A 57,126-nucleotide genomic window follows, 5' to 3' on the forward strand; every position below is an offset into this window, starting at 1 on the left:
TGGGATTTGGTCGGAAACAACCTGAAAATCTTTTTTATCCGCGACCCGCTGAAATTTCCGGATCTTGTACACGCATTTCAGCCTGATCCAGTGACAAACATCCAGGATGGTGAACGTATCTTCGATTTCATTTCTCAATCTCCTGAAGCGACACACATGATCACCTTCTTGTTTTCGCCTTGGGGCATTCCGGCCAACTACCGGCAAATGCAGGGTTCAGGCGTACATGCCTATAAATGGGTGAATGAGGAGGGCAAGGCCGTTCTCGTGAAATACCATTTTGAACCGAAGCAGGGCATCCGCAACCTGACACAGAAGGAAGCAGAAGAGATTCAAGGGAAAAACTTTAACCATGCCACACAGGATCTATATGACGCGATTGAAAATGGCGATTATCCAGAGTGGGAAGTATATGCTCAAATCATGAGCGATGATGAGCATCCTGAACTGGACTTTGATCCTCTTGATCCAACAAAACTGTGGTATAAAGACGATTTCCCATGGAAACCGATCGGCAAATTGGTTCTGAACAAAAATCCGGAAAACTACCATGCGGAAGTGGAGCAAGCTTCATTTGGAACGGGAGTGCTTGTCGACGGGCTTGATTTTTCAGACGACAAATTGCTCCAGGGGCGTACGTTTGCCTACTCTGATACGCAGCGCTACCGTGTAGGCGCAAATTACCTGCAGCTTCCGATCAACTCGCCGAAAAAGCATGTCGCCACCAACCAGGAAGGCGGGCAAATGCAATATCGGGTCGATAGAGCAGAAGGACAAAACCCGCACGTCAACTACGAGCCATCCATTATGGGCGGGCTGAAGGAAGCGAAGCAAGACGGAAAAGACCATACGCCGCATGTCGAAGGTGATGTAAAGCGTGAAGCGATTGACAGAACAAACAACTTCGGACAGGCTGGAGAAACGTACCGGAGATTTACTGAATTTGAGCGGAACGAATTGATTACGAATTTGGTGAATACGCTTTCTACGTGCCGAAAAGAAATTCAGGATCAAATGATTGAGAATTTCACAAAAGCTGATCCTGACTACGGAAAACGTGTAGCAGAAGGGCTAAAAAAGGTTTCCGAAAACAACAGCAACGGGCCGATCGGCACAACTGAAACGGAACAGGCTGCAAAGCAGGCTGAACAGGAGAGCCATCCATCTGATCCGTATTAAAAACAGCGAACAGGGCTTTTTTAGAAGCCTTGTTTTTTTATTTTTCTATTGAAACGCTTTCAATAATTGTGTTGTACTTGGAAGGAAAGGGGTGGAGAGATACGATGGAATTACAGCAGGACTTGATTCCTCATAAAAAAACAATCGGTGCTTTAGATCACGCCGTTTTTTTATGCATGGTATTTTGTTTCTGGTTTTCAGGCTATATTTACGTTCCTGTATTCAGTCTGTATTTGGAGGATCTGCACTTTTCATATGGCGCAATCGGCATCATTCTCGGCAGCTACGGGGTCACGCAAATCCTTCTGCGATTCCCGCTCGGCCTTTTGTCAGACATCCTGTTTTCCTTGCGCAAGCAATTGTTAATTGCCGGGTTCGGCTTTTCCGTCCTCAGCAGCCTGCTTTTTCTGATGTTTGATTCTTTTTTCTTCGTGCTGGCCGCCCGGCTTTTCGCGGGAATCACTGCTTCTATGTGGGTGATGGCGACCATTTTATACGCACATTATTTCAACAATGGCAATGCATCAAAAGCAATGGGCATCATGCAGTTTTTTACCGTCATGCCTCAGTTTGCCAGCATTGTGTTCTGCGGGCTCGCCACAGCCCATTTAGGGAGGCAGGTTCCTTTTTGGATGGCGCTGGCAGCTTCTGCCGCAGGTCTGGTGATCTGCTGCTTTATTCAGGATCCGTCTGCTCCTCCCGCAAACCGTGGCACCATTCGTGTCAATCAGTACATCAAAGATACATTGCGGCTGCCAAAGCTGAAGCTTTTCACCATCCTGTCTATGACGGCCCATGCCGTATTATTTATCACAGTGTTTGGTTTTACGCCGCTTTACATGAATCAGCTCGGAATGGGCGACGCGGAGCTTCTTTGGGTGATGAGCGCCTTTTTCCTCCCACACGCAGCCGCCACATTAAGCTTTGTGCTTCTGCGTTTTACAAGCCGTATCGCTTACTTCGTGATGCTCATTAGTTTCGCTGTCACCGGGGTCTGTTTGCTATACGTTCCTTTTTCAGCTGCATTGTTCATGGTTTGCATCACACACGCCTGTATCGGACTGGCGCTCGGCTTCGTTTTTCCTCTGCTGCTAAGCCATGTCGTCGAAATCAGTTCTGCCCGTTTAAAAATGTCAGTGATGGGGTTTTATCAATCATTTTATGCGCTAGGCATCTTCCTCGGGCCCCTTCTTGCCGGAAAAATCGCACAGCTTGTCGGGCTTGCGGGAGTTTTTTATGGAGCCGGGTCTCTGGCATTTGCCGCCTTTTTTGTGATGCTCGCGCAAAAACGTAACATGATCAATTAATAGCTTTCATACCGCCGGAAGCGCCACACAGAAAACACGGCCAGAAGCATGATGCACAGAATGGAGAAAGTGAGTGACCATCCGAAAAAATCTGCCCGCTCTCCATGAAGAAGGATATGCTCCGCCTGCTTGCAAATCTCAGCCGGAAGCCACTTCGCACCATCTGGAAATAGTGAAACAGCAAAGGAAACAGCTGCTGTGAGCCCGATCCCGCAAGCCGCAGCTGCTCCGACAGACCGGAATATCGTACTTCCGGCAAGGCCGGCGGTCACAATAAATATCACCCAAAGCGCGTAAAGGCCAAGGCTTGCGGCAAAGCGGCTGAATGATGCGTCCTCAAACAGCAGCCCGACGTAATAGTAAGCAAGCCCGTATCCAGCTGCAAACGACATAATGCCGATCACGCTTTGGATGAGCCATTTACTCACGATATAATGGGCTGCCGTCACAGGCCGCGACATAATCAGCGCTGTTACCCCTTGATTTCTTTCATTGGCTACACTGCCCATCACGCTAAAGATGACCAGAGCCATGCCAAGCGTGTTGAATTGAGAAAGCGTGCTGACCATCACTTCAGACCCGGAGGGCATCGTAAAACTGATTTTCATGCCGTCAGGAAGGTTCCCTCCATGTGCGATGATTTCCGGCATATAATAAATGGTCAGCGGCTGTGTCAGCTCGACGATCATCATCGCAATCGGCAGCCAAATCAGCTTGCCGCTTTTCCATCCTTCCAGCCACTCCTTCTGCAATAGCGTCATCATCACCTTCATGCGTGCACCACCTTTAGATAGACGTCTTCTAGAGACTCCGTTTTCTGTTTAAAGCGGGTGACGGTCAATCCCTTTCGGATACAGTCACTTAATAATGACCGGCCAGCGTGTATATCAGGCAGCTCGAAAACCGCTTGGGACGGATTCTTATAGACAATAGCTGAGACGTAAGGCTTCTCTTCAAGCCAACCTTCCAGCTTCTCTTTCACTGAAAGGGTAAAAACGTTCGTTTGCTGCTGTTGTTTCAGCTCCTGTAACTCGCCTTTCCATGAAATCTCACCGTTTTTCATAATCACCACTTGATCACACACCTGTTCTGCATCGTGCAAAACATGTGTAGAAAACAGAACGGCCATATGCTTTTTCAGCTCCCGCATCATGTCCAGCACCTCGAACCGTCCTGTCGGATCAAGCGCAGACACCGGTTCATCCAATATCAAAAACTTCGGTTTATGGAGCAGTGCCTGTGCCAGACCGAGTCTTTGTTTCATGCCTCCTGAATAGCCCCCGATCTTTTTGTGCGCCGCTTCGTGCAAACCCACAAATTCCAGCATCTCGCCGATTTCCTCTTGGCATTTTCTCTTCGAAAGGCCGGACAGTCTCCCCGCAAATGTCAAAAATTCATTTGCGGTCATCCAGGAATAAAAAGCTGGATACTGCGGGAGGTACCCAATCAAACGCCGATCCGGCTTTTTTTCTCCTAACAGCTTAATGTTTCCGGAGGTTGGCGAAAGCAGACCGGCCAGCATTTGCAGAGTCGTGGTTTTGCCGGCTCCATTAGGTCCTAATAGTGCGACACACTCATTTTCATTCACATGAAAACTGACATTCTTTACAGCTTCATGATGCCTGTACGATTTGCATAATGATTCAATAGACAGCATATCGGCTTACCTTTGCTTTCTGCCGACGGTAAAAAACAAAATCGGGCCAATAATATTGATACATACAATAATTGCAGCCCACATCCACTTTGGCCCGTTCGTCCGCTCTTCTTTTATACAGCTGATGAGGGCAAACACCGCCAAAGCCAGCTGTAATACAATCAGCGGCAAAATCATTTCCCAAGAAATATTCATTGCTTGATCCCCCTTTTCTTCCGATCCGGCCTAATGACAAAAAAGTAATAACAAATCAGAGGCATCGGTGCTTGAATCAATCCGACAATCCCCCAAACCCATGCCATGCGATTACGTTTTTTCGCATCAATAAATAAAAAGATTCCCTGCGCCAATACGATGAGACAAGCCGCAACCGTTATGATAATTTCTGTTTGTGTCATCCGCGTTTCACCTCGCATTCGCCGAGATGCCTTTTTTTCTCAGCCGCAATCAAAATCGGCAGCACCGCAAGCACACAAACCTGAAGCACAATAAACACAGCAGGAGCTTGAGTGAAAGCTAAGATTGCAGCACTCACAACCATCAGCGCGCAGAATACAAATAAAATGATCTCTTGAAGAAGTTTTTTTCTGTATTCAGCTTTCATTTGTGACAGCTGGTGAAGCAGTTCTTTTTGATTCGGTATAGAGGGATTGGCTGTTTGATCAATTTTTTTCCATTCTGACTTTAAATGATCAGAAAGCTTTTCTTTATTCATCGTCCCACTCCTTTCTGATTTGCTGGAGCCCTTTATGAACTCTGGACTTTACAGTGCCTTCTTTGATTTGAAGCATCACCCCGATTTCAGCGTAGGTATAGCCGTAGTAATGCCTTAATAAAACCGGTGTGCGCAGTTTAGGGTCCAGCTTTGAAAACAGATCGAGCGTTTCGCTCCACTCTGCCCCTTTCGCCGACACGTCCCACTTGATCTTGCGGATTGTTTCCTCCGTAACTGTCTGATTCCGTTTCCATTCTCTCTTTCTCTTTTTCTGGTGATCGAGATAGAGCCGCGATGCAATGGAGATCAGCCATGTGGAGAATTTTGAACGGCCCTGAAAGCTTCTTAAATGGAGGTACCCTTTCAGAAAGGTTTCCTGAACAAGTTCCTCGCTGAGATCGGGGTGAAGGGAAAGCTTTAACAAGTATTTATATAAGAAAGAATAGTGATAGTGGAAAAGGGCTGTAAACGCCTCGTCGTTTCCCTCTTTCGCCTGCTGGATCAGCCGCTGTTCTTCATGTGTATCCAATGACCGTGATCCCCCCTTTTTTGTTTTTCTGCCTTATGAGACGACACCGGATTCAAAAGCGTTCATCTTTTTTACAATTCTTTTCAGCCATTGACAGATCAGGCTTCCCGGCCGTTTGGCTGCATATCCTTATTTGTAAACCCCCTTATAGTCTGTTAAGCTATGACTTTATGTCGATTTCAAAAAAACATCCAATATGGAGGACGATGCATTGAAAGTAGAAAGGCGAACGATTGAATATATTCCGAATGAAGAGAGACATGGTAAAGCGAAAGATTTATTTCCCGTATGGTTCGGGGCTAATATGCATATCACCACGTTAGTGACCGGCACGATTCCCGTTGCAATGGGACTTAATCTGTTTTGGAGTGTTGCCGCTATTATTTGCGGAACCTTAATCGGTGCCATATTTATGGCGTCTCATTCCGCGCAAGGCCCTCAGCTAGGCATCCCGCAAATGATTCAAAGCCGTGCCCAATTCGGCGTAATCGGAGCGATTCTTCCCCTCTTCTTAGTCATGTTTATCTACCTTGGTTTCTTCGCAAGCAGCACGATTCTGGCGGCCGGAACCTTAAGCAGCTTTGTTCCCATCCCGGGATCATGGAGCATTATAGGCTTAAGCGCCGTATGTTTTTTACTCACCATTTTCGGCCATGATTTGATTCACAAAATGCAAAAAATCCTTTCTTGGACCTCTTTTGCTGTATTTTTTGCTGCAACGATTCTCATTTTTCAATTGCCGATTCCGGCAGGCAGCTGGATTCCCGGAGCGATTGATCTGCCAATTTTCTTGGTGGCAGTTAGCGCAGTTGCGACGTGGCAGCTTGCCTACGCGCCGTATGTTGCCGATTATTCAAGATATCTGCCAGTTAAAACACCGGCTTCAAAAACATTTTGGTACAGCTATGCAGGTACATCTGTCAGCTCCATCTGGATGATGCTGCTCGGCGCATTGCTGACAACCTCACTTCCTGACTTTACGGCAAACTCAGGCAGCCAGATTGTCCAATTGTTCGGTCCCTTCTCGTTTATTATGCTGATCATTGTGTTATTTGGGCAAATGGCAATCAATGTTTTTAACCTGTATGGGGCCTTCATGTCCACGACAACAACGCTGGAGCCGTTTCTGAAATTAAAAGTCACGCCCAAAGTCAGAATCATCATGATCCTGGGTGTCACGCTTGTCGGCACAGTCTTAAGCCTACTGGGACAGAGCAATTTTATGGAGCTGTTTTTGAATTTTATCTTTTTCATCAGTTATTTCTTAATTCCGTGGACGGCAATCAATTTAGTCGATTACTACTTCGTTCGCCACGGAAAGTATCAAGTCAAAGCCATGTTCGACGTAAACGGGCCTTATGGAAAGGTCAATTGGATCACCACAATTGCGTTCGTTCTGTCTATCTTGCTGGAAATTCCGTTTATCAACACAAGCTTTTACATCGGACCGCTTGCCAAAATGTTTGGCGGCGGAGACATCGCATGGATTATCGGCTTGGCCGTGCCTTCTGTGCTTTACTATGTATTAATGAAACCGCGTCTGAAAAAACGGGCGGGGTATCAAGAAAAGCTGTCTTCTCTCTGAAGACAGCTTTTTTATCATTCAAATCGTTTCCACACGCGGGGCAGGATGTCAGATAGCTCATGAGCGAGCAACGTATGAGTGGAGTGCTCGTCCGTCCAGAGCTCGGCGCACGCACCATGCAAATAGACCGCGTTTAATATGGCGTGCTTTGGATCTTCATGGCAGCAGAGCATCCCCAATATCATGCCCGCCAGCGTGTCACCGGTTCCGCCCTTGGCGAGCGCCCCGTTTCCGGTTGGATTGAGCCAGCAGTCTCCATCAGGAAACGCGATGACGGTTTGGTTTCCTTTTAACACAATGACAGTCTGCAGCTGAGCCGCCCATTCCTTTGCATATTCCGCTCTTTTTTTCTGCAATTCGTTCACGGGCACCCCTGTCATTCGGGAAAACTCGCCCGGGTGCGGCGTGAGGATGACGGGGGCCTCTCGTTTCGGATATGTGCGCTTCGCCAGCGCTCCGGCATCCAAAATAACAGGACAATCAGCCGCAAGCACATGATCGACTGCCTGCTGTACGCTTTCCGTTTGCGGAAGGCCCGGTCCGATGGCAATGGCCCGGTACGTCTCTTCAAGCTGAGCATCCGCCGCCTTTTTCCAGCCGTCACGCCAATAGGTCGCCTCGGGCAAAACAGGAACAATTAGCGGGATTACGCTTTCTGATGTACCGATGACAAGCTTGCCGAGACCGCTCCGCATGGCCCCAAGCCCTGCAAGCAGCGCTGCCCCCGGCATGTCGTCACTTCCAGCCAGCAGCAAAGCCGTACCGTACGTGCCTTTATGGCTCTCCGCATCTCTTTCAGGAAGCGTGGCCCTTACATGCTCTTCCGTCCAATATGGAACATTCATCTCTATCCCTCCTCTGCTTTCTTTTCCTATTTTTCCTGTCCCTTTTCTTTTTCAAACAAAAAAGACAGCCTTTTAGGGCTGTCTTCTATTTTACAGGAACATCAAGGTGATACAGGCGGCTGTACCGTTCGTTTGCCGCCAGAAGCTCCTCATGGGTTCCTTCCATTTCTGTTTTGCCGTTTTCGAGAAATACGATTTTATCAGCCGCTTCCACTCCCGCGAGATGGTGGGTAATCCATAAAATCGTTTTTCCTTTCAGCACCTCAAACACCGTTTCCATCAATTCACGTTCGGTAATAGGATCGAGGCCGACTGTTGGCTCATCGAGGATGATGATCGGTGTATCCTGCAGCAAAATCCTCGCAAGTGCGATCCGTTGGCGCTCTCCACCGGAAAAACGGATGCCGGTTTCTTGTACAGAGGTATGATATCCATCAGGCAATGACTCAATGTAGTCATGCAGCTTGACCTGCTTTGCGGCGCGGCGCACATCCTCGTCGCTTGCTTCTCCGTTTCCGAGCCTGATGTTGTTCAAAATGCTTGTATCAAACAGGTGCGGTTTTTGATTTAACACGGCCACCGCATCCGCAATCTGATCCTTTAACAGCGCTGTCTCCACTCCGTTTAACGTTACAGAACCGGAGTCCGGTTTCAAGGCGCCCTCGATTAATGCAAGCGATGTTGATTTCCCAGAGCCGCTTCGGCCGAGCAGCGCCATTTTTTCTCCTTGGCGCAGCGTAAAGGAAAAGTTGTGCAGCACTTGGCTGCTGTTGTCATAAGAAAACGTCACATCACGAAAGGCCAAGGTGACATCTTGAAGATCGAGCATTTGATCCCCTGATTCAGTTTGTGACGCCTCCAGCTGAGGAGCCACCTTGTTCATGCGTCTGATAGAATCCTGATAGCCCGGCACTTCGCCTAAGGCATCCGAAAGCGGCAAAAAGGCTTCCGTCAACGGAAACACCACTAGCACAAAAGCGGCAATCATCGTTTTAGCGAGCTCGCCGTCCGCTTGCTGTCCCGCTGTCCAAAACAGCATCAGCAAAATAAGGCCAGCGACAAGGCATTGCGCAGCAAAGTCCCGCCATCTTGTAAAGCGTTGTTTTTTCCGTTCAAGCTCAAACCAATCACGTTCCTCTTTTTCATAAGCATCAATAAAAGCATGCCGGCGTCCGCTGAACATCCAGTCGCTGACACCCATCACAGCATCTGTCAGACGGCTGTACAGCACATTCCGTCCGCTTTTCAGCTTCGCATTCTTCGCTCTCGTCACGAGCAAAGACACAACCGGAAACAATACAACAAGAACAAACAAATACAGCGCAAGCAATATGGCAAACGGCCAAGAGAAGAAGCCGAGCGCTATCACTGACACAGCATACAGGAGCAAGGCTGAGATCGCAGGAAAAATCGTTTTTAAGAAAGCATCCTGCAAATGCTCAATATCCTCAGACAAAATGCCGAGCATATCCCCCGTGCGAAAACGGGAACGCAGCATCAAAGCACCCGGCTCAAGCATATTGTAAAGGCGGACGCGCATGTCAGATACGATTTTCAAAATGATGTGATGGCCGACGAGCCGTTCCACATATCGCGACACAGAGCGCGCAATCCCAAAGGTGCGCACAGCGACAATCGGCACATAAATGAGCAGAATGTTTTCCGGCCTTGTCGCCGCTTTAGAAATCAAAAAACCTGAGGTGAACATGAGAAAAGCAGCAGAAAAAATCGTCACCGCACCCAAAAAGATAACCAGAACGAACAGGCGGGCATTTTGCTTGATATACGGCAAAATCCATTCTTCTTTCTTCATGCTCTTTCCCCCAGTTGTGCCTTCACGAGTTTGGTATACACACCGTTTTTCTCCAGCAGTTCATTGTGAGTCCCGATTTCCGCAACCCTGCCCCCGTCAAGCACGATAATTTCGTCCATATCGAGCATCCAGTGAAGGCGGTGAGTCGCGAGAAAGACGAGCTTATCCTCAAATAAATCCAGCATCGTTTCTTTTATTTCATATTCTGTTTCGATATCAAGATGGGCGGTCGGCTCATCCAGCAGCAGGATCGGACGGTTTCCCAAAAAGGCGCGGGCCAGCGCGACACGCTGTGCCTGGCCGCCGCTGAGCGCCCGGCCGCCTTCCCCGATCCGTCCCTCTAATCCGTCAGGAAGGTTGTTCACCAGCTCCGTCAGTCCCGCTGAGGCAGCAGCACGTGTTGTATCCTCTGCCGAAGCGCTTGGATGGTAGAAGCGAATGTTGTTGCCAAGCGTATCATCAAAAATGTACGGATGCTGGGGAATGTAAAGAAGGTTCTTCTGCCAGCTGCCGTCCTGCAAATGGGACCGGCTTGTACCATTAACCTCAATCATCCCGCCATCCGGCTCTAAAAATCCGCCGAGAATATCAATTAATGTTGATTTTCCGGCGCCGCTTGCACCGATAATGCCGATTTTTTTCTTGCCCTTGAATGAGAGATGAATATCAGACACCGAACGGCCGACTGACACGTCTGACAGCTTCAGCTCATCCTGATCGGACCAAGCTTCGAGCTGAAGCGGCGTCTCTTCTTTAAAACCAGGCTGCGACAAAATCTCTTGAATGGTTTTTCCTGCTTCCTGGCCGTTCAGCGTTGCATGATAATCATTCCCCACTTCCCGCACCGGCAAAAAATACTCAGGCGCCAGAATAAGCGCCGTTAAAGCGGGGCCAAGCAAAATATCGCCGTCAATAAGGCGCAGGCCCAGAAATACTGCGACTGTCGCCACCGACAGCATCGTGAAAAAATCGAGGGCGAATGATGACAAAAACGCCACCCGGAGTGTGCTCATCGTTGCCTTGCGATACCGCTCACTCACATAGAAAATATTTTTGCTGTGTGACTTGCTCAAACCTAAGAAACGCAATGTCTCCAGCCCGCGAAGAGAATCAACAAAATGATTGGAAAGTCTCTGATAGGATTTCCACTGACGATCCGCTTTTCTCTGCGCGACAAGGCCGAGGAGAATCATAAAGATGATCAGAATCGGCATAGCAGCGACTAAAATGATGGCTGATGTCCGATCCTGAAAAAACACATAAATGACAACTGCCGCAGGCACAATCGCCATGCTGACCATTTTCGGCAGAAACAGCTCCAGGTAGCGGCGGAACTGGCTGATGCCTTCCATCGCCAGCGTCACCATTTGCCCCGTCCCCTCTTTCTTTGCAAAGCGGGGGCCTAATCGGAACAGCTGATCAAGAAAACTTTTCCTCAAATCTGCTCCTGTCCGGGCGGCGTATTGATAGACGATTTTCTGTCGCGCCACCGTCACCCCGTGCCGGGCGATAAAAGCGATGAGGAAAAAGCTGATCACCGGAAAAAGAGAGGTAATGCCCTTCCCGTTGAACAGTCCGGTTACGGCCTCACTCAGCCACTCTGCCTGCATAATAATGGCGGCTGTCTGAATCAGCGTTAAACAAGTAATCAAGGTGAGAATCCGCTTCATTCCTTTATATCGAAACAGGTCTTTTCCCATTAATAAGTCATAGGCTCCTTATGGCTGACGCGCTTCCGGAAGACATAATAGCTCCAGATCTGGCTGCCGATGACGAACGGCAATAGCGTTAATGCTGCAATTGACATGACTTTAAGCGAATAATCTCCGGAAGAAGCGTTAGCTACTGTTAAATCGTATGCGCTATGAAGCGAGCTGACCATTACACGAGGGAATAGGGAAATAAAGATCATTCCCACGGTCAGCGCCAGACCAGCGCCTGTCATCCCAAATGTCCAGCCGTCTTTTTTCTTACGAATAAATACAGCCGCGAGCATAAAGCAGATGACAATCAAAACAGCGAGCGGAATGGTAATCTCGCCGCGGCGTGTAAACATGTCTGTCTGATACGCAGAAAGGGCCGCGAAGGCAAGAACCGCTACAAAAACAACACCCATTATCTTTTGCGCCATTTTCCGGGCGCGGTTTTGCAAATCACCAATCGTACGCAGCGTGATAAACATTAATCCATGCTGGAAGCAAAGAAGTGTTACCGTCACACCGCCAAGTATAGAATATACATTGATATAATCAGATACATGTGCGTGAATGTTCATGTCGGCATCAATCGGCATCCCGCGGAATAATGTCGTGAACAGCACACCAAGCACAAACGGAGGAATCAGACTGCCGAAGAAAACGACCCAGTCCCAAACCTTTACCCATTTTAAATGATCCACCTTGCCGCGGAACTCAAACGCGACCCCGCGGCCCATTAACGCAAGCAGCACTATGACAAACGGAATGTAATAACCGCTCAGCATCGTTGCATACCAGTTTGGGAATGCCGCGAAAATGGCGCCTGCGCCAGTCAAAAGCCAGACTTCATTCGCGTCCCAGAACGGCCCGATCGTGTTGATCAGCACTCTGCGTTCTAATTCATTATGGCCAAGAAAACGGGTCGCCATGCCGACCCCGAAATCAAAGCCTTCCAAAAAGAAGAATCCTACAAACAATACAGCAACGAGTATAAACCAAAGATCATGAAGAGATGCCATGGTATACCTCCTGACTAAATGGATCTGTTGATACAGGCACATCATGATGATTATCATGCTCCGCACCTTTTTTAATCTCACGGATAAACAAGAAGACAAGCAGCGCGCCCAGAATCATGTACATCACACCGAATGCGATGATTGAGAATAACAAGGAACCCGCTGTTACGTTAGGCGACACGGATTGAGCCGTTGTCATCAAGCCCATAACCGTCCAAGGCTGACGTCCGATTTCAGTCATAATCCAGCCCGCGGAGTTCGCAAGAAACGGGAAGGAAATCAAAGCAATCATGATGCGCAAATACCATTTGCTGTTTTCTAGCTTTTTGCGGCGGTTTAACCAGAGGCCGCCTAATGCAGCAAGGATCATGACAACGCCTGCGCCAACCATGATACGGAAGCTCCAGAATGTCGTTTTCACTGGCGGAATGTAGTCGCCTTTTCCGTATATTTTTTCGTACTCAGCCTGAAGGGTTTTCATCCCTTTGACACTTCCGCTGAATTTCTGATAAGCCAAGTAGCTCAAGGCATAAGGAACTTTGATTTCATTTGAGCTTTTTTCATTTTTTGTATCGATCGTCGCAAAAGCGGTCCAAGCAGCAGGGTCACCGCTGTCTTCCCATAGGCCTTCACTGGCAGCCATTTTCATCGGCTGTGATTCCATCAAGTGCTCAGCCTGCATGTGTCCGCTAAGGCCGACGCCAAGACCGGCACAAAGGCCGACGATCATTGCGAGTTTAAAAGATTGCTTAAAGAACGGCACTTCTTTTTTCTTCAGCAGTTTAAAAGCACTCACTCCGGCAATAAAGAAAGCTCCAGTGGCAAGCGCACCGAAAATAACGTGCGGGAATTCAACCCAAAGCTGAGGGTTTGTAATCAACGCGCCAAAATCATTCATTTCCGCGCGGCCGTTTTTGATCGTAAAACCGACCGGCTCCTGCATAAAGGAGTTTGCTGTTAAAATCCAGAAAGATGACATGATCGTTCCGAATGATACGAGCCATATGCAGAGAGCGTGAATTTTCTTCGGCAGGCGGTCCCAGCCAAAAATCCATAATCCGATAAAAATAGATTCCATGAAAAACGCCAATAATGCTTCAATCGCAAGGGGAGCGCCAAATACATCTCCGACAAAACGGGAGTAATCTGACCAGTTCAGTCCAAACTGGAATTCTTGCAAAATCCCCGTTACAACACCGACTGCGAAATTTATTAAGAATAAGTGTCCCCAAAACTTTGCCATTTTGAGATACAGCTCATTTTTCTTTACAAGATAAAGAGTCTCCATCAACGCAACCATAAACACAAGCCCGATAGACATCGGCACAAACAAGAAGTGAAACAACGTTGTTGATGCAAATTGTATGCGGGCTAATACCAATTCACTCATGCTTTCTCCTCCATTTCCGGTTAAAACTGTTAATTTGCTCACTACTTCACAAATAGAACCGAGACTTTGATCAGTAATTCACAAAACAGACGAAAAAAATATTGCTCAATATTTCACAAATGTGTCAAAAAGTCGTCCAATATGAGGCAAGATTGCCAGACTGACCAAATGACACAACCTCTGACTGGTTCATATTAAGTACTTTACAACGATTCATTTCAAAAATAAAGCCTAAAATACCTAAAAAGTCCCGCACTATGTGACGGATTTTTGTCTATTTTGTTGCTTATTTATGTCGGCTGCTAGGATAAATGACCCTTTATTATCGTACATCAACACATCGTTCCTTGCGAACAAAATGCTTGCCCCCGCCCCAGCACTCGAGTCTCAGCATTCCGTCATAAACAGATTTTAGTCAGAATGCCTCTTTTCATTTAAACCGGCAAGAGGAGGAAAGTTGAATAGTAAATTTTTAATATATTAATAATTTCAATTTTTTAGTATACTTAACATAGTGAACAATTTCACTGCATCAAGAATAGGGGAGGTTTTTCAATGGGAGAGCTTCAAACACAAATGCAATTGCAAACGGATACAATTCACGAAGGGGTTCGAAAAGAGAATTGGTTTGCGAAAGCCATGAATATAAAAGTAGGCATCATACCGCTTCCTGTGTATGCCTTGCTGTTTATATTAATCACTGTTTTTGTTATGCATCACGATGTAAAAAGTGACATTTTGACATCCATTGCCGTCATGGCGTTTTTCGGATTTACCTTTGCCCAAATCGGCAAATCGATACCGATAGTTCGTTCTATCGGCGGCCCGGCCATCCTAGCTACTTTTATTCCGTCCGCTGTCGTGTACTATCACCTGCTGCCTAATGATATCGTCAAATCCACCACAGAATTTACAGAAAACTCAAACTTTCTATATTTGTTTATCGCCGGCATTGTCGTCGGAAGCATTCTCGGCATGAAAAGAGAAACACTCGTAAAAGCATTTATGAAAATCTTTATTCCGCTTATTGTCGGTTCTGTCACAGCCGCTATTGTCGGGCTGGCTGTCGGGACATTGCTCGGACTCGGATTTCAGCATACCCTGCTGTACATTGTCATTCCGATTATGGCTGGAGGAGTCGGAGAAGGCGCTATCCCGCTGTCCATCGGATATTCTGACATCATGCCCATTTCTCAAGGGGAAGCGTTTGCACTTGTTCTGCCATCGATTATGCTGGGCAGCTTGTGCGCGATTATTCTAGCGGGATTGCTGAACCGCATCGGAAAGAAAAAACCGGAATGGACAGGCAACGGCAAAGTGGACCGCTCCGAAGAAGAGTCCCCTGCGCTGGAGGAATCACAAAGCGGACAACAAATGTTCAACCTTTCTTTATTTGCGTCAGGCGGTATCCTTGCTGTTTCTTTATACTTAGTCGGCATGCTCGCCCATGACTTTTTCGGATTTCCGGCACCCGTTGCCATGCTGTTACTGGCTGTTCTAATCAAGCTGTTCAGATTGGTGCCTGCCTCAATTGAAAATGGCGCGTTTGGAGTGTCCCGCTTTTTTTCAACAGCTGTGACCTACCCGCTTCTCTTTGCGATTGGGGTATCCATGACGCCGTGGGACAAGCTTGTCGCCGCTTTTAACCTCAGCAATATTATTACGATTCTGTCTGTCGTTGTGACCATGATGGCCGTCGGCTTCTTCACGGGAAAATGGCTGAACATGTATCCGATTGAAACCGCCATAATCAATGCGTGTCATTCTGGGCAAGGCGGCACGGGTGACGTTGCCATTTTAAGCGCCGCTGAAAGGCTTGAGCTAATGCCTTTCGCCCAAGTGTCTACCCGCATCGGGGGCGCGATTACAGTATCCTTAACCTTATTGCTGCTGCACCAATTTTATTGATACACCTCGGAGCAAGTTCTTCGGAAAACGAAAGAGCTTGCTTTTTTGCATGTCCGTGTTTTTGCAAGTTCCCATCCCATGCTATAGTAATAGTTGGAAATACTAGATAGAAAGGAATATGGCATGCCTATGGGAACTCATCTATTTCTCTTTATGCTTCTCGGGCTGGGATTTTATTTGATATCAGCCCTGGCAGCAAAACTCATTCCGGCCATAGACTTCTGGATTGATATTGTTCTATGGGTCGGCGCTGCAGTTTACATCTTCTCTCATCTCTCATTCATGGACGGCATTGTCTCAATCGCGACAATGTTCTACTGCTATTGGACCGCAATGGATCTCATTGTTTCAGAGCGTGCGGAAAAACCTTCGGGAGACTGGCAGGAGATCGAGCTGGCCAGAAACAAAACACGCCTCCTGTCAGACATTGCACTGACCGCCGTTGTGTTTGCGGGCGCTGTCATTTTTTTCATCTATGGACCTGACCCAAGCCCCCTCAAATATGTAATCCTTTTCGGCATGATCTCCGGCGGAGGGGCACTGGTGAAGCGTATACTGAATGTTTTCAGCGTAAAGGTTTTTTATTCAGCTGCCTTAGAAAAATTGCATATCAGCTCACACTATGAAACCCGTACATACCCGCTTTCCGATTTGAAGGATATTCAGCTTGAATCAACGGCAGATCTCTTAAAGCTCCATCCGCTTCTGACGATGTATTCATCCCGTTTAGATTTGACAACAAGCTTTCAGCAAGTCATTAAACTGTCTCTTCCCGGCGAAACACTGTTTCTGACGGTGAAGGAACCGCAAAAATGGAAAACAATTCTCCAGGAATACACAGATGCAGAAAACAATGTGGACAATGTGATTTCTGTTTTGCCGTTTTATCATAGAAAAAATGTGAAGCGGCTGCTCGGTAAGCTTTATTTTGCCGCCAGCGTAAAAGGGGTATCCGCTTACGCCTTATTGGTGCTCGCGTTATACGCATTACACGCCTCTCCATGGGTCATGGCTGTTGCCGTAATCCTGTATTGGGTATTCAACATGTATATGTCAGACCGTGTGTTGCGGGCGGCGATGGACGCCAAGCCTTGTCATCATCCGCATGTACAGGCAGCGGCCGATAAGATTTTTCGATCGGCCGGCATTTCCCATGTCCGCATATACGAAACGGAGAGTGATGATTACAACGGAATGGCAGTAGGCATGAATGTCGGGAGGTCAATGGTCATCCTGACAAGCGCCACACTAACACTTCCACAGCGTGTCATTGAAGGCATTCTGGCCCATGAGGCGATTCATATCAAAAAACGTGACGTTCTGTCTTCACAGCTTTTGCGTTTTCTATATCTTGGAGCTGTCGTTGGGATTTTCCTCTTGTTTGAGCAGCATATCACCCATCCCGAGGCCCATAAAATTGTGCTTTGGGCTTTCATTATGGCAATCATTATCCTATTCCAGCTCTATCAATCCTTTTGTTCACAATGGATGGAGGTGCGTGCTGACAATCTTGGCGCATCATTGCTGGAGGGCGGTTACAAACAAATGGCTGAAGCCTTGAGAATCTTGGCGGTTCGGCAGGATGAGGACATACAGAAACAAAGTGCCTACAGCTCTGAAGCAGGTGAAGACGAGCTTCAAATTGATTCTCTCACCCGTGATAAAAGCTGGCTTTTCAGACTGATTGATTTTCAGTTCGCTCCTCATCCCCCTATGTATTGGCGTGTCGGCACTTTATTGTCAAACAAAGGACATGGGGTGCTGAAGCGCTGGCTCAGAGACCGCCTGAAAGAATCGATCACTTTGAAATGAAACCGGTCAGCGTTTCATCCGTATAACAGATATGGTGAAAAAAGGGAGTGACCAGAAGTGATAGTGATCTTATTGATAATAGCTATTATTGTTTTTCTTTCAGTCATTCAGACGCAGTCATCGGATAATAAAAGCCGCCAGCAGGCGGACAGCGGGTATTTCGGTTATTCAGACAACGGCTCACACCATGATGGATGCGGCAGTGACGGAGGTTTCAGCGATTCCGGCTGTGGCGGCGGAGGGGGCGGCGATTAAACGCCGCCTTTTTTTATTTCATTGATTCGATGTACGCACCAAAAGCCGAGCCCGACATGCCTGGGGACACGCGCACACGATGGAGGGCATACATTCCCTGGTCTCTCGAAGCCGCGCCCGGCTCTGTCGTCACGCCCATTTGATAGCCTGTTTTTTCAGCGGCCTTCAGCGTCTCCTCATTGTAGCGCCCTACCGGATAGCTGATGATGGTGGTTTGCTGATGAAACATGTTGTCAAACAGCTTTTTCGAATCAGCCATCTCACTTTGCTGCTGTTGAGGCGTTAATCCGTTCAGTTCAAGGTAGTCAATCGTATGGCTTTCAATCGATATGCCGTGCTGTGCCATTTCCTTCATTTGCTCCTCTGTCAGATGGTGCTTATGTCCGATCGATTTGCCGATCATAAAAATCGTTGCCTTCATCCCGTACTTTTTCAGCACCGGATACGCATCTTGATAATTGTCGGTGTACCCGTCATCAAATGTGATCAGCACGCACTTCTCACTCGGTTTTTTATCCTGCGTCAGCATGAGATATGCCTCTTTCGGCGTTAATGTCTGATAGCCGTTATCATGAAGCCACTTCATATGCGCCTCGAATTCTTTCTTTGGCACACGGAGGCTGTTTCCTGAAGAAATGCTGTGGTACATCAAAATCGGCAGCTTTGCCGGTTTCTCTGTTTTGATCCATGCGGATGTATCGTCTTCTTTTTTCTGAACTTGTACTGCCTTTTCTTCCGGTTTCTTTTGTTCCGCTTTTGGCATCGGCTGCTCTGCATTCGCCTCTTGATCAGCGCAAGCCGCAAGCGCCAAACAGCTGCCCAAAAGAAAGATGCTTAAAAACAATCGTTTCATCGTTCTCCTGCTTTCTGTCTTTTTCTTCCTCCTTTTTCATCGGTTTGATTCTGAAATTTTCAATAGCAAAAAACCGGACATCCCCATGTCCGGTTTTTTTGATCTTATCGGATTCTCACTTCTGTCTCACTGTCAAAGAAATGGCCTTTATTCATATCAAATGCAACCGTCAGTTCATCGCCCGATTGAATATCGAGGCGGGCGTCGATCCGCGCAATAAAGTCTTGGTTGTCTATCTGCGAATAAATCATAATTTCAGAACCGAGCAGCTCTGCAACATTGATTTTCGCCTTAATCGAAGAGTTCTTATATGATTCCACGACAATCAATTCATCATGTATATCCTCAGGACGGATGCCGAAGATGACCTCTTTGCCGATGTAGCCTTTTTCACGCAGCACTTTCATTTTTCCTTCCGGGACGGTTAATGCCGCAGAACCGATTTTGATTAAGCCATCCGTGAGCTTTCCTTTGAAAAAATTCATCGCCGGTGATCCGATAAACCCGCCGACAAAGACGTTTTCAGGGAATTCATATACATCCTTCGGCGTCCCGATCTGCTGAATTTTCCCATCTTTCATGACTACAATCCGTGTCGCCATTGTCAGCGCTTCTGTCTGGTCATGCGTCACATAAATCGTTGTAGTCTGCAATCTCTGGTGGAGCTTAATGATTTCCGCCCGCATTTGCACCCTCAGCTTCGCGTCCAGGTTTGACAAAGGCTCATCCATCAGGAACACCTTTGCATCCCGCACGATTGCCCGGCCCAGCGCAACCCGCTGTCTCTGTCCGCCTGACAGCGCTTTCGGTTTACGGTGCAAATATTCCTCCAGCCCGAGAATTTTAGCAGCTTCCTCTACTCTTTTTTTGATTTCAGGCTTCGGCATTTTCCGAAGCTTGAGCCCGAACGCGATATTATCGTAGACCGTCATATGCGGATAGAGCGCGTAGTTCTGAAATACCATCGCGATATCCCTGTCCTTTGGCGCTACATCATTGACCCGTTTTCCTTCAATATAAAAATCGCCTTTCGAAATTTCTTCAAGTCCTGCGACCATTCGCAGCGTCGTTGATTTCCCGCAGCCGGACGGGCCGACGAATACGATAAATTCCTTATCGGCAATATGAAGGTTAAAGTCATCAACCGCCGGTTCCTTCTGATCATAAAATTTATAAATGTGCTCCATCCGCAATTCAGCCATCTAACATCCCCCTTTGTTATTGTAAACGCTTTCTTATATTGAGTGTAACAGCAATTCCCTCTCGCTAAAATGGGCAGCGTTCATAAAATCATCCAGCCATTTTTCGTGCATATTTCCAATTTATTCTGAACTTTCATTTTGCAGGCAGATAAAATAGGCAAGAAGCGCGCCTTTGTACGATTTGATATCTATCCCTGACCGCTCAATAAATTTATCAATCCGATATTGCAGGCTGTTGCGATGCAGATGCAGCTTTTTCGCTGTTAATGTGACGTTTGAGTTGTTTTCAATAAACAGCTTAATGGTCTTCCTTAGCTCAGCTTCACTTCCAAATAAAAGCTCAGCTTCTTCAGAGAGCAGCGTTTCCAGTTTTTCTTTTTCTGTTTCTAATAATAGAAAAGGAAAGATCATCTCAAAGGTCACACTCTGCACCTGAGGCAGCCGTTTTTCAGCAAACAGGAAATACGCCTGTTCACGAGTGTAATGTTTTCGCAGACACTCATCCGGCTCGTAAAATCTTCCGGCGTAAAAACGGACACTGAAGTAGAAATCACTTTCAAGAACTTTTGCGAGCGATTCCAGTTCGCCCTTCTTCGCCGCCGCTTCACTTTCCTGCTCGACAATCACGCCTCTGTCCTCATGAATCCACACAATCACAAAAGACACCGGCCAAAAATGGCGAACCGCTTCTGTAAAGGACGTCCTTTCTATTTTGCCGAATAAATGAAAGTGAACAAATCTCGTCCGTTTCTTTATGTACGCCGGCAATTCCCCTCTGGAAAAAAGGAACGAAAACCACTTGTTTTCCTCAGGTGATTTCATAGACAGTTGATTGCCCTCATCCGCAGGCGTCAAAAATGATTGCAGCACCAATACTTCTTTTTCACTGATCTCTGTTTTCGGAATGGAGATATACCTCTGATTGCTCTCATCAAAAAAACATAGACAGCCTTCCCTTATGCAAAGCTCCTCAGACACAATCGAACCGGGATAAATAGCCAGCAGCGATTTCATAGAGTCTCCTCTCTTATGTAAGGATCTGTATATTCAGTATAAGGCGAAACACACATGTTCTCCACTAAAAAAGAGTATATCCGGTATAGATAGACGAGAAACTGAAAGGGAAACCTCATTCGTTTACATATTGGCTTCAGCGGAAATAGAAGAGGATATGCAGGACCAAAGGAGGGCCATCTTATGAGTTTCGAAACGTTAAACAAAAGTTTTATCAATGGAAAATGGACTGAGGGAGAAAGCGGACGTACGGAGGACATTTTGAATCCGTATGACCAGTCTGTGATCACAACAGCATCTTTGGCAACGGGCAAACAGCTGGAGGATGCGTTTGGCATTGCACAGAAAGCCCAAAAAGAGTGGGCCAAGAGCACGACGGAAGACCGAAAAGCCGTCCTGCAAAAAGCGCGCGGCTATTTACAGGAAAACCGTGAAGACATCATTATGATGATCGCCCGCGAAACTGGCGGAACGATCATTAAATCAACAATCGAGCTGGAACAAACGATTGCGATTTTAGATGAAGCCATGACGTATACTGGTGAATTAGGCGGCGTCAAAGAGGTGCCATCCGACATTGAAGGGAAAACCAATAAGATTTACCGCCTTCCGCTAGGTGTCATTTCATCGATTTCTCCATTTAATTTCCCAATGAATCTATCCATGAGATCCATTGCGCCCGCAATTGCGCTGGGTAACAGTGTTGTTCACAAGCCTGATATCCAAACTGCTATTTCCGGCGGGACCATCATTGCGAAAGCGTTTGAACACGCCGGTCTTCCTGCCGGTGTCCTTAACGTCATGCTGACGGATGTAAAGGAAATCGGGGACGGCATGCTCACCAATCCAATCCCGAGATTAATCAGCTTTACAGGATCAACAGCAGTCGGGCGCCACATCGGTGAAATCGCCGGGCGTGCCTTCAAACGAATGGCACTTGAGCTCGGCGGCAACAATCCATTTGCCGTTCTTTCAGATGCGGATGTCGATCGTGCTGTGGATGCCGCGATTTTCGGAAAATTTATTCACCAGGGACAAATCTGTATGATTATCAACAGGATCATCGTTCATCAAGATGTGTACGATGAGTTTGTAGAAAAGTTCACCTCCCGTGTCAAACAGCTTCCGTACGGCGATCAAACCGATCCAAAAACCGTTGTCGGCCCGCTGATCAACGAGCGCCAAATCGAGAAAGCACTGGAGATCATTGAGCAGGCAAAGGCAGACGGCATAGAGCTTGCGGTTGAAGGAAAACGCGTCGGAAACGTGCTGACGCCGTACGTCTTTGTCGGTGCGGACAACAACAGCAAAATTGCCCAAACGGAGCTGTTTGCCCCAATCGCGACCATTATTAAAGCTGGCAGCGACCAGGAAGCGATTGACATGGCAAATGATACCGAATACGGCCTCAGCTCTGCGGTTTTCACTTCTGATTTAGAAAAAGGCGAAAAGTTCGCCCTGCAAATTGACAGCGGCATGACCCATGTCAACGACCAGTCCGTCAATGATTCGCCGAATATTGCCTTTGGCGGAAACAAAGCAAGCGGTGTCGGCCGCTTTGGCAACCCATGGGTAGTAGAGGAATTTACCGTGACGAAATGGATTTCGATACAGAAGCAATACCGCAAATATCCGTTCTAAATGAAAAAATCCCTCTGCTTCAAGTACAGAGGGATTTTTCTTTATTTAGATATATCCACAAACCCTTCGCCAAACACATCGCGTACGTCATGAACGATCACAAACGCTTTTTTGTCGCAGCTTCTAATGATTTTTTTCAGCATAGACAGCTCCTGTTTGTTAATGACGATATACAAAATCTCTTTTGATTGGCCCGTATAATTTCCCTTCCCTGATAAAATCGTCACGCCCCGATCCATCAAGGTATTTACCTGCTCTGCAATCTCACTCTTATTTTCTGAAATGACCGTAATGGCTTTTTTCGTATTCAAACCTTCAATAATGAAGTCCATCACTTTGGTACCGATATACAGCATCACGATCGTAAACATCATTTTTTCTGCACCAATAATAAAATAAGAGCTAAATACTACGATTAAATCAAAAAACAAGAGTGCATAGCTGATATTCCAGTCTAAATATTTATTAGCAATTCTGGCCAGAATCGCGGAACCAGCCGTCGTCCCGCCGACCCGGATAATCATGCCGATCCCGACTCCCGCAAATACACCTGCGAAAATCGTATTAATGATCAATTCATCAGACGGAATGCTCCACCCATGTGTCAGATGAAGAAAAAGCGAATTTGCCGCAACCGCAATGATCGTATAAACCGTTGTTTTTCCATCCAGAAACTTGTAGCCGATTAAAAGCAAAAACGCATTTAAGATAAAGTTCGTGACACCAGGAGACCATTGAAACAGATAATACAATATCAGCGTAATCCCAGTGACTCCGCCTTCCCCAAGATCATTGGGAATCGCAAATAAATTAACCGCAAGCGCGAAGAAAAAAGCGCCAATCACAAGCATAAGTACATCCAGCATTCTCTTTTTCATCACGAAAACACTCCTTCTCATTGTTCTGTTCTAGCAAATAAAAAAACCCAGGAGAACGCTCTCGAAAAAGAGCAGAAACTCCTGGGCTTTTATCCCACCGTGTCATAACAGCCAAGCTGCTATGTGTTTTCTCTCGGTCACAGTCCAATTTGCATTGCGGAACCCTAGAAAACCACTGTTTTTATCATATCCTTTTCACTTTCCAATATTAGCATTATAAGGGACGGTTCGAATTGGTTCAAGGGGTATTTGCGGAACTGAAAAAACTTACAAGGGTACCTTAAGAGGCGTTCTTGTTCTTTAAAAAGGCCTTCTCTATTGAGAAGGCCTCCATTCTTATTCCGCACTCTTATACCCATTCACATTAGAAGACTGCCATCTCCAGGAATCAGCGCACATTTCCTCAAGGCCGCGTTTCGCTTCCCAGCCCAGATCCCGCTTGGCTTTCGCAGGATCTGCAAAGCATGTGGCGATGTCTCCCGGGCGGCGGTCCGCAAAACGGTACGGAACCTCTTTCCCTGACACTTTTTCAAAGGCTTTGACCATTTCAAGCACGCTGTAACCTGTGCCTGTTCCAAGGTTGTATGCATCGGCTCCTGTAGAGTTCAATACTTTTTCCAGCGCCTTGACGTGGCCTTCTGCGAGATCAACGACGTGAATATAATCGCGTACGCCTGTCCCGTCTTTTGTCGGATAGTCATTTCCGAATATGCTTAATTGCTCGAGCTTCCCGACTGCTACCTGTGCCACATACGGCATAAGGTTATTTGGGATTCCGTTCGGGTCTTCACCAATCCGTCCGCTAGGATGCGCGCCGAACGGGTTAAAGTAACGAAGCAGCGCAACGCTCCACTCATTGTCGGCTGTATGCAAATCACGCAATATTTGTTCAAGCATGAGCTTCGTCTGCCCATAAGGATTTGTCGCGCCTAATGGAAAGTCTTCCGTAATCGGCGATGTTTCCGGAACGCCGTATACTGTCGCGGATGAACTGAACACGATTTTCTTGACGCCGTATTTCTCCATGGCCTCACATAAAATAAACGTTCCTGTAAGATTGTTATGATAATATTTGAGCGGAATCGCAACAGATTCACCGACTGCTTTTAACCCAGCAAAATGAATCACAGCTTCGATTTCATTTTCAGCAAAAACCGCATCTACTGCTTCCCGGTCCAATAAATCCGCTTCGTAGAACGTTAAATCTTTTCCCGTAATCTCCTTTACACGGTTCAGCGCCTCAGCCGAACTGTTGGACAGATTATCAAGAACAACAATCTCGTAGCCGCTGTTCAATAATTCAACACATGTGTGGCTGCCAATGTACCCGGCACCACCAGTAACAAGTATTGCCATGATGTAAACCCTCCTAAAAAATGACCTGCTATTATTATATAGTGTTTAGGACGGCTCCACATCCATTTTTAAGAAGTTTAATCGTTTATTAATAGTTTTTTCATATGTTATCAGCATTTTCACGCCATGTTACATGACTTTATGCAGCGCGACCAAGTATAGCAGCTGAAAAATCAATCTGCCGGTTGACGTTTTCCTTTCCCTTTTTCGCTATGCTTAATGCAGAAAGGATTTGATGACATGGCGATGAGCCCATATATTTTTATTGTATTGATTCTTATTATTTTATCGATGTACCGAGAGAGAGCTGTCAGACCCGGGAAGTTGCTGATCATTCCGCTGCTGCTCTTATGGGGCGTATCAGCATCGTTTCAGCCGGCGTATTTTCATTCCGTATTACATGTGGCGATCAGCGGCATTTTATTATTAATCGGGCTGGCCTGCGGGTTTGGCATTGGAAAGATGGTAAACGTGCGGATTCACCCGGAAACCGGAAAGGTCACTTCACGCGGCTCCCTTGGAAGTGTTATTCTCATTCTAGTGATACTTTCTTTGCGCATGGCCGCGAGAACATGGCTGCCTGAGAGCAACGAGATGTTTATTGCCATTATTCATTCTATGTTCTTCATTCCCCTCGGCACCATCACAGCACGCAACATCATGCTTTACAAAGCATACCGACGGCTGACCGACGGCAAAGTATCCATTCAATAACCGAAAGAAGGATCAGCATGAACGGACAAACTCCGGCTCGGCACTACTACAAGAAGCTTGTGCCGAGCCTTATTCTCATTTTGAATTGCATACAATTTTTATCTCACCCAGCCAAAGCTGATCCCATTTTGTTAGCATTTGTATTTGCGGTATACTTAGCATTCATTTGGATCATTCCCTATGTGGCATCCACTGCTGTTAGTTTTTGCATATTCATCGGACTCTGGCTCCTGACCGATTTCTTTTGGGCTGTTTCCGGCCAAGAGCAGGGAGCCGCCTTTTTTTTACTCGTATTTTTAATGGTTTATGCAGCCATAAAGCTTCCTGCACGGCTGTCTTTGATCCTTACAGTGTGCCTAATTGGGGGCAATGCTTTCTTTTTGTATTCTATTTTTGACAGCAGCTGGGACGATATCATCAGCAACATCTCGATCATGATCGGACTCTACGTCCTCTTCTCCTCCATGCGTTTCAGACGAGAAGCGAGAAGGGAGGCTGAACGGAATCATGCTGAATTGGCAAAAATGCATGTGCAGCTGGAGCATGCTCATAAAGAACTCCAGAAAGCGCATGCAGAGCTGCAGGAGGCTTCTGTTCTTTCATTAAGGTACGCGGTCCTTGAGGAACGTACAAGAATTGCCCGCGACATTCATGACAGCATCGGTCACGAGCTGACTTCTGTGATTGTTCAGCTTCAATCCCTTCCCTATATCCTTAAAAGCAGCAAGGAGGATTCAGAAAAAGTCATTCAAAATGTACTGAGTGTCGCCAGGGAGTGTCTTCAAGAAGTGCGGTCTGTTGTTCACCAAATGGGCCGTAGTGAATCGATGGTGGGGCTTACCGCTTTGCGGGGGCTCATTCATCAAGTGGAGGAACGGAGCGGCTTGCACGTTTCTTTAGATACTGCCGGACTGTCAGAAGAGTCTTGGCCTCCAAACGTGAGCGAAACGATCTACCGCATCTTGCAGGAAGCGCTGACCAATATCATTCGTCACGCTGACGCTTCTCATGCGGCGGCCGTCATTTCTAATGACAAGTCCCATCTCTATGTCACAATCACCGACGACGGACAATTCACCGGCAGCCTTACTTATGGATTTGGCCTGACAGGAATGAAAGAGCGCGCAGAAAAAGCAGGCGGTTCCCTTACTTTCAGTGCCGTACAGCCGAGCGGCCTGAAAATTGAGCTGTCATTGCCGCTCATGACAACGCATAAGGAGCAAAAAGATGAACAAAGATAACATACGCGTCGCGCTTGCCGATGATCAGCCGCTTGTGCGTGAAGGCTTCCGCTACATCATCAACGCACAGCCGGATATGACGGTTTCTGGCGAGGCCGGCGACGGTCACGATATTATAGCACTCGCAAAACAAACAAAACCCGATGTCATCCTCATGGATGTCCAGATGCCGCATTGCTCAGGCATCGAAGCGGCGAAAGACATTATGTCCGCACTTCCAGATACAAAGATAGTCATTTTAACCACCTTTGACACGGAAGAATACGTATTTGAAGGCATCCGTGCGGGCGCAGTCGGCTATCTGCTGAAGGATACACTTCCTGAGGAGTTGATAGATGCGATTCGCGCTGCGGCGAGAGGCGAGGCGATTTTCCGTACAGTCACAGCTGCTAAAATTATCAGTGAGACATTTCGAGCGAAACAACAGCCTCATGCAGAAGAACTGGCAGAGCCGTTCACCAAAAGAGAGCTTGAGGTTCTTCAGCAAATGGCCTACGGACTGAGAAATGAGGATATTGCTGAAAAGCTTTTCGTCAGTGAAAGCACTGTGAAAACCCACGTGCACCGCATCCTGCAAAAATGCAATGCCCAAGACCGGACACAGGCAGTCGTTTTTGCCATTCGAAACGGTATTGTGCAATAGAAATCTCTCATCCCGCCATGCTAAAATAAGACAAAGGAGATGATTGGAAATGAAAGAAGAAATCATTGAACGGTTTACTACATATGTAAAAGTCGACACACAGTCCGATGAATCCGTTGACACTTGTCCTTCCACACCCGGCCAATTGACATTAGGAAACATGCTCGTTGATGAATTGAAGTCCATCGGCATGCAGGATGCAGCCATTGATGAAAACGGCTATGTCATGGCAACTCTTCCCTCCAATACTGAAAAAGACGTGCCGACAATCGGTTTTCTCGCTCACGTCGACACCGCTACAGACTTTACCGGCAAAAACGTGAATCCGCAAATCATCGAAAGCTATGATGGAAAAGACATCGTTCTTAACGAACAGCTGCAGGTCACCCTGTCACCTGATCAATTTCCTGAGCTGTCCGGCTATAAGGGCCATACACTCATCACCACAGACGGCACCACCCTTCTCGGCGCAGACAATAAGGCCGGTATCGCTGAAATCATGACAGCCATGGATTACCTCATCAAACACCCTGAAATCAAGCACGGCACAATCAGAGTCGCCTTTACGCCTGATGAAGAAATCGGAAGAGGGCCGCACAAATTTGATGTGAAACGGTTCAATGCTTCCTTTGCCTACACGGTTGACGGAGGGCCGCTCGGCGAGCTTGAATATGAAAGCTTCAATGCCGCTGCCGCAAAAATTACGATTAAAGGCAACAACGTACATCCCGGAACAGCTAAAGGAAAAATGATCAACTCTGCGAAAATCGCGATGAAGCTGAACAGCCTGCTGCCGGCAGACGAAGCGCCTGAATATACGGAAGGCTATGAAGGCTTCTACCACCTGCTGTCGATTCAAGGAGACGTAGAGGAAACAAAGCTCCACTACATTATTAGAGACTTTGACAAAGAGAATTTCCAAAACAGAAAAGAAACAATGAAACGTGTCGTTGAAGAACTTCAAAACGAATACGGGCAAGACCGGATTCTGCTGGATATGAACGACCAATACTACAACATGAGAGAGAAAATTGAACCTGTCATCGAAATCGTCAACATTGCCAAGCAAGCGATGGAAAACCTCGGCATCGAACCGAAGATTTCCCCCATCCGCGGCGGAACCGACGGATCACAGCTGTCCTACATGGGGCTTCCGACGCCAAACATCTTTACAGGCGGGGAAAACTTCCACGGCAAATTTGAATACATCTCAGTTGACAACATGGTCAAAGCCGTAAATGTCATCGTTGAGATTGCAAAGCAGTTTGAAGCGCAAGCATAACGCCAAAAGCCAGTCCAAAAAAGGACTGGCTTTTTTGTGTGAAAATGAAACATTTTAAACGCGTCCTCCGTAAAACAAGTATCAACAAATGAGGAGGAAAAACAATGACAAAACATGCAATCGCTGCAAAGAGTCTCTTGAAAAAATGGATCATTTCCAGGCCGCTTAACATGCAAAAGAAATCCAGCCCATTTCAAAAAATCAGAAAAATGTTCAAACGCTTCTTCAAATAAAACATTCAAATCCCTAAATACAATCCCTATTCACCCGTACCGCCCAAATGCTCCGTAATTTGGGTTTTTTGTGTTCAATTCCGCAAAATAGGGTATAAACCAAACAAGCAAGAATACAGCACCCAAAAACAGGCAATTCGAATTACGCAAACTTAGGTTAAAAGTTATATAAAGGAATTTATTTTATCGTCGATAGTAACTATAGAACCAATCATCAACAAGAGCAAACAGCGTGATTCAAGACTATTTTCAGGTCATCAGGTTATACTGTTTTAGAGGGACAGTTTCTTGTTATTTATTGATTTAGAATTTTTTGAATACTTTTTGGCATTTTATCCGTACAATAGAGAGTACCAAAACTTTTTTTGGGAGGTATGTAATATGATCCTATTTATTATCATCGCATTATGCGGCTATCTTCTTTTTTCTTTCAGCAAGGACAATCGCCGCAAACCGCAAAAGACAAGCCCTCTGCCAGCAGCCGCACCTCATCACAACAACCTAATCGACCTTGACGCCATCCGCCAAAAACGCCGGATGCATCTTTCCTAATTCTATATTTCAAACGAAAAGGCTGCTGAATCACGCAGCCTTTTAAAATTGTTTTGATTTAGAGCCTGAAACCTTTTCGCCACCTATCCGTAATTTCATACAAGGCAAACCCAAAGGAGACTTCAGCAATGATCGAGTTATTTATGAAACAAAAAATGTTCTCATTTAAAGATGCATTTCACATTTATGACCGGGATGAACAAGAAACATTCAAGGTGGAGGGGCGTTTTTTCTCGTTAGGAGACTCATTACAAATGACAGACTCATCTGGGAAAACGCTCGTTTCCATAGAACAAAAACTAATGTCTTTATTGCCGCGCTATGAGATTTCAATTGGCGGGAAAACAGTTTGTGAGGTAACGAAGAAAGCAACGTTTTTCAAACCGAAATTTGTGATTTCCGGGCTTAACTGGGAAATCGATGGTGATTTATGGAGGGATGAATTCCAGCTGACGGACGGGGAAAATGTCCGGATGTCAGTGAGCAAAAAGTGGCTCAGCTGGGGTGATTCCTATCACTTGCAGATTGCAAACGAGGAAGATGTTCTGATTTGCACTGCCATCGCTATCGTGCTTGATATGGTTTTATATAACGATGAAGATGAAAGTATTTTCTAAAAAGCATTGACAATTGATCCAAAAGTAATAATATTAAGATAATTGAAATCTGAATATGAAGTTGTACCTTATCAAGAGAGGTGGAGGGACTGGCCCTATGATACCCGGCAACCGCTGTTTCAAACAGAATGGTGCTAAATCCTTAAGAACATTGCGTTCTTGCAGATGAGGCGGAGATTTGATCATTCAAGCTCTTCCTTCACAAAGGAAGAGCTTTTTACATGCTCAATATTTCAGAAAAGAGGCGAATAACATGGCTCAACAAACGAATGTTGCAGGACAAAAAACAGAAAAACAACGCAAAGCACCTTTCCGCGCCGATCATGTCGGCAGTTTGCTTCGTTCCGTTCCGGTAAAGGAAGCCCGGCAAAAAAAAGCGGCTGGTGAGATGACAGCGGAACAGCTTCGTGATATCGAAAATCAAGAGATCACCCGCATCGTGGAAAAACAAAAAGAAATCGGTCTCGATGTGGTAACAGACGGGGAATTCCGGCGTTCTTGGTGGCATTATGACTTCCTGGAAGGGCTTGACGGTGTGGAACCGTTCATCCCGGCTGAGGGGATTCAGTTCCATAACACAAAAACGAAAGCGCGCAGCATCAAAGTGACGGGAAAACTCGATTTTACGAGCCACCCAGCGCTTGCTGATTATCAATTTTTACATGAGATTGCTGGTAACGCGACGCCAAAATTGACCATTCCCAGCCCAAATATGCTGTTTTTTGGCGAAAAGGCGGATAAAGGCATTTATGACGATCAAGAGAAATACTTTCATGATCTGGCCCAAGCGTACAAAAAAGCAATCAAAGCCTTCTATGATGCTGGCTGCCGTTATCTCCAGCTTGATGATACGTCATGGTCTCTCTTCTTTGAGGAAAAAGGCAGAGAGGTTGTCCGGGCGCTCGGCGGTGATCCAGAAACATTGCCAGCCATATTTGCCAAAACAATTAACGATGCCGTCGCAGACCGGCCTGACGATTTAACGATCACAATGCACATTTGCCGCGGCAACTTCCGCTCAACCTGGGCGGCATCAGGAGGGTACGACGCTGTAGCGGAAACGATTTTGGACGGCTTAAACCTTGACGGCCTTTTCTTGGAATACGATGATGACCGCTCCGGAAACTTTGATCCGCTCCGTTTTGTGAAGCGCAAGGATCTGCAAATTGTGCTCGGCTTGATCACATCGAAATACGGCGAGCTTGAAAATCCTGAGGATGTGAAACGCCGTATCAATGAAGCCGCGCGTTTTGTCAGCTTGGACCAGCTATGCCTGAGCCCGCAGTGCGGTTTCGCCTCTACAGAAGAAGGCAACCTTCTGACAGAGGAGCAGCAATGGGCAAAGCTTCGCCATGTCATCGACATTGCCAACGATGTGTGGAGATAATCTATCATTGACAGAAATAGAAAATGTGTGAATAATAGATACTATCAGAAAATTTCATAAAAAGGTTTTCCTTATCAAGAGAGGTGGAGGGACTGGCCCTGCGATACCCGGCAACCGCTGTTTAACAGAATGGTGCTAAATCCTTTAGAGCAATGATTGCTCTTGAAGATAAGGTTGAGATTGTCACGCAAGCTCTTCCTTATCCAAAGGAAGAGCTTTTTTACATTTGAATGGAAAGAAGGAATGGACAACATGTCACAACAAACAACACCCGCAGAACAAAAATCACTTCAAAGAAAAAAACCGCCGTTTCGCGCGGATCAAGTCGGAAGCCTGTTGAGATCTGAGCCCGTTAAAAAAGCGCGGCTGCAAAAAGCGGCCGGCGATATTACGGCTGAGCAGCTTCGCCAGATCGAAAACGATGAAATTATCCGCATTGTGGAAAAACAGAAGGAAACCGGCCTGAACGTCGTGACAGACGGTGAATTCCGCAGAGCATGGTGGCACTTTGATTTCCTGGAAAACTTAGATGGCGTTGAGCCGTTTACTCCTGAGCAAGGCATTCAATTCCATAACGTACAGACAAAAGCACGCGGCATTAAAGTCACAGGTGATATCGACTTTTCAACTCACCCAATGCTTGAAGATTACTCATTTCTCCATAGCATTGCCGGTGACGCGACGCCAAAGATGACGATTCCAAGTCCGAATATGCTGTTTTTCCGCGGAAAACTGGAAAAGGATGAATACAAAAACGATTATCAACTTTTCCAGCACGATGTATCCAAAGCATATAAAAAAGCGATTCAAGCGTTTTATGACAGAGGCTGCCGCTACCTCCAGCTTGATGATACAGCGTGGGCCGTTTTCTTATCAGAAAAAGGCTTAAAACAAATCGAAGCGTTCGGAACAACGCCTGACGAGCTTCGCCAGCTGTTTGCGAAATCCATTAACGACGCGATTGCAGACCGCCCGGATGACTTGACGGTAACCATGCATATTTGCCGCGGCAACTTCCAGTCCACTTGGACAGCGGAAGGCGGCTATGACGCAGCAGCCGAAACCATTTTTGACGGCTTGAATCTTGACGGACTTTTCTTAGAGTATGATGATTCACGCTCAGGCGGATTTGAGCCGCTCCGTTACGTAAAACGGTCTGATCTTCAGCTTGTTCTTGGCTTAGTGACATCTAAATTCGGTGAGCTTGAAAATCCGGATGACGTGAAACGCCGTATCGAAGAAGCGTCCCGTTATGTAAGCTTAGACCAGCTTTGCCTCAGCCCTCAATGCGGATTCGCTTCAACTGAGGAAGGCAATAAGCTGACTGAAGAACAGCAATGGGCGAAGCTCCGCCATGTGGTTGAGATCGCTAATGATGTTTGGAAATAAGCAAAGAAAAAACACACTTGATTCCCTAGCGGAGCAAGTGTGTTTTTTATGTCATTGTGCGGTGTAGCCCCCATCAAGGACGACAGCCTGCCCAGTGACGCCCTTCGCCTTCTCGCTTGCCAAAAACACGGCATAATCCGCAATTTCCTTGACGGAAAGCAGTCGCTTTTGCGGCACAAGCGGAAAAATGACTTGTTCAAGTACAGAGTCGTAAGGGACATTTCTAGTTTTCGATAGATCGCTAAGCTGATTGCGTACAAGCTGGGTATCGACATAACCCGGACAGAGCGCATTGACTGTTATGCCGTGGGGCGCGCCTTCCAGCGCCCCTACTTTTGTGAGTCCAATGACGCCGTGCTTGGCGCTATTATAAGCGGATTTCCCTGCAAAGCCCACTAATCCATTAACAGACGCAATATTAATGATTCTGCCAAACTGCTGTTTTTTCATGATCGGAAAAACATGCTTCATTGCAATAAAGGGAGCCGTCAGCATGACCTTGATCAGCTGTTCAAAGGTGTCTGTCGGAAACTCTTCAATCGGAGCGACGTGCTGAATACCGGCATTGTTCACCAGAATATCCAAGCGGCCGTATCGTTTTTGGATGACGTTTACCGTATCAGCAACTTGCGCTTCCTTTGTCACATCATACGGAATGGCCGCCGCGTCAAAGCCTTCTTCTGCAAGCTTGGAGGCTGCTTTTTCACATGCTTCCGGACGGAGGTCTGAAACGATGACGCTGGCACCTTCCCGGGCGAATTCTCTTGCCATTTCGAATCCGATTCCGCCGGCAGCCCCTGTCACCAAAGCGACTTGTTTTCTCATGTCAAACACCTTCCCATTAAGAATTGAGTACAGATTGGCTTACAGCGAAATCAGCTTCTGTTTTTTCATAAACCTCTTCAATTGTGACACCATCCTGAAGCTCCGTCAGTGTCATGCGGCCGTTCACAAAATCAAATACAGCCAAATCCGTAATCAGCCTGTGTACGACTTTCTGGCCTGTCAGCGGAAGGGAGCATGTTTTTTTCACCTTTGATTCACCATGCTTATTGACGTGCTCCATGATGACAACGATTCGTTTCGCCCCGTTGACGAGATCCATGGCGCCGCCCATCCCTTTTACCATTTTGCCCGGGATCATCCAATTGGCCAAATCCCCCTGCTCCGAAACCTCCATTCCGCCAAGAATAGCCAAATCGATATGCCCGCCTCTTATCATCGCGAATGACTCAGCGCTGTCAAAATAAGAGGCGCCCGTCACTTCAGTGATCGTTTCCTTTCCCGCATTGATCAAATCCGCGTCTTCCGTTCCTTCCAGAGGATAGGGGCCGATTCCGAGCAAGCCGTTTTCCGACTGAAGCATGACGTGAACGCCATCGGGTATCTCATTTGCGACAAGCGTCGGCATGCCAATCCCGAGATTCACATTCATGCCGTCCTTGATTTCTTGTACAGCCCGTTTGACCATTCGTTTTCTCGCTTCCTTCACTTGGCCTCACCCTTTCCCGATGCTTGCTGAACTGTTCGTTTTTCAATCCGTTTTTCTTGGCTCGCGCCAAGCACGACATGTTGTACGTAAATTCCCGGCGTATGGATGTGATCTGGATTGAGCTCTCCTGCTTCCACGATTTCTTCCGCCTCGGCAATCGTGATCTTGCCTGCCATGGCGGCAATGGGATTGAAATTTCTCGCCGTTTTCCTAAAAACCAAATTGCCCATGGTGTCCGCTTTCCACGCTTTGACAATCGCCACATCGCCGGTAATGCCTCGCTCCAGCACATAAGTCCGGCCGCCGAATGTTTTATGTTCTTTTCCCTCGGCTATGGAGGTGCCGACGCCTGTCGCCGTATAAAATCCCGGTATGCCTGCACCGCCTGCACGAATTCTCTCAGCGAGCGTTCCTTGGGGAACAAGCTCGACCTCGAGCTCTCCGCTTAAAAACTGCCGCTCAAAAATTTTATTTTCACCGACATAGGAAGCGATCATTTTCTTGATTTGCTTGTTAGCCAGAAGCAAACCAAGCCCCCAGTCATCGACTCCGCAGTTATTGCTGACAACGGTTAAATCCTTTACTCCCTGATCTCTTATAGACAAAATGAGCTGTTCAGGGATGCCGCACAGCCCAAACCCTCCCGCGATCAGCGTATCCCCATCATGAATCAGTTTCGCAGCTTCCTTGCTTGATGACAGCACTTTTCCCATATTGATGCCCCTTTCGTATTCTTCTACACTAGACCAGTCAGGCTGTAAATCGCGATCACAGCAAATACGGCAGCCGTTTTAATGAGCGTGATCGCAAAAATATCGCGATAGGATTGCCGGTGGGTCAAACCCGTCACGGCCAGAAGCGTGATAACGGCGCCATTATGCGGCAGTGTATCCATCCCGCCTGATGCCATTGAAATGACCCGATGCATCACCTCTGGCGGAATATTGTAAGCCTGAATCGCCTGTAAGTATTGTTCTGACATTGCGCTTAACGCAATGCCCATTCCTCCCGAAGCCGAGCCGGTGATTCCCGCCAGCGCAGTTGTCGTAACGGCGCCATTTACAAGCGGATCGGTAAAAGTATGTGAAATTCCGCTGCTCAGCTTATGAAACCCCGGCAGCGCGGCGATAATGCCGCCGAACCCGTACTCAGCACCCGTATTCATAGATGCCAGCAAGGCGCCGCCAATTCCTTCATTCAGCCCTTCCTTCAATTGGGCAAACACACTTCTCCAATCAAATAAAATCGTTGTGATGATGCCAATCACTAAAGCAATCTCCACCGACCAAATAGCAGCCGCGGAAGAAATATCAAGCCTGCCGAACTCCTTTAATCCTATGGAAGAAAAATCAAATCCATTCGGATACCACTTTGGCAGGTAAATGGTGAAATATTTATTCACTGCACCGACGAGAATAAGCGGGACAAAGGCAAGCGCGTGCCGAATCGGGCTTTTGTCCGGTTCAGCCGCGGACTCAATCGATTCAGGAGCAGGAGCATTCTGCGAATCAAAACCGCCATAGCCTTCGCCAGATGCCTGCGCTTTCTTCCGCCTTGATTCCAAATAGAGCATCCCAGCTGCCAGCACAATCACTGCGCCCATCAAACCCAGCCAAGGGGCGGCATAAATGTCTGTTTTGAAAAACGACGTCGGGATGACATTTTGGATTTGCGGCGTTCCCGGAAGTGCGTCCATCGTAAACGTAAAAGCCCCTAAAGCAATCGTTCCCGGGATGAGGCGTTTTGGTATGTTTGCTTCTTGGAACATGTTTTTCGCAAAAGGATATACGGCAAATACGACAACAAACAGGCTGACACCGCTGTACGTCAAGACAGCACCCATCAGCACAATGGCAAGTATCGCTCTTTTTGCCCCGACAAGCCGGACAATTGTTTTCGCGATTGATGCCGCAAGCCCGGCTATTTCAACGACCTTTCCAAAAATGGCACCGAGCAAAAACACTGGGAAATACAGCTTAATAAAACCCGCCATCTTCTCCATAAAAATTGATGAAAAAAAAGGAAGCACATGGCTTGGATCTGTCAGCAGCACCGCGAATAACGCGCAAATCGGCGCAAACAATATGACAGAAAATCCCCGATACGCCGTAAACATCAGCAAACCTAACGCCAATAGAATGATGATCAGTTCCACACACACATCCCCCGTTTCCGCGAACTAGAAAGCGTTTACAAAAACCTGTCCGCATCGGCTGTTTCCGTCCCCTTTCCATATGTACGAGAAGCGTGGGCCAACTATTCCGATTAAAAAAGGAAAGCTCCTTTTTTCGGAGCTTTCCTCTGCCATTCATTTCATTCCTATTAGGATATCAACATCAACCGTAATATCGGCTGATTTCATCTCTTTCAGCAGGCTGACTCGATCTTTCGGCGCCGACCAGGCAAGCGGCGTCATCTTGAGAAGCCAGTGAATTGCCTGCTGGTCAAGCGTTTTAACATAGCGCAGCCTGACAGGACGGCTGTGTGCTGCATTTGCTGTAAAACGCTCAACTGCTGCCGTATTGGAATACGTGCGCCTTGGTGAATCAGTATATAAAAATTGCCTTAATTCTATTAAATAGTCGCTTCGCGGCACTACTTTTATGAGCATGCCATCATTCTTCAGCAGTCTATGAAACTCTGCATAATTGGACGGCGAAAAAATAGACAGCACAACATCAAATTGGCGATCATGAAAAGGAGCATGCGCCACATCGGCAACCGCCCACATCTGATCTTTGAATGCCTTAGAAGCTTTTAAGATCCCATCCTTCGAAAGATCTATGCCGGATCCTATCGCTGCTTTCCCTGCATAATCAAACCCGCAAAGCGCATTCAAATGAGAACCCTCACCGCAACCGCTGTCCAGGATGGTGAATGCCTCATGACCAGATTTGGGATGACTGATGAGTTCTGCAATCGCATCATGGAGCGGGTCAAAAAAACCACATTCTCCAATCAGCCTGCTCCTCGCTTCAAAAAGCTCAGCACCGTAACTGGTTTTGACCGGCTTCGTCAGAAAGTTCACGTAGCCGTGCCGAGATAGATCAAATGTATGTCCTCGTTCTGTACAAATCAAGCTTTTCCCTGATGCCGCATCCATAGAAGAATCGCAGAGCGGGCATCGAAACATGCTGAAATCAACTGTTCGCTTCATGATAAAAAACACCCCATTCATTCATTTTTAGTTAAATGAAAAAGGCATAGACAAATAAACCTAGGCCTATCTCAAAAATTGGCCAGGTCTGGCAGTTTGTCTACACCTGTCATTATCTATAACGAATGAATTGGATAATCATGAAAAAAACTCCCTTTCTGCTGTATGGGTTTCCCCATTTCCATCATACAACAAATCTCCAGGAGCTAGAACCTTATAGTGAAGAAAAATCAGTACTGACATGCTGGTATCCCGCCAACATCATATCAGCATAGCAATCCAGCATGTTTTTCCTTTATTTTCTCATTTCAGAATATAAATTTTATTATTGTGAAAATAGTTAAAAAGGTTGATTTTCAAAAAGTGAAAGGATAAAATACTGCTATCATCTTAGAAAAAGACATTCTTGTATATGATCAGTAATATGGTCTGATTGTTTCTACCTAGTAACCGTAAAAAACTAGACTACAAGAAAGTTTGAATAAATTTGAACGAGTTGAAAAGGACAAGTTCTTTTCTGTTTGCTCTTATTTTTCACACTTTCTGCACTTCCAGAATTTGTGAAGGATAAGAGCTTTTTTTGTTTCCATAATAACCCTCATAGGAGTTGCTATCATGTACTTTTTACTAAACCTTGTCGGTCTCATTGTGATTATGGCAGTTGTATTCCTATGTTCTCCGCAGAAAAAGAAAATCAAGTGGCGCCCGATCATGACGTTAATTGTTCTGGAATTGCTGATTACTTGGTTTATGCTGGGAACAAAAGTCGGAAGCTGGGCTATCGGTAAAATCGGTGATTTCTTCACTTGGCTGATTGCTTGCGCCAGTGACGGTATCGCGTTTGCCTTTCCGTCAGTAATGGCGAATGAAACAGTAGACTTTTTCTTTAGTGCGCTTCTTCCAATTATCTTTATCGTCACATTCTTTGATATTTTAACGTATTTCGGCATTTTGCCTTGGCTGATTGATAAAATCGGATGGGTGATTTCAAAGGCTTCCCGCTTGCCGAAATTAGAAAGCTTTTTCTCTATTCAAATGATGTTCCTGGGAAATACCGAAGCACTTGCGGTTATTCGCCAGCAGCTAACGGTTTTAAGCAACAACCGCCTGCTCACATTCGGCTTAATGAGCATGAGCAGCATCAGCGGCTCCATTATCGGATCTTATCTGTCAATGGTGCCTGCGACATACGTGTTTACAGCCATTCCTTTGAACTGCTTAAACGCGCTGATTATCGCAAACCTGCTGAATCCTGTTCACGTGCCGGAGGATGAAGATATCATCTATACACCGCCTAAAGAAGAGAAGAAAGACTTTTTCTCTACGATTTCTAACAGTATGCTTGTCGGCATGAACATGGTTATCGTTATTTTGGCAATGGTGATCGGATATGTCGCATTAACGTCAGCAGTTAATGGCATTCTTGGCGTTTTCGTACACGGCCTGACCATCCAGACGATTTTTGCTTATCTGTTCAGTCCGTTCGCATTCCTGCTTGGACTGCCAGTGCACGATGCGATGTATGTTGCTCAGCTGATGGGCATGAAATTAGCAACGAACGAGTTTGTTGCGATGCTTGACTTGAAAAACAATCTCAAATCCCTTCCGCCTCACACCGTTGCGGTGGCGACGACATTCCTGACGTCCTTTGCAAACTTCAGTACGGTCGGCATGATTTACGGCACGTACAATTCGATCCTTGACGGAGAAAAGTCAACGGTCATCGGGAGAAACGTGTGGAAGCTCCTCGTCAGCGGAATTGCGGTATCTTTATTAAGTGCTGCGATTGTCGGCCTGTTTGTGTGGTAGAAACATTGAGCCATATCCCTTTTCGGATATGGCTCTTTTCATTATTGATAAATAGAGGCTGGCACCTGCACATCCCGGATTCCCGCTGCATAAGGCCCCAAGTCATACTGGCCGAAGACGATGGCGATTCCGTTTGCCGTAAAGTAAAACATTGTGTCTTTGTTTAGGGTTATATCCTCTTTCTTTACATCAGGGAAAAACAGCTCATCGTGTTTTTTGATATAGCTATATAGGTAATCTCTCGTTTTGCTGACTTTTGTTTTGGTGTTCAGAATCTGATCCAGCGTCACCCGCTTTTGTGCTTTCAAGTCATAGTTGAAGGACTGGACAGACGTTAAACCGTGGGCGCCCCCTGAATAGATATAATTGAGTGTTTGAATGCTGAGCTTGCCTGCCGCATTGTATTTGACGCTGAAGGATGTTTGATATTCCGTTTTAAAGCCCTGCTGTTCGCCTGCTTTTTTGTTTTTCAGATATTCCTGATACGATTGTTCAATGTAGACTTTCAGCTCTTGATTGATTTTCTTTTCAAACGCGGCATTCCCGACGTGATGCACTTGTGGATACGTTAACTCCTTGATCTTTTTGTACGTATGGGTGCTGACAGTCGGTGTTTTCGCTTGAACTGCTTTTAAAGATGGGGCCGCATATGCAACTACGGAAAAAAGCAAGACTGCAATCCCCGCGGCTTTCAGCATGTTATTCCATTTCATACAATCTCCTCCTTTGATGTCGTTGTTTATCATTCCCTTATTTAAGCAATACACACTTTTATAGACTGATTAAATCGAAAGAAGTTTCTAGGTCTAACAGCATGATTTTTCCAATAAAAAAAGAGACACAGGATGTCTCTTTTTTTACTGTTTGCGCCCAGAAATCGCTTCATGAACGGCCTGTGCCAAATCTGTATTTCCGAACATTTCTAATACCGCAATGACAGTCTGGTCCGGAATGTGCTCTGCTTCGTGTTTTGGCACGACCAGATCGTCCATGGTTTTTTTCAAGCTTTCATTCAGCTTTTGCTGCGGATACGCTTTGGCGTACAGCTCCATCGGATCAAGATCATGGTTCACGCACCACTGGGCAAACACCAAAATCATCATATTTTCATCGCGTTCGTAAGCTTCAGCGAGCTGTTTTTCGTTCATTTGTCATGCTCCTTATGAAAAGTATCTTCCTTAAAGATACAGGAGCCGATCAAATTCGTCTATCCCAATGGCGATGAGCAGAAACCGCATCGATAAATGCCTTGCTGAAAGCGGTGTAGTCAGGTTCATCTTTAGCCGTTACGATGCCTGGCCCCTCTGTTGTCCCGACAGAGGATTGAAGAAGGTCAATTCCTTCATTTGCCGCACCGATCGCCTTGTAGTGATTGTAAGCTTCTCTGATAAACGCCATCGCTTGTTTGTTGTCTTTTAACCCCGGCCCTCCTGCGGCATAGACGGCATCATACAGAACAGAATCAACCGTCAGGAACGTGCCGCTGGCCTCAAGCTGCTGTCCGCTGCCGCTTGTCATATACCCCAGATTTTGACTGATGATATCTACTGTGATTCCTTCTTGCTTTAAGGCTTCCAGCACTGTTTGCAGTTCTTTTTCATGAAATCCGTTTCCGGCGAGTACAGCGACTTTTCTTGTTGACGCGGTTTTCACTGTACGGGCTTGGCTTAACGCAGGCGAAGTAAGAATTTCTTTAGATGCTTTACGCTTCGCGGGCGCCGCCACGCCTACTCCTTTGGCGATTTCTTCTGCTAAATCTGTATCGACATTGCTGAAGACATCAACGACCTGCCGCTGTACGTCTTTGCTTTTGACCTTCCCGACCTCGAAGCAGAAAGCAGAAATGATGTGCTGTTTCTCCACAGGAGACATGCTGTTCCAGAAAAGCTTCGCCTGTGAGTAATAATCGTTGAAGCTGTCGCTTCGCTGGCGGATTTTTTTGCCCTCGACTTTTTCCTGATAGTGGACGTAGCCGCCTTCTTCAGCTGTCGCAGGCGACGGATCATTGTTTTGCAGTGAGTTTTTATGATAAGCGACAGGCCCCTTATTGATCGTCATCCGATGATAACCGTCATATTGATTGTTATGGAATGGACATACCGGCCGGTTAATCGGAAGCTCATGGAAGTTCGGACCGCCAAGACGAATCAGCTGTGTATCCGTATAAGAGAAAAGTCGCCCCTGCAATAGCGGGTCATTTGTAAAATCGATGCCCGGCACGACATTTCCCGGGTGGAATGCGACTTGTTCTGTTTCCGCAAACACATTATCCTGGTTGCGGTTCAGCGTCATTTTCCCAATGATCTTCACCGGCACAAGCTCTTCCGGCCACAGCTTAGTCGGATCAAGAATATCAAAATCAAACTTGAATTCATCTTCCTCATCAATCATCTGCACGCCGAGCTCGTATTCAACCTTGCCGCCGTTTTCAATTGTTTCCCACAGGTCACGGCGATGGAAATCCGGATCTTTCCCGGCAATTTTCTGCGCTTCATCCCATACGAGAGAATGCACGCCGAGCACCGGCTTCCAGTGAAATTTCACGAAACGTGCCTTTCCTTGTTCATTGACAAAACGGAACGTGTGAACGCCGAAGCCTTCCATCATTCTGTAGCTGCGGGGGATGCCTCTGTCAGACATCGTCCACATCACCATGTGAGCCGACTCAGGGTTATTGGCGACAAAATCCCAAAACGTATCATGGGCAGTCGCGGCCTGAGGCATTTCATTGTGTGGCTCAGGCTTAAACGCGTGAACCAAATCCGGAAATTTGATTGCGTCCTGAATGAAAAACACCGGAATGTTATTTCCCACAAGGTCATAGTTTCCTTCTTCAGTATAAAATTTTGTCGCAAAGCCTCTGGCATCCCGCACCGTGTCTGCGGAGCCTTTAGAACCCGCAACCGTAGAGAAACGGACAAATACCGGTGTCTTCACCGAAGGGTCCTGAAGAAATTTGGCCCGTGTGTACTCGGTCATTGGTTCGTAAACCTGAAAAAAGCCATGCACGCCAAATCCGCGCGCATGCACAACGCGCTCCGGAATCCTCTCATGGTCAAAGTGCGTCATTTTCTCCCGGAAGTGAAAATCCTCCATCAGCGTCGGGCCGCGAACCCCGGCTTTTAACGAATGCTCATCCTCTGACACTCGCAAGCCTTGGTTTGTCGTCATTTTCTTCCCGCTGTTATCGGCCCTGTACTGCTCAAGCTGCTCGTCCTTTGAGTGTTCATTTACACGTTTGTTTTGGTCATCACTCATGTCTGCTCCCCCTTTTTAAAACGAAACATTCTACAGCACATTTACCCGTGGCGTTCTTCATATAAACTGCTAATCCGCTCATTAGGATTTTTGGTCTACATATAAATATGCGGTCATACACATTTGAAATAAGCCTTCTTCACAGAAAGAAAGGATGGAAGCGCTTACCAAAAAAGCTGTTGAATAGGGGAGGTCATATCATGCTTGCCATACTCGGTTTTGTGATGATGATTGTCTTTATGTACCTTATTATGTCTAACCGGCTTTCCGCTCTTATTGCTTTGATTGTCGTTCCTATTGTGTTTGCCCTGATCAGCGGATTTGGCAAAGATCTCGGCGAGATGATGATTCAGGGCGTTACAGACCTCGCCCCTACCGGTATCATGCTGTTATTCGCCATCCTGTATTTCGGCATTATGATTGACTCAGGCCTGTTTGATCCTCTCATTGCCAAAATCTTATCGTTTGTCAAAGGAGATCCGTTAAAAATCGCCGTAGGCACAGCGGTTCTGACCATGACCATTTCGCTGGACGGAGATGGGACAACAACCTATATGATTACCATTGCAGCGATGCTGCCTCTCTACAAACGGCTCGGCATGAACCGTTTGGTGTTAGCCGGAATAGCGATGCTCGGTTCGGGGGTTATGAATATTATCCCGTGGGGCGGGCCGACTGCGAGGGTTTTGGCTTCCTTAAAATTGGACACGTCAGAGGTTTTCACGCCGCTGATTCCCGCTATGATCGCCGGCATTCTCTGGGTGATCGCCGTTGCTTATATCCTCGGAAAGAAAGAGCGGAAGCGGCTCGGCGTCATTTCGATTGATCACGCACCGTCTTCCGATCCGGAGGCCGCACCGCTCAAGCGCCCCGCTCTTCAATGGTTTAACCTGCTGCTGACTGTCGCTCTGATGGCCGCACTGATCACCAGCCTGCTGCCGCTCCCTGTTCTTTTTATGACTGCGTTCGCCGTCGCCTTGATGGTCAACTATCCAAATGTCAAAGAGCAGCAGAAACGAATCTCGGGGCATGCGGGTAATGCGTTAAACGTTGTCTCAATGGTGTTTGCTGCGGGCATATTCACAGGCATTCTCTCCGGCACAAAAATGGTCGATGCCATGGCGCATTCTCTCGTTTCACTCATCCCTGATGCCATGGGCCCGCACCTGCCGTTGATCACTGCGATCGTCAGCATGCCATTCACCTTTTTCATGTCGAATGACGCCTTTTACTTCGGTGTCCTTCCCATCATCGCCGAAGCCGCTTCCGCTTACGGAATAGACGCCGCTGAAATCGGAAGGGCCTCCTTGCTGGGGCAGCCTGTGCATCTGCTCAGCCCACTTGTGCCTTCCACCTATCTATTGGTAGGAATGGCAGGCGTCAGCTTTGGCGACCATCAAAAATTCACTATTAAATGGGCCGTGGGAACAACGATTGTGATGACGATTGCCGCACTTTTGATTGGGATTATTTCTTTCTAAATGTATGAGCTTGATCAGCATTGAGTGAGTACGTGATTTACAGAGGGGAGAAGATCAAATAGGATATTATGAGTGAATAGAAGATTCATGCCAACAACTTCTCATTACAATCATAAGAGCCTGCTATATTGCAGCAGGCTCTTTCACATTTTGCATTATTTTTTTGTATAGCGCACCCAGTCATAATGAGCGTATAGCGGATTTACACCATTGTAGGAGCCAAGCCATTCATCGACACCCGTGCCATTCCACAAGTTCATCATGATCTTTCCAGGTGTTGTCGGAATTTGGTTTGTTGCAGTATGTTTTAATTGCCCGTCGACATACCATTTAATAGAGTTTGGCTGCCAATCGAATGCATACGTATGATAGGCATTGGCTGCATCAAACCCGAGATCAACAATCTTCTCATGGTTTCCTGCACCATTTGTATAATAGTTAAATTGAACCTTCGTTGTGTCTTTTCCTAAAAATTCGATATCAATCTCATCCCAAGGAGTTCCATCTGTTGGACCTGTGTAAGTGAAGAACGATGAAACGATCCCTGTGTTTTTAGCTGGTTTCATTCTGACTTCATAAAGTCCATAGCCATATGTTTGAACAGAACGGTTTTCCCCGCAGTCAAACTTGTTATAAGCTGGGCTTGTTAGCGCTAAACGCATTTCACCCAATGACGTCATTGATACGTTATTAGCCCGCCACGTGCAGTTGAACATATTTCCATTCGAATAACCATCTGCTTTTTGCCAAAAACCGGAGTTATAGCCGTTAAAAGGGTCAAAAAACGATCCACCTGTTTGAGCCGAGGCAGTAGAAGTGACTGCAAACAAACTCATAAACAATCCAGTGACAAGAAGCAGCAACACTCGTTTCAGATAAGGCATATTGGCATTCCCCTTTCATCGAAAGCGTTTTCTATGTTGATCTTACATGATTCTTTTAAAAGGGAACATCGGTCAAAATAATGATAATACCGAATCTTACTTACTTGAATCCTGTAACTATCATCATCTTCCCTCTGAAAAAAATAAAAACCTAAATTACCATCAGCACAGACAGAGATGATCCGCACTCATTGTAATTTAGGTTTTGCCTGCTTTATCAGTAACAATCCTAGCATTTTCATATGTGAATGTAAGAAAAAGTGAACACAAGGAAACAAAAATGTCAGCGCTCTCATTATGCTTGTTTAACTACCCTTTCTATGTGAATGGTTAAATACAGCAGTTCGTCACTTGTGAGCTTGTGCTCATACTCCCGCTCAATGTAGGTTTGGATTTTCTTCGTGCATTCATACGCGCGATGATACTTTTCTTTCACTGTATCCAGCAAAAAATCGTCCTGGCTTTCCATGTGAGTGCCGTTAAATAGACGCTGCGCGAAAAACTTTAAGTGGGTGACGAACCGATAATAGTGAAGCGATTCTTCGTTGAATTCAATCTTAAAATGGTATTTTACAATACTCAAAATCTCTTGCATGACTTTTGTAATGTTGATGATATTGGGCATCTCTTCATTCAGCTCGGCATTTACAATATGCAGAGCAATAAAGCCTGCTTCATCCTCTGGCAGAGACACACCAGTCTTGTTTTTTACCATAACCAACGCTTCTTTGCCGATCGCAAATTCGTCTTTGTAGAGCCGTTTTGTTTCCCACAGCAAGGCGTTTTTGATATCAAGCCCTTTCTGGTTGCGCTGGATGGCAAAGTTAATATGGTCGGTCAGCGACACATAGATGCTGTCGTTGAGCTTTTTGCCGAGCTGTAATTTTGCGTAGCTGATAATCTCTTCGGATACTTCCATACACTCGATCGGTATATCATACAAAAGGGTTTTGAACTTTTCTGATACATCCTTGTTATCGAGCGTGAACACTTTCTCAATGCGGGCTTCATCGACATCATCGCCGGACTTTTTCTGAAACGCGAGCCCCCTGCCCATGACGACCAATTCTTTCCCCTGTTCATTGACCACACTGATCACATTATTGTTGATCACCTTCGCAATTTTCATGACATGTCCCTCCATTCAACTAAGAACAGACTATATCTTGATTGTACATTCTTTTTGTACTAGGTCAATATCATCAGGGAAAGACAGAAGCTGGTCAGTACAATTCACTCCGTACCTGCTGCCCGGGCTGTTTTTGAAGCAGCGCCTCCAGATGGCGTTCAAATGATGCCTTGTCAGCTTTCTGCTTTTTGACAATGCTGTTCATGATTTTGACGCTTTCGGCGCTGTATTGTGTATATTGTTTTTTCAGCTGATCCAGCTGCTGTCTTGTCTTCTTCGCGTTTTTCGGTGTGACTTGGCCGATGAGTTTGATCATATTGTCTGCGGTCTCAAAAAAAGCGGCTCTATTTTCTGTCAGCTGCTGAATTTCGATCCGGCTCATGTCTTGATTACGCGTTTTTTGAAGCAAGGCGACCGCCTCGCTGTTTTGTTTTTTGAGCGATTTGTTCTCAAGCTTAATCGATTCGAGATTCTCCTTCGCAATGTCTGCTTCTTCTTCAGTCATGCTGATTCGCACGAAGTATTCTGGATTGCCGATTCCATAATCAAATGCTTCGCTCACTTGTATCATGGAACTGAACACAATGGCCAGCTGCCTGTCGCTTGCGAGGGCTTGGAAATCCTGCTTTTTCTTGCTGCTCATCGGTTTGGCTGCGGTTTGTTTTACTGTCTTTTGATCACAGTCTGCGAACATCTGAGCCTCACCTTCACTTTCGCATGCGCTCATCACAAGAACTGTGACCAGCAGGCTTATACACAAGCCTATTCGCCTCATGCTCTGTCTCCTCTCTGCTGAATCCCTTCTGGAAAATACCATGAAATATAGTTAAATGGTACCAGATGCACCTAACCCCAGCAATAAATCAAAAGTATGATTTGAAGCGAAAAAACATAAATATTTTGTAAAAATTGACGTGCATTCCATTCTTTTCAGGCCTATTTCTCGTACAATAGAAGTATCGTTACCGGAGAGGGGCTCTGATGATGAAACGTTTTACGAAACAAGAAAACAGCTGGGTGTTATATGACTGGGCAAATTCTGCTTACTCAATTGTCGTGACCACCGCGGTATTTCCGTTATTTTATAAATCAGCAGCTGCGGAAAGCGGTGTCAGCGCCGCTCAATCGACTGCCTATTTGGGCTATACCATTGCGATTTCAACGTTTATTCTTGCGATGCTCGGCCCTATTTTAGGCACAATCGCCGACTATGAAGGGTGCAAGAAAAAGTTCTTCGGTTTCTTTGTGTCAGCCGGTGTCGCCAGCACCGCGATGCTCGCCTTTATCCCTAGTGAACATTGGCTGCTATTGTTGCTGTTTTATACGATATCGGCTATCGGTTTTTCCGGCGCCAATGTGTTTTATGATGCCTTTCTCGTGGACGTTACGCCTGAGAAGCGGATGAATCTCGTCTCGGCACGGGGTTTTGGCTTAGGATACATTGGAAGCACGATTCCATTTATCATCAGTATTGCTGTCATCCTGCTCGCACAAGCAGAGACGATTCCAGTGTCTGTATCGGCCGCAAGCCAGCTGTCCTTCTTCATAACGGCTGCCTGGTGGGGGCTGTTCACCATCCCAATGATTAAACATGTCCATCAACGCTATTACATCAAAAAAGAACCTCATATTGTCATCAACAGCTTTAAGCGGCTCGGCCAAACGATGAAACGGATCAGACAATACCGGGCACTTTTCCTCTTCTTGCTCGCTTATTTCTTTTATATCGACGGAGTCGGCACGATTATTACGATGTCGACATCCTATGGATCAGATTTAGGGATCGGCTCCTCAAGCCTTCTGATCATCCTATTTGTCACTCAGGTGGTCGCTGCACCGTTTTCGATTGTATACGGAAAACTGGCAGAACGCTTCACGGGGAAGACCATGCTGTACGTCGGGATCGTCATTTATATGATCGTTTGCGTGTATGCCTATTTTATGAAGACAACACTTGATTTCTGGATACTGGCTATGCTTGTCGCCACCTCGCAGGGCGGCATTCAAGCCCTCAGCCGTTCCTATTTCGCCAAGCTTGTGCCAAAGCGCCACGCCAATGAATTCTTTGGCTTCTACAACATTTTTGGAAAATTCGCCTCAATTATGGGGCCGCTGCTCATTGCCGTTACCGCCCAGCTGACCGGGAAATCCTCGACTGCGGTGTTCAGTCTGATCATTTTGTTTGTAATTGGTATTGTGATTCTTGCCTTTGTTCCGGAGGAGACCAGCGCCGATGTCAGCCAGCAGCAAAATGACCTGCCCCTTTAACTGGGAGCAGGTCATTCATCATTTATTCGCTTTATTCACCTTCAGCTTTTTCCCTTTGACGGTTGTGTTCTTCATCACTTTGAGAACATGAGGGCCTTTACCATTTAAAATCTCAACGTATGAGGCGTTATCCATGATCGTAATGATGCCGATGTCGTCAGCTGACACACCGTCAATTTTGGCAATCGTTCCTACAAAATCAACGGCTCTGATTTTCTTTTTCTTTCCGCCGTTAAAATACAGCTTCATAATGTCTTTATTCAGCTCTTCGCTTTTGTCCTTTTTGCTTTCCGGACGGTCATTCATTTTAGCTAGAAATTCTGGTTTCTTCCTTGCCACTTCCTCTTGAGAAGGGGCTTCTATTTTTTGAATCTCAAATCCGATATATTCTTCAATGTCGGCTAAAAACCGTTTTTCGAAGGCCGTGACAAACGAAATGGCCTTTCCTTTGTTCCCTGCGCGTCCCGTTCGGCCCGTGCGGTGGACATAGCTTTCTTTTTCAAGCGGCAGATCATAGTTGATGACAAGGGAGATATTTTCAATATCAATCCCGCGCGCGGCGACATCCGTTGCGACTAAGTAACGGTACTCGCCACGTTTAAATTCATTCATGACGTCGAATCGGTCTTCCTGAATCATTCCGCCGTGAATTTTATCGCATGGATATCCTAAGTCATCCAATTCATCGGTCAGCTGATTGACGTGCTCCTTCGTTCGGCAGAAAATGATGCAGCTGTCGGGATTCTCCGTCATCAGCACATCTTTCAGCAATGAAAATTTATTCTCTTCTCTTACTTGAATCACCGCATGTTCAATATTCCTTGTGGTTAGGCCGGCCGCTTTGACTTCGATATGCTCGGGGTTTTGCATATATTGACGGCTCAGCTTCTCGATATCCTGCGGAAGCGTCGCTGAAAACAGCATCGTTGTGCGCTCAGTCGGCAGATGCTTGATAATCGCCTCCACCTGCTCAATGAAGCCCATATTCAGCATCTCATCCGCTTCATCAATGACCAAATAAGAGAGACGATCCAACGGCAGCGTGCCTTTTTCAATATGATCCAGAACACGTCCCGGCGTGCCGACAACAATGTGGCTTTTTTGCTTAAGCTCAGCTTTTTGTTTATCAAAGGAGGATTTTCCAAATACGGCTGTCGCTTTGATCCGTTTAAATCGTCCGATGTTCGTGATATCTTCCTTTACTTGCACCGCAAGCTCACGGGTTGGAGTTAAAATAAGCGCCTGCGGCTTGTTTTCATCCCAATCCGCCAGCTCACAGAGAGGAATCCCGAACGAAGCCGTTTTCCCGCTTCCCGTCTGTGATTTGACGACAAGATCCTTTCGTTCAAGGGCAGCGGGGATCACGCTCTGCTGCACCTTGGTCGGTTCTGTATATCCCAGTCCTTCCAATGCTCGTAAAATGTCATGACTGATTTGATAGTTTTTAAAATGACTCATGTATAAACTCCTGTCTCTTGCAGATGTTCTCATTATACTCTAATTGACGAAGGCATATGTGTTTTGACGAAAAATGATGTATTAAAAGCCAGCGATTCCCTGGCGTTTTAGCTCCTGAACAGCCAATCGCGCCAGCGCGTCAGCCCCAGCGCGGTTCGGGTGCAGCGTATCTCCGTCCATATAAAGCGCGAGTGTTTTTTCCGGACCGATCGATGTAAAGTATGCCGAGCTGAGGACATTTAAGTCAATGAGATGTGTTTTTTCCTCTTCGGCCAAAGCCAAAATAGAGGCCCTGTACCATCTGTTTACAGACGAATGGATGCCTTCAGAAGTAAAATCGGTCGCCCGGCCCTGAGGCGTTGATAGGATGACGTCCGCTCCTTTCGCTTTTACCTGACGAATCATATCACGCATCATCTCTTTAAACTCCGCTTCAGATTCATTATGCTTCGGATTTGTGTCATTAATGCCAAGCTGCAATATAAAATAATCTCCCGGTTTAATATACTTCAGGATCGCCTCAAGCTGTCCATCATTTCTGAACCCTCTCGCGATCTGCCCGCCGGACGCCATGTTTCTCACTTGAAAGGTGTGTTTATCGATATAGTGAGGCAGCATCTGCCCCCAGCCCGCCTGCTTGCTGCTGTTGAGCGGATAATAATTGCACACCGTCGAGTCGCCGCCGACATAAATGGTTCGTTTCGTCACCGGCTGATCAGACAGTTTCTTGATTTTCAAGGCGCTGAGCGTAAAAGCGGTGCCTGCCTTTCCCTCTGTCACCAGCAGATTCAGCTGCCCGTCGGTGACAGGAATTTGGAACGTATCCTCAGCGCCATCCCCTGTCATATTGATGACCTGAAACACGCCCTCCGCTGCCACACTAGCCCTTGCCGTATTGCCAAGCGTCACCTTCACCTCATAAAGGCCGTTCGGGAGATCCACATTAAACGTGTTATTGCTTTTCGTCCCATACGCTAAAAACTGAACCGCATCACTCTTCACACCAGTCCCGGATGCCGCCACATCCTTCATATTCTCCGGTGTTTGAAAACCGTAGCCCTTTGACCGATCATATCGATCAAACGCCCTGACACCAATATAACCAGGCTCCACCGAACCGCTTCCAAAGTCAAATTGATACACCTTCGGCTCCGCCGCCTTCACACTCTCATTCCCGCCAAAACACAGCATCAGCATCATCACAAAAACCGCTGCCATCCATTTTTTCATCAAGACTCCCCCCTCTATGAAAACGCATACATTAATGCATACTCGGTGATTGTTTCTTTATGATGACTGAAGGGAGAAAAAAATTGCGTTGACAAACAAAAAGGAAGATTTTATTATATCAATAGATGATATATCATTTGTTGATATAGGAAATGAGGTGAACACTTGCCAAAGCAGCGTCCGCAGGAAATGGATCAGCTTACCGATCCAGCCTATTATATTGTCTTAACCTTGCTGGAGCCAAAACACGGATATTCGATCATGCAGGAGATTGAGGACATGACCGATGACTCCTTTACGATCGGCCCGGCTACCTTATATACATTGTTAAAGAAATTACTGCAAGAAGAAATCATTAAGCTTGTCAACAATGACAACCCGCGCCGCAAAGTGTACCAAACCACCTTGCACGGCCAAGAACTACTCAAAAAAGAAATTCAGCGCAGAAAAGTGATGGCTGAACATGGTCAACGTGCTTTTCAACAATTGAAAGGGGATTCATCATGAAACAGAAAAAATTTATGATGTCTGAAGGATTGGCCTTTTCAGAAGAAAAGGATATGAAGAGACTAAGTGATATGGCCAGCAAAGGCTGGGTACTCGATTCTTTTGCGTTTATGGGGTATAAGCTTAGAAAAGCTGAGCCGCGGAAATTGATCTACAGTATTGATTATCATGATGTTGAGGAAGAAAGCTTGGCAGAATATACCGTGATGTTTGAAGCGGCCGGATGGGAGCGTGTTTGCTCTTCACAAGGTATGCATATCTTTTCGGCTGAGCCCGGAACTTCGCCGATATACAGTGATCAATCCACCATGAGAGAGAAATATAAAAGAAGCGAAAAAAACGTTCGAAACGTCACCTGCACCTTGAGTTTCCTGACTCTCTTGTCAATTGCACTCCATTATGTAACCGGATTATCAAATTGGGTGCCTTTGGCTTTCCTGGTTGTGACTTTTCCATTTCTCGTGACATATGCGGCAACAAAAGCAAGAACGCTTGGAAAGTGGGGAAAATCAGTGTGACTTCTTGTCACACATGATCACATCCCAACCTCCGCAATAGAAACTCATCTGATCTTCTTGATCATACACATAATAACGGAGTCTTTCCCATTGATCGTCAGTCGGTTCAATCTCCAACTCAACCCCATCGATGGATTCAAGGTCATCCAGCTTTGATGCACTAATGTTTTCAAACCGCAAATGAATGTCACAGGTTTGAGCAGATAGTTTTAATTCAAACACAGGAATTTGAATATAACGATCATCTTCTTTCATATAGAAAGAAAACTCGTTTAATGTAAATGGACCTGTATCCTCATCAGAAAGATGCTTTTTCAATTTCTCGTATTGTGTGATATTCAAATGAATTCCTCCTATTTTTAGTTACCTCCAACCATATAGATCTCCGCAGCATCGTATTCAAACCATATGATCCGTTCGCCTGAGTCCGTTAGGCATTGGAGCTTCCCTTCTGAAAAATAGCTTTTATCCGGTTGGGGATCAGTGATCAGAAAAACATCATCATTGATGGAAGCTAACAGAAAGAGAAAATCTGCAATATCCCGGTCTGCTTCCTGTAATATGGATTGGAAATGGAATTCCCTTTTGTCCAGCTTCGTCACCTTGTAAGCATGACCTTCAAAATACTCGGACAGGTCTTCTATAAATGAACCAGTCGTTATTACCTGTATCATGATTCGATCGTAGGCAAGCCCTGCCCAAAAACGATAAAACGACTCTGCATCTTTAAGTTCGCATGGCATAACGGTTTGGTCAGGCTTAAGCTCGATCATGTCCAAATTGCCAATACTGCTTATAGAGGTTATTTCCATAAAATCTTCCCCTTATCAGTTGGATAGCGCAACGCAAATCTCTTGTCTGACTTGTTCATACAAGAGAATATGATGATACAGATCCTTATCGTTTTCGATCATATCCGGAAGTATGTCAGGATACAGCTCAAAAAAGCTTTTCTCCAACGAACGCCACTGTTGCCGGGGCATCCTTTTATTCGCCAGCACATAATCCAAACTGCCGGCAACAAGCATAAAAAACTCATGTATTTCCGCTTCAAAGCCGTACATTTCACTAGGATACGGCGTTTCTTCAAGCTCTCGCTGTCTTTTTCTCAGCTGTTCAAACACGCGATCCTCTCCTCACCCTATTCAACTTCCATCACCTCATATTGCCGGCAACAAAAGCGGAATGTCTGCTCCTCCCATTCTTCCACAAGGTACATACCTTGTGGTTGCGTTTCAATATGGAGAAGTCCATCAGACAGGTCCGTTAGGGTCTCCATATCTCGTATCGTAACGACTGAAACGTCTTTGAATATGACAACAATCGTACGTGAATGATAAACAGCTGCTAACTCAATCGTATAAATGGCACCAAGCACGTGATCTGTTTCTCGATAAAAACGCCATTTCTTGATATGCTGAAACAAAATAGGAGTAGCTCCTGAAATACTCAATTTTGATTCCTCCGTTGATAGCGTCTCTATACTCCATACTCACAGTAAGGCTTCAAGTCAGGAAAAGAATCCTTCAACATTCTTTCTATGTTTTCATCGGTCACTGTAAATATAATATCTGTTGAATCAAAGAAACCGACTTCGAAAATACATTCTTTCACAGGGGAGATATAATCATCTTCATAAAAGTCAGCATTCCCATCAACAAACGGAACTTGTGTTATATCATACAGTATCGTCTCTTTAGGCACAGCAGTTAAAATAGAAAATATCACATAAATCTCATATTCATTTAATATACGATGAAATTCCTCACCTGTGATAAAAAGATAGTCTTCACGCTCGCCAATGATATCGTTCCAATGATCCTTATCCTCGGATACATCCATCATATTCAAAATATCGCCAATAATCCAATGATACTCAGTGATTGAAAAAATCATTTAAGAGAAAAAGTTCAGAATTTGCACATTCCAGACAATACCTGCTCATATGTGCCTCAACCTCCCCCTAATAAAAGCCCTTCTTACAACTCATACTTAACCAATTCCTCCATCGAGGTTCCCTTGAAATATTGATAAAGAATATCCTCAATACTAAGATGACCAAATAGCCCAATCGGGTTGCTAAAGGTCTTCCCCCGTTTTTCATCAACCTCTATTAAATCACTCTCTGCCGCTAATGAATCGTCTTGGCTAATGAGGTATTTTTCATCTTCATACATGACAAATGTTATAGCAGAATGATCAAATTTTTTCATCAAATCTATCGGCACCTTGGAAACAACCTTCCAATTCCCCTGAAGAAAGCCTGTATATCCTGTATTCGCAATAAAAAGGGTTCTTTGCTTTTCTGCCATCATGAGAGAAATGTCTTTTTTACTCAAGCGTTGATCTGTAAAAATATCAAAATACTGAATGAGAAGATCATCATTTTTATCTGTTGCTAAATCTCCTTTTACCACTAATGCATATGTGAACTGATTGATTTTCCGTAAAGAGATTTCAATGACAACACCAGGCCTAACTTCACTTAAAGTAGTTCTTTTTTTCATCTTTAGGTTGATGTCAGTGACTTGTTTTCCTTCTAATTCTTTAAAAAGCGAATCGCCGTCTGAGTTTAATACCTGAAAGAGGGTATAAACAAATTCATTTAGAGTAGGCTTACGATCCAATTGTTCAAGGAACACAGCGTGAAAATCTTCGATGGCGTCGTGACAAATATCCATACCATCATCACTTACGAATATCTTTTTATTTTTATATTTCTCTTCCCAAAAGCCCATGTTTCACCTCCGTTTTTCAGAACACTCATCTATTTTGAAACAGGATAGGCGGATCATTATCTATCGCCTCCAACAGCTCTTCACCAAATACAGTGATTGTACATTTCCAAGGGTCTCCCAAAAGTCCCCAAGAGAAGTCCTGATGAAAAAAGAAATAATAGTCTCCATTTGGAAATACGGGAACAGGCCATTCGCCAAATTCATCCTGAGGCATTGTCTGATGAGGGCTAAAGATATATCCGTCATGCTGCCAATCTAATGCGTATATCACATCGCTCTTTCCAGTACATGATTGAAATGCTTTCAAAATCGAAGTCTCTAAATCATTCAGCACTCTGACCACATCATCATTACTGGCTTTACCGCTCATCCCGCTTGAAATATCAAACACTTGATATGGATCAGGCGGGATGATGTGATGACATCTGCTTCCGGGTTTCCATTTTATGATCTTGTTCACTTCTGACCAGATGCGGTCTTGTTTTGTCTGACTTAAAGCGCGCCAATTCATCATAATCTCATCCCTACACCTTATTGGATATCATGCTTATAAACACCAGATGAGGTCACTGCGTAAACAGCGTTACTTGTCAGTTTCAGCTGTTGAACGTCTAGGGCTCCACCGTTCGAGTCACAGCATGTTATCTCTTTCATCTCTTGACTCACATCGGCAGAAATTAAATAAAGAAACGACTCAAGCTCTTCACTGTAACAATTGAACGTCCCAACCAAAAAACCTTCTTCGGATATCGCGAGCTGATCAAATGCTTCTGAGTCCGGCTCTTTATCCGACAGAATCCACACTCGTCTCACGACCGTTTCATCAAATGCGGCAATGACTGCGTCTCCGTAATACAGCATATAAATCAAGCCGTTTTTTTCTGCAAGTCCATAACAATCATCTACAGCCGGCGCATCCATTTCTTCGAGCTTTCTATCAATGTGTATTTCCTTCTGCTGACCATCCAAAGTAAAACACCACACACTATGGCCGTCAGGATTTTCATCATCATAAATGCCTTCATCATTTAAACCGACCCAAAGGTTTTGTTTCTCATCCAAAAGACAGCAGGAAACCCCTGAAGGCAAGTGAAAAGCACTTTTCACCCTTCCCTCTTCTGAAAAAACCTTTACCTTCGGCTCATACGATTCGTAATAAACGAAGACATAGCCATCTGCACATTGTTGGAAGAGCTGAATATCGCTATATGCAATCTGCTCTTTCACTCTAAAATCCCGAACATAACCGGAAGGATCATAGATTGAAATGGTCACATCACCTTTCACACCTTTTCCAATGTAGACACGCCCCAGTGGATCAGCATGGAAAAAACAATCTTGGGTGTCCATGTTCATGATTTTATTCATTTTTAATTTTTTCATTGGTTATGCTCCTTAATTTAACTAAAATTAACACTTATAAGCTATTTATCATTTAACAGAAAAAGATTATGATGATGGTCAATTCCTACACACTTATCTTTATATACAGCAACTTGGACAAAACATAGATCTTCTCCAGTATTTTCATTCAACATCTTATGTTCTACAAAGCTTTGCATATCATCTGTCTTGGCTGCTTTTTTTATATAGTATGAGTCATCCTGAATGAATAGGTAAAAATACGAGCCATTTTGGATACAGGAATGAAACTCTATTTCAGACTTATATCGCCCTAACATTTCTCCCCATAATTTCAGTTTTTGTAAATAGTCTTCTCCCATCGTACTGTAATACAAATAGATGGCATTTTCACTTACAAAAGTAGAATAATATTGGTCAATCACATATGAACTAACATCATCGGAGTCCAATTCATATTTCCCATTCTTCAAAATGAATTTATTAATTCCTCTTGAGCTTATTTCCTGATCAACGCATGAAAATATGCCTGTTTCATCATACCCGACCCATAAACACTTATTCTGGTCTAACACCATTGAATTTATATATCGCCCCGCATAAAAAGATTGATAGAATCCTTTGAGCGGACTCCACACATATATGTTAGGTTCAACGTTACTTATTCCATCCTCGTACTCTTTATCAATTAAAAACAAAAAAGAATCATCAACTTTTTGTACATTTATAACTTGCTTTATGGTTTGTACGCTAAAGCTGTTTAAAAATCGGCCATCAGTGTTTGAATAAAGTGAAATATGATTGATGTATCCGTGATCATTCCGTTCCTGCTGGGTCAACACAATGAATTCTGAATCATTCATTGATAATAAAATTTTGCCTTTCTCTGTTACTGTGTGTAATCCTTTAAAAAATAAATCAGACATATATGCCACCTTTCAAAAAGCTATCTACAAAATTTCGTAAATATTCCCTTTTGCAAGTCGACTATTTTTTAAAAAAGAAAAACCCCTTTCCGAGTGCCTCTGAATATGGCGAAAGAAGATTATCTCTTTAATAGTGTTCTAATTCATCCTCGATGTCAGAGAGAACTTGAGAAATTGGTATCAAAACTGAATCTAT

General features: G+C 45.7%; 59 protein-coding genes, 2 pseudogenes and 4 riboswitches (2 of these 65 running past the window's edge). Of the genes and pseudogenes, 21 read left to right on the forward strand and 40 right to left on the reverse strand.

The window, feature by feature from the left end:
- On the forward strand, positions 1-1,179 hold the 3' portion of the coding sequence (katX, locus tag NSQ16_RS20165) for a catalase KatX (protein WP_015385023.1). The gene continues 465 nt to the left of window position 1, outside the view; 1,179 of the gene's 1,644 nt are visible here — the last part of the coding sequence; its start codon lies beyond the left edge, outside the window; the stop codon is at positions 1,177-1,179.
- 104 nt (positions 1,180-1,283) lie between these two features.
- The gene (locus NSQ16_RS20170; RefSeq protein WP_327836281.1) at positions 1,284-2,486 is read left to right on the forward strand and encodes an MFS transporter; all 1,203 of its coding nucleotides are present in this window, start codon (positions 1,284-1,286) and stop codon (positions 2,484-2,486) included.
- Here the strand turns inward: NSQ16_RS20170 and NSQ16_RS20175 are convergent.
- Genes NSQ16_RS20175 through sigY form a run of 6 tightly spaced genes read right to left on the reverse strand, consistent with a single transcriptional unit; the run spans position 2,483 to position 5,387 of the window.
- Positions 2,483-3,259 (reverse strand): ABC transporter permease subunit, encoded by a 777-nt coding sequence (locus tag NSQ16_RS20175; RefSeq protein ID WP_327836279.1) that lies wholly within the window; start codon positions 3,257-3,259, stop codon positions 2,483-2,485. The two genes, NSQ16_RS20170 and NSQ16_RS20175, sit on opposite strands and share 4 nt — an antisense overlap.
- Positions 3,256-4,143: an ABC transporter ATP-binding protein gene (locus tag NSQ16_RS20180; RefSeq protein ID WP_327836278.1), complete on the reverse strand. Its 888-nt coding sequence runs from the start codon at positions 4,141-4,143 to the stop codon at positions 3,256-3,258. The genes NSQ16_RS20175 and NSQ16_RS20180 overlap by 4 nt, the downstream gene beginning before the upstream one ends.
- A gap of 6 nt (positions 4,144-4,149) precedes the next feature.
- Entirely contained in the window at positions 4,150-4,338 is a 189-nt protein-coding gene (gene yxlE, locus NSQ16_RS20185; RefSeq protein ID WP_003227293.1) for a sigma Y negative regulator YxlE, read from the reverse strand.
- Positions 4,335-4,541, reverse strand: coding sequence for a sigma Y negative regulator YxlD (gene yxlD / locus NSQ16_RS20190; protein WP_003227291.1), 207 nt, complete (start codon positions 4,539-4,541; stop codon positions 4,335-4,337). Before yxlD ends, yxlE begins: the two co-directional genes overlap by 4 nt.
- The gene (locus tag NSQ16_RS20195) at positions 4,538-4,858 is read right to left on the reverse strand and encodes a YxlC family protein (protein ID WP_003227289.1); all 321 of its coding nucleotides are present in this window, start codon (positions 4,856-4,858) and stop codon (positions 4,538-4,540) included. The genes yxlD and NSQ16_RS20195 overlap by 4 nt, the downstream gene beginning before the upstream one ends.
- Positions 4,851-5,387, reverse strand: a complete 537-nt coding sequence (gene sigY / locus NSQ16_RS20200; protein WP_003227286.1) for an RNA polymerase sigma factor SigY — start codon at positions 5,385-5,387, stop codon at positions 4,851-4,853. Before sigY ends, NSQ16_RS20195 begins: the two co-directional genes overlap by 8 nt.
- 211 nt (positions 5,388-5,598) lie before the next feature.
- Between sigY and NSQ16_RS20205 the strand changes: the two genes are divergently transcribed.
- Positions 5,599-6,972 (forward strand): cytosine permease, encoded by a 1,374-nt coding sequence (locus tag NSQ16_RS20205; RefSeq protein ID WP_003244111.1) that lies wholly within the window; start codon positions 5,599-5,601, stop codon positions 6,970-6,972.
- A 14-nt stretch (positions 6,973-6,986) separates the two neighbouring features.
- On the opposite strand, the gene NSQ16_RS20210 is transcribed toward NSQ16_RS20205, so the two are convergent.
- From NSQ16_RS20210 to cydA, 5 genes are all read right to left on the reverse strand, one after another.
- Positions 6,987-7,817 (reverse strand): NAD(P)H-hydrate dehydratase, encoded by an 831-nt coding sequence (locus NSQ16_RS20210; protein ID WP_015714947.1) that lies wholly within the window; start codon positions 7,815-7,817, stop codon positions 6,987-6,989.
- An 85-nt stretch (positions 7,818-7,902) separates the two neighbouring features.
- Positions 7,903-9,630, reverse strand: a complete 1,728-nt coding sequence (gene cydC / locus NSQ16_RS20215; protein WP_129110599.1) for a thiol reductant ABC exporter subunit CydC — start codon at positions 9,628-9,630, stop codon at positions 7,903-7,905.
- Positions 9,627-11,330 (reverse strand): thiol reductant ABC exporter subunit CydD, encoded by a 1,704-nt coding sequence (gene cydD, locus NSQ16_RS20220; RefSeq protein WP_339232433.1) that lies wholly within the window; start codon positions 11,328-11,330, stop codon positions 9,627-9,629. Before cydD ends, cydC begins: the two co-directional genes overlap by 4 nt.
- Positions 11,330-12,346, reverse strand: coding sequence for a cytochrome d ubiquinol oxidase subunit II (gene cydB / locus NSQ16_RS20225; protein ID WP_003244559.1), 1,017 nt, complete (start codon positions 12,344-12,346; stop codon positions 11,330-11,332). Before cydB ends, cydD begins: the two co-directional genes overlap by 1 nt.
- Positions 12,330-13,736 (reverse strand): cytochrome ubiquinol oxidase subunit I, encoded by a 1,407-nt coding sequence (gene cydA / locus NSQ16_RS20230; RefSeq protein WP_003243795.1) that lies wholly within the window; start codon positions 13,734-13,736, stop codon positions 12,330-12,332. Before cydA ends, cydB begins: the two co-directional genes overlap by 17 nt.
- Positions 13,737-14,291: 555 nt before the next feature.
- On the opposite strand from cydA, the gene cimH reads away from it, so the two are divergent.
- The 3 genes from cimH to NSQ16_RS20245 all read left to right on the forward strand — a co-directional run bounded on the left by cimH (position 14,292) and on the right by NSQ16_RS20245 (position 17,711).
- A complete protein-coding gene (gene cimH / locus NSQ16_RS20235) occupies positions 14,292-15,644 on the forward strand; it encodes a citrate/malate transporter CimH (protein ID WP_015714950.1) in 1,353 nt (450 codons plus the stop codon).
- A gap of 123 nt (positions 15,645-15,767) precedes the next feature.
- Positions 15,768-17,456: a M56 family metallopeptidase gene (locus NSQ16_RS20240; RefSeq protein ID WP_339232434.1), complete on the forward strand. Its 1,689-nt coding sequence runs from the start codon at positions 15,768-15,770 to the stop codon at positions 17,454-17,456.
- A 57-nt stretch (positions 17,457-17,513) separates the two neighbouring features.
- Complete coding sequence (locus NSQ16_RS20245) at positions 17,514-17,711, forward strand: hypothetical protein (protein ID WP_015714952.1); 198 nt, start codon at positions 17,514-17,516, stop codon at positions 17,709-17,711.
- Between the two features lie 13 nt (positions 17,712-17,724).
- Here the strand turns inward: NSQ16_RS20245 and NSQ16_RS20250 are convergent, their stop codons facing one another.
- From NSQ16_RS20250 to NSQ16_RS20260, 3 genes are all read right to left on the reverse strand, one after another.
- On the reverse strand, positions 17,725-18,564 hold the full coding sequence (locus NSQ16_RS20250; protein WP_339232435.1) for a polysaccharide deacetylase family protein: 840 nt from the start codon (positions 18,562-18,564) through the stop codon (positions 17,725-17,727).
- Positions 18,565-18,668: 104 nt separating this feature from the next.
- Positions 18,669-19,766 (reverse strand): maltodextrin ABC transporter ATP-binding protein MsmX, encoded by a 1,098-nt coding sequence (msmX, locus tag NSQ16_RS20255; protein WP_003242648.1) that lies wholly within the window; start codon positions 19,764-19,766, stop codon positions 18,669-18,671.
- A 120-nt stretch (positions 19,767-19,886) separates the two neighbouring features.
- Positions 19,887-20,780, reverse strand: coding sequence for a PucR family transcriptional regulator (locus tag NSQ16_RS20260; protein WP_003227261.1), 894 nt, complete (start codon positions 20,778-20,780; stop codon positions 19,887-19,889).
- 183 nt (positions 20,781-20,963) lie between these two features.
- On the opposite strand from NSQ16_RS20260, the gene NSQ16_RS20265 reads away from it, so the two are divergent.
- Positions 20,964-22,421 carry an aldehyde dehydrogenase family protein gene (locus tag NSQ16_RS20265; protein ID WP_003227259.1) on the forward strand — a complete coding sequence of 486 codons (1,458 nt, stop codon included), beginning with the start codon at positions 20,964-20,966 and terminating at the stop codon, positions 22,419-22,421.
- Between the two features lie 41 nt (positions 22,422-22,462).
- Here the strand turns inward: NSQ16_RS20265 and NSQ16_RS20270 are convergent, their stop codons facing one another.
- Together NSQ16_RS20270 and galE are read right to left on the reverse strand one after the other, a co-directional pair.
- Positions 22,463-23,299 (reverse strand): YitT family protein, encoded by an 837-nt coding sequence (locus NSQ16_RS20270; protein WP_003242615.1) that lies wholly within the window; start codon positions 23,297-23,299, stop codon positions 22,463-22,465.
- Between the two features lie 76 nt (positions 23,300-23,375).
- Positions 23,376-23,478: riboswitch (guanidine-I (ykkC/yxkD leader) on the reverse strand.
- A 157-nt stretch (positions 23,479-23,635) separates the two neighbouring features.
- Positions 23,636-24,655 carry a UDP-glucose 4-epimerase GalE gene (gene galE / locus NSQ16_RS20275; RefSeq protein ID WP_128993555.1) on the reverse strand — a complete coding sequence of 340 codons (1,020 nt, stop codon included), beginning with the start codon at positions 24,653-24,655 and terminating at the stop codon, positions 23,636-23,638.
- A gap of 240 nt (positions 24,656-24,895) precedes the next feature.
- Between galE and NSQ16_RS20280 the strand changes: the two genes are divergently transcribed.
- The 9 genes from NSQ16_RS20280 (at position 24,896) to NSQ16_RS20320 (ending at position 32,713) form a co-directional block, all read left to right on the forward strand.
- On the forward strand, positions 24,896-25,369 hold the full coding sequence (locus tag NSQ16_RS20280) for a DUF1453 family protein (RefSeq protein ID WP_029726184.1): 474 nt from the start codon (positions 24,896-24,898) through the stop codon (positions 25,367-25,369).
- A gap of 17 nt (positions 25,370-25,386) precedes the next feature.
- Positions 25,387-26,610 (forward strand): two-component system sensor histidine kinase YxjM, encoded by a 1,224-nt coding sequence (gene yxjM, locus NSQ16_RS20285; RefSeq protein WP_230488724.1) that lies wholly within the window; start codon positions 25,387-25,389, stop codon positions 26,608-26,610.
- Positions 26,597-27,253 (forward strand): two-component system response regulator YxJL, encoded by a 657-nt coding sequence (yxjL, locus tag NSQ16_RS20290; protein ID WP_003227244.1) that lies wholly within the window; start codon positions 26,597-26,599, stop codon positions 27,251-27,253. The genes yxjM and yxjL overlap by 14 nt, the downstream gene beginning before the upstream one ends.
- Positions 27,254-27,302: 49 nt before the next feature.
- Positions 27,303-28,535 carry a peptidase T gene (pepT, locus tag NSQ16_RS20295; RefSeq protein ID WP_003227243.1) on the forward strand — a complete coding sequence of 411 codons (1,233 nt, stop codon included), beginning with the start codon at positions 27,303-27,305 and terminating at the stop codon, positions 28,533-28,535.
- Positions 28,536-28,639: 104 nt separating this feature from the next.
- Positions 28,640-28,768, forward strand: coding sequence for a hypothetical protein (locus NSQ16_RS20300; RefSeq protein WP_003227241.1), 129 nt, complete (start codon positions 28,640-28,642; stop codon positions 28,766-28,768).
- A gap of 288 nt (positions 28,769-29,056) precedes the next feature.
- Positions 29,057-29,320: a hypothetical protein gene (locus tag NSQ16_RS20305; RefSeq protein WP_010886640.1), complete on the forward strand. Its 264-nt coding sequence runs from the start codon at positions 29,057-29,059 to the stop codon at positions 29,318-29,320.
- A gap of 128 nt (positions 29,321-29,448) precedes the next feature.
- Entirely contained in the window at positions 29,449-29,937 is a 489-nt protein-coding gene (locus NSQ16_RS20310) for an LURP-one-related/scramblase family protein (protein WP_101172284.1), read from the forward strand.
- A gap of 65 nt (positions 29,938-30,002) precedes the next feature.
- A riboswitch (SAM riboswitch) is annotated at positions 30,003-30,109 on the forward strand.
- A gap of 81 nt (positions 30,110-30,190) precedes the next feature.
- Positions 30,191-31,324, forward strand: coding sequence for a 5-methyltetrahydropteroyltriglutamate--homocysteine S-methyltransferase (locus NSQ16_RS20315; protein WP_163130332.1), 1,134 nt, complete (start codon positions 30,191-30,193; stop codon positions 31,322-31,324).
- 68 nt (positions 31,325-31,392) lie between these two features.
- Positions 31,393-31,499: riboswitch (SAM riboswitch) on the forward strand.
- Between the two features lie 77 nt (positions 31,500-31,576).
- Entirely contained in the window at positions 31,577-32,713 is a 1,137-nt protein-coding gene (locus tag NSQ16_RS20320) for a 5-methyltetrahydropteroyltriglutamate--homocysteine S-methyltransferase (protein WP_069703595.1), read from the forward strand.
- A 51-nt stretch (positions 32,714-32,764) separates the two neighbouring features.
- Here the strand turns inward: NSQ16_RS20320 and NSQ16_RS20325 are convergent, their stop codons facing one another.
- The 5 genes from NSQ16_RS20325 to NSQ16_RS20345 form a co-directional block, all read right to left on the reverse strand.
- Complete coding sequence (locus NSQ16_RS20325; RefSeq protein WP_069703594.1) at positions 32,765-33,538, reverse strand: 3-hydroxybutyrate dehydrogenase; 774 nt, start codon at positions 33,536-33,538, stop codon at positions 32,765-32,767.
- A 16-nt stretch (positions 33,539-33,554) separates the two neighbouring features.
- A complete protein-coding gene (locus NSQ16_RS20330; protein WP_003243049.1) occupies positions 33,555-34,205 on the reverse strand; it encodes a succinyl-CoA--3-ketoacid CoA transferase subunit B in 651 nt (216 codons plus the stop codon).
- Positions 34,202-34,918 carry a succinyl-CoA--3-ketoacid CoA transferase subunit A gene (locus NSQ16_RS20335; RefSeq protein WP_003227229.1) on the reverse strand — a complete coding sequence of 239 codons (717 nt, stop codon included), beginning with the start codon at positions 34,916-34,918 and terminating at the stop codon, positions 34,202-34,204. Before NSQ16_RS20335 ends, NSQ16_RS20330 begins: the two co-directional genes overlap by 4 nt.
- A 23-nt stretch (positions 34,919-34,941) precedes the next feature.
- Positions 34,942-36,360 (reverse strand): GntP family permease, encoded by a 1,419-nt coding sequence (locus NSQ16_RS20340; RefSeq protein ID WP_069703593.1) that lies wholly within the window; start codon positions 36,358-36,360, stop codon positions 34,942-34,944.
- Between the two features lie 153 nt (positions 36,361-36,513).
- Positions 36,514-37,362: a methyltransferase domain-containing protein gene (locus NSQ16_RS20345; protein ID WP_230488722.1), complete on the reverse strand. Its 849-nt coding sequence runs from the start codon at positions 37,360-37,362 to the stop codon at positions 36,514-36,516.
- A 386-nt stretch (positions 37,363-37,748) separates the two neighbouring features.
- A riboswitch (purine riboswitch) is annotated at positions 37,749-37,850 on the forward strand.
- Positions 37,851-37,977: 127 nt separating this feature from the next.
- Between NSQ16_RS20345 and NSQ16_RS20350 the strand changes: the two genes are divergently transcribed.
- A complete protein-coding gene (locus NSQ16_RS20350; RefSeq protein ID WP_014478419.1) occupies positions 37,978-39,171 on the forward strand; it encodes a NupC/NupG family nucleoside CNT transporter in 1,194 nt (397 codons plus the stop codon).
- Between the two features lie 41 nt (positions 39,172-39,212).
- Here the strand turns inward: NSQ16_RS20350 and NSQ16_RS20355 are convergent, their stop codons facing one another.
- The 3 genes from NSQ16_RS20355 to NSQ16_RS20365 form a co-directional block, all read right to left on the reverse strand.
- Positions 39,213-39,884 carry a DUF3298 and DUF4163 domain-containing protein gene (locus NSQ16_RS20355; RefSeq protein WP_230488721.1) on the reverse strand — a complete coding sequence of 224 codons (672 nt, stop codon included), beginning with the start codon at positions 39,882-39,884 and terminating at the stop codon, positions 39,213-39,215.
- Positions 39,885-40,028: 144 nt separating this feature from the next.
- On the reverse strand, positions 40,029-40,319 hold the full coding sequence (locus NSQ16_RS20360) for a hypothetical protein (protein ID WP_014478421.1): 291 nt from the start codon (positions 40,317-40,319) through the stop codon (positions 40,029-40,031).
- A gap of 49 nt (positions 40,320-40,368) precedes the next feature.
- Positions 40,369-42,429 carry a catalase gene (locus NSQ16_RS20365; protein ID WP_230488720.1) on the reverse strand — a complete coding sequence of 687 codons (2,061 nt, stop codon included), beginning with the start codon at positions 42,427-42,429 and terminating at the stop codon, positions 40,369-40,371.
- Between the two features lie 200 nt (positions 42,430-42,629).
- Here NSQ16_RS20365 and citH point away from each other — a divergent pair, with 200 nt between their 5' ends.
- The gene (citH, locus tag NSQ16_RS20370) at positions 42,630-43,910 is read left to right on the forward strand and encodes a citrate transporter CitH (protein WP_339232439.1); all 1,281 of its coding nucleotides are present in this window, start codon (positions 42,630-42,632) and stop codon (positions 43,908-43,910) included.
- 155 nt (positions 43,911-44,065) lie between these two features.
- On the opposite strand, the gene bglS is transcribed toward citH, so the two are convergent.
- The 3 genes from bglS to NSQ16_RS20385 form a co-directional block, all read right to left on the reverse strand.
- Positions 44,066-44,794, reverse strand: a complete 729-nt coding sequence (bglS, locus tag NSQ16_RS20375; RefSeq protein WP_024571825.1) for a beta-glucanase — start codon at positions 44,792-44,794, stop codon at positions 44,066-44,068.
- A gap of 295 nt (positions 44,795-45,089) precedes the next feature.
- Complete coding sequence (gene licT / locus NSQ16_RS20380) at positions 45,090-45,923, reverse strand: transcriptional antiterminator LicT (RefSeq protein WP_003242598.1); 834 nt, start codon at positions 45,921-45,923, stop codon at positions 45,090-45,092.
- Positions 45,924-46,017: 94 nt separating this feature from the next.
- Complete coding sequence (locus NSQ16_RS20385) at positions 46,018-46,698, reverse strand: hypothetical protein (RefSeq protein WP_046664020.1); 681 nt, start codon at positions 46,696-46,698, stop codon at positions 46,018-46,020.
- A gap of 206 nt (positions 46,699-46,904) precedes the next feature.
- On the opposite strand from NSQ16_RS20385, the gene NSQ16_RS20390 reads away from it, so the two are divergent.
- Complete coding sequence (locus NSQ16_RS20390; RefSeq protein ID WP_003227194.1) at positions 46,905-48,191, forward strand: MFS transporter; 1,287 nt, start codon at positions 46,905-46,907, stop codon at positions 48,189-48,191.
- Between the two features lie 18 nt (positions 48,192-48,209).
- On the opposite strand, the gene dbpA is transcribed toward NSQ16_RS20390, so the two are convergent.
- Complete coding sequence (gene dbpA / locus NSQ16_RS20395; protein WP_085185406.1) at positions 48,210-49,649, reverse strand: ATP-dependent RNA helicase DbpA; 1,440 nt, start codon at positions 49,647-49,649, stop codon at positions 48,210-48,212.
- Between the two features lie 81 nt (positions 49,650-49,730).
- The gene (locus NSQ16_RS20400) at positions 49,731-50,879 is read right to left on the reverse strand and encodes a GDSL-type esterase/lipase family protein (RefSeq protein ID WP_339232440.1); all 1,149 of its coding nucleotides are present in this window, start codon (positions 50,877-50,879) and stop codon (positions 49,731-49,733) included.
- A 165-nt stretch (positions 50,880-51,044) separates the two neighbouring features.
- On the opposite strand from NSQ16_RS20400, the gene NSQ16_RS20405 reads away from it, so the two are divergent.
- A complete protein-coding gene (locus tag NSQ16_RS20405; RefSeq protein WP_128471940.1) occupies positions 51,045-51,386 on the forward strand; it encodes a helix-turn-helix transcriptional regulator in 342 nt (113 codons plus the stop codon).
- Positions 51,383-51,904 (forward strand): DUF2812 domain-containing protein, encoded by a 522-nt coding sequence (locus tag NSQ16_RS20410; RefSeq protein ID WP_230488717.1) that lies wholly within the window; start codon positions 51,383-51,385, stop codon positions 51,902-51,904. Before NSQ16_RS20405 ends, NSQ16_RS20410 begins: the two co-directional genes overlap by 4 nt.
- 213 nt (positions 51,905-52,117) lie before the next feature.
- On the opposite strand, the pseudogene NSQ16_RS20415 reads toward NSQ16_RS20410, so the two are convergent.
- The 11 genes and pseudogenes from NSQ16_RS20415 to NSQ16_RS20465 form a co-directional block, all read right to left on the reverse strand.
- Positions 52,118-52,246, reverse strand: a pseudogene (locus tag NSQ16_RS20415) (hypothetical protein); the annotation flags it as partial.
- Positions 52,247-52,263: 17 nt separating this feature from the next.
- On the reverse strand, positions 52,264-52,716 hold the full coding sequence (locus NSQ16_RS20420) for a hypothetical protein (RefSeq protein WP_230488716.1): 453 nt from the start codon (positions 52,714-52,716) through the stop codon (positions 52,264-52,266).
- A 15-nt stretch (positions 52,717-52,731) separates the two neighbouring features.
- On the reverse strand, positions 52,732-53,028 hold the full coding sequence (locus tag NSQ16_RS20425) for a YxiJ-like family protein (protein WP_230488715.1): 297 nt from the start codon (positions 53,026-53,028) through the stop codon (positions 52,732-52,734).
- Between the two features lie 17 nt (positions 53,029-53,045).
- Entirely contained in the window at positions 53,046-53,357 is a 312-nt protein-coding gene (locus NSQ16_RS20430) for a hypothetical protein (protein ID WP_033881890.1), read from the reverse strand.
- A gap of 26 nt (positions 53,358-53,383) precedes the next feature.
- Positions 53,384-53,749: a hypothetical protein gene (locus NSQ16_RS20435; protein ID WP_230488755.1), complete on the reverse strand. Its 366-nt coding sequence runs from the start codon at positions 53,747-53,749 to the stop codon at positions 53,384-53,386.
- A 134-nt stretch (positions 53,750-53,883) separates the two neighbouring features.
- Positions 53,884-54,642, reverse strand: a complete 759-nt coding sequence (locus NSQ16_RS20440; RefSeq protein ID WP_230488714.1) for a hypothetical protein — start codon at positions 54,640-54,642, stop codon at positions 53,884-53,886.
- Positions 54,643-54,667: 25 nt separating this feature from the next.
- The gene (locus NSQ16_RS20445; protein ID WP_230488713.1) at positions 54,668-55,156 is read right to left on the reverse strand and encodes a DUF2716 domain-containing protein; all 489 of its coding nucleotides are present in this window, start codon (positions 55,154-55,156) and stop codon (positions 54,668-54,670) included.
- 17 nt (positions 55,157-55,173) lie between these two features.
- Complete coding sequence (locus NSQ16_RS20450) at positions 55,174-55,626, reverse strand: hypothetical protein (RefSeq protein WP_122895717.1); 453 nt, start codon at positions 55,624-55,626, stop codon at positions 55,174-55,176.
- A gap of 72 nt (positions 55,627-55,698) precedes the next feature.
- A pseudogene (locus NSQ16_RS20455) lies at positions 55,699-56,025 on the reverse strand (DNA-binding protein); the annotation flags it as partial.
- A gap of 41 nt (positions 56,026-56,066) precedes the next feature.
- Positions 56,067-56,930, reverse strand: coding sequence for a hypothetical protein (locus NSQ16_RS20460; RefSeq protein ID WP_230488712.1), 864 nt, complete (start codon positions 56,928-56,930; stop codon positions 56,067-56,069).
- A 127-nt stretch (positions 56,931-57,057) separates the two neighbouring features.
- Positions 57,058-57,126, reverse strand: partial view of a DUF2750 domain-containing protein gene (locus NSQ16_RS20465; protein WP_230488711.1) — the 3' end only. 309 nt of this gene lie beyond the right edge of the window; 69 of the gene's 378 nt are visible here — the last part of the coding sequence; its start codon lies off the right edge, out of view — the gene reads right to left on this strand; its stop codon occupies positions 57,058-57,060.

Origin of the sequence: Bacillus sp. PS108, assembly GCF_037963335.1 — a bacterium.
Classification (GTDB): Bacteria; Bacillota; Bacilli; order Bacillales; family Bacillaceae; genus Bacillus; species Bacillus subtilis.

Bases quoted from the DNA above. Each gene is read 5' to 3' on its own strand.
- NSQ16_RS20260 (WP_003227261.1), bottom strand. From the start codon at position 20,780: ATGAAATCGCTGCTGGCTATTTATCCCGGTTCGATTGTGTCTGAGGAG.
- NSQ16_RS20435 (WP_230488755.1), bottom strand. From the start codon at position 53,749: ATGATGGATGTATCCGAGGATAAGGATCATTGGAACGATATCATTGGC.
- NSQ16_RS20365 (WP_230488720.1), bottom strand. From the start codon at position 42,429: ATGAGTGATGACCAAAACAAACGTGTAAATGAACACTCAAAGGACGAG.
- yxlE (WP_003227293.1), bottom strand. From the start codon at position 4,338: ATGAATATTTCTTGGGAAATGATTTTGCCGCTGATTGTATTACAGCTG.
- licT (WP_003242598.1), bottom strand. From the start codon at position 45,923: ATGAAAATTGCGAAGGTGATCAACAATAATGTGATCAGTGTGGTCAAT.
- cydA (WP_003243795.1), bottom strand. From the start codon at position 13,736: ATGAGTGAATTGGTATTAGCCCGCATACAATTTGCATCAACAACGTTG.
- NSQ16_RS20440 (WP_230488714.1), bottom strand. From the start codon at position 54,642: ATGGGCTTTTGGGAAGAGAAATATAAAAATAAAAAGATATTCGTAAGT.
- cydD (WP_339232433.1), bottom strand. From the start codon at position 11,330: ATGGGAAAAGACCTGTTTCGATATAAAGGAATGAAGCGGATTCTCACC.
- NSQ16_RS20390 (WP_003227194.1), top strand. From the start codon at position 46,905: ATGATGAAACGTTTTACGAAACAAGAAAACAGCTGGGTGTTATATGAC.
- NSQ16_RS20335 (WP_003227229.1), bottom strand. From the start codon at position 34,918: ATGGGAAAAGTGCTGTCATCAAGCAAGGAAGCTGCGAAACTGATTCAT.
- msmX (WP_003242648.1), bottom strand. From the start codon at position 19,766: ATGGCTGAATTGCGGATGGAGCACATTTATAAATTTTATGATCAGAAG.
- cimH (WP_015714950.1), top strand. From the start codon at position 14,292: ATGGGAGAGCTTCAAACACAAATGCAATTGCAAACGGATACAATTCAC.
- NSQ16_RS20170 (WP_327836281.1), top strand. From the start codon at position 1,284: ATGGAATTACAGCAGGACTTGATTCCTCATAAAAAAACAATCGGTGCT.
- citH (WP_339232439.1), top strand. From the start codon at position 42,630: ATGCTTGCCATACTCGGTTTTGTGATGATGATTGTCTTTATGTACCTT.
- NSQ16_RS20280 (WP_029726184.1), top strand. From the start codon at position 24,896: ATGGCGATGAGCCCATATATTTTTATTGTATTGATTCTTATTATTTTA.
- NSQ16_RS20270 (WP_003242615.1), bottom strand. From the start codon at position 23,299: ATGAAAAAGAGAATGCTGGATGTACTTATGCTTGTGATTGGCGCTTTT.
- NSQ16_RS20410 (WP_230488717.1), top strand. From the start codon at position 51,383: ATGAAACAGAAAAAATTTATGATGTCTGAAGGATTGGCCTTTTCAGAA.
- NSQ16_RS20180 (WP_327836278.1), bottom strand. From the start codon at position 4,143: ATGCTGTCTATTGAATCATTATGCAAATCGTACAGGCATCATGAAGCT.
- NSQ16_RS20385 (WP_046664020.1), bottom strand. From the start codon at position 46,698: ATGAGGCGAATAGGCTTGTGTATAAGCCTGCTGGTCACAGTTCTTGTG.
- cydC (WP_129110599.1), bottom strand. From the start codon at position 9,630: ATGAAGAAAGAAGAATGGATTTTGCCGTATATCAAGCAAAATGCCCGC.
- pepT (WP_003227243.1), top strand. From the start codon at position 27,303: ATGAAAGAAGAAATCATTGAACGGTTTACTACATATGTAAAAGTCGAC.
- NSQ16_RS20265 (WP_003227259.1), top strand. From the start codon at position 20,964: ATGAGTTTCGAAACGTTAAACAAAAGTTTTATCAATGGAAAATGGACT.
- NSQ16_RS20420 (WP_230488716.1), bottom strand. From the start codon at position 52,716: ATGGAAATAACCTCTATAAGCAGTATTGGCAATTTGGACATGATCGAG.
- dbpA (WP_085185406.1), bottom strand. From the start codon at position 49,649: ATGAGTCATTTTAAAAACTATCAAATCAGTCATGACATTTTACGAGCA.
- NSQ16_RS20310 (WP_101172284.1), top strand. From the start codon at position 29,449: ATGATCGAGTTATTTATGAAACAAAAAATGTTCTCATTTAAAGATGCA.
- yxjM (WP_230488724.1), top strand. From the start codon at position 25,387: ATGAACGGACAAACTCCGGCTCGGCACTACTACAAGAAGCTTGTGCCG.
- NSQ16_RS20315 (WP_163130332.1), top strand. From the start codon at position 30,191: ATGGCTCAACAAACGAATGTTGCAGGACAAAAAACAGAAAAACAACGC.
- yxjL (WP_003227244.1), top strand. From the start codon at position 26,597: ATGAACAAAGATAACATACGCGTCGCGCTTGCCGATGATCAGCCGCTT.
- NSQ16_RS20210 (WP_015714947.1), bottom strand. From the start codon at position 7,817: ATGAATGTTCCATATTGGACGGAAGAGCATGTAAGGGCCACGCTTCCT.
- NSQ16_RS20250 (WP_339232435.1), bottom strand. From the start codon at position 18,564: ATGAAACGATTGTTTTTAAGCATCTTTCTTTTGGGCAGCTGTTTGGCG.
- NSQ16_RS20345 (WP_230488722.1), bottom strand. From the start codon at position 37,362: ATGAAGCGAACAGTTGATTTCAGCATGTTTCGATGCCCGCTCTGCGAT.
- galE (WP_128993555.1), bottom strand. From the start codon at position 24,655: ATGGCAATACTTGTTACTGGTGGTGCCGGGTACATTGGCAGCCACACA.
- NSQ16_RS20175 (WP_327836279.1), bottom strand. From the start codon at position 3,259: ATGAAGGTGATGATGACGCTATTGCAGAAGGAGTGGCTGGAAGGATGG.
- NSQ16_RS20195 (WP_003227289.1), bottom strand. From the start codon at position 4,858: ATGAATAAAGAAAAGCTTTCTGATCATTTAAAGTCAGAATGGAAAAAA.
- NSQ16_RS20325 (WP_069703594.1), bottom strand. From the start codon at position 33,538: ATGAGAAAACAAGTCGCTTTGGTGACAGGGGCTGCCGGCGGAATCGGA.
- bglS (WP_024571825.1), bottom strand. From the start codon at position 44,794: ATGCCTTATCTGAAACGAGTGTTGCTGCTTCTTGTCACTGGATTGTTT.
- NSQ16_RS20400 (WP_339232440.1), bottom strand. From the start codon at position 50,879: ATGAAAAAATGGATGGCAGCGGTTTTTGTGATGATGCTGATGCTGTGT.
- NSQ16_RS20445 (WP_230488713.1), bottom strand. From the start codon at position 55,156: ATGATGAATTGGCGCGCTTTAAGTCAGACAAAACAAGACCGCATCTGG.
- NSQ16_RS20240 (WP_339232434.1), top strand. From the start codon at position 15,768: ATGCCTATGGGAACTCATCTATTTCTCTTTATGCTTCTCGGGCTGGGA.
- NSQ16_RS20460 (WP_230488712.1), bottom strand. From the start codon at position 56,930: ATGTCTGATTTATTTTTTAAAGGATTACACACAGTAACAGAGAAAGGC.
- cydB (WP_003244559.1), bottom strand. From the start codon at position 12,346: ATGGCATCTCTTCATGATCTTTGGTTTATACTCGTTGCTGTATTGTTT.
- NSQ16_RS20350 (WP_014478419.1), top strand. From the start codon at position 37,978: ATGTACTTTTTACTAAACCTTGTCGGTCTCATTGTGATTATGGCAGTT.
- yxlD (WP_003227291.1), bottom strand. From the start codon at position 4,541: ATGACACAAACAGAAATTATCATAACGGTTGCGGCTTGTCTCATCGTA.
- NSQ16_RS20360 (WP_014478421.1), bottom strand. From the start codon at position 40,319: ATGAACGAAAAACAGCTCGCTGAAGCTTACGAACGCGATGAAAATATG.
- NSQ16_RS20300 (WP_003227241.1), top strand. From the start codon at position 28,640: ATGACAAAACATGCAATCGCTGCAAAGAGTCTCTTGAAAAAATGGATC.
- NSQ16_RS20355 (WP_230488721.1), bottom strand. From the start codon at position 39,884: ATGAAATGGAATAACATGCTGAAAGCCGCGGGGATTGCAGTCTTGCTT.
- NSQ16_RS20320 (WP_069703595.1), top strand. From the start codon at position 31,577: ATGTCACAACAAACAACACCCGCAGAACAAAAATCACTTCAAAGAAAA.